Source organism: Marilutibacter aestuarii (assembly GCF_006546775.1).
Lineage (GTDB): Bacteria > Pseudomonadota > Gammaproteobacteria > Xanthomonadales > Xanthomonadaceae > Marilutibacter > Marilutibacter aestuarii.
Window position 1 is genome coordinate 1 of sequence record NZ_VICE01000140.1, and the last position, 43,666, is coordinate 43,666.

Sequence of the window (43,666 nt, forward strand, 5' to 3'; positions counted from 1 at the left end):
TGCGAGTCCCTTTTGTCTTGTCAAAAGGAACCAAAACCGCCGGCTCCATCGGCCGCCGGTCCGGCTTCGCCGCACCGGTTCCCTGTGCGCCTCGGCCGTGGCGGCACGGCGCCCAAACTCGCTTCGCTCAGACAAGGGCGCCTCTGCGGCGGCCTGCGGTGCTCGGCGGCCTCAAAGTCGCGAAGATCAAAATCAAAATCAAAATCAACGGCAACGGCAACGGCAACGGCAACGGCAACGGCAACGGCAACGGCAACGGCATCACCCCACGTAGCCCGGGTAGGTGAAGCGCCCCCGGGTCTTTGGCGTGACGCGGCCCGTAGGGCGCAATAAGCGCAGCGCATTGCGCCACGCCCCGTGCCGGCCAACTGTCCGGGGCGATGATGGGCGGAACGGCCGAAAACAAAGGCTGGATCCCGGCGTGCGCTGGGATGACGGTTTGTGGGGCTGCCGGACGGGGTTCGGCTGCGGTGTCGCCGTAGGGTGGGTCGAGCCGAAGGCGATACCCACCATCGCGTTTGGACACGACGCAGGATGGGTTTTGCGTCGCGCAACCCATCCTGCGAAGCGGCGAACGTCTGATCGCCCCGATCGGTAGCCCGGGTAAGCGAAGGGCACCCGGGGCCCGGGTATGGCTCCGCATTCCGCGGCGACCGCCGGGCCTTGGGTTCGTCCGGGGCCGGACCCATAATCGGGGCATGGACATCACATCCGACAACCCCGAGCACGGCTTCCAGTTCCCCGGTCATTTCGAGCTCAGCGCGATGGGCCCGGCGACCGCCAGCCTGGAGCGTGAACTGCCGCAGCGCCTGATCGATGCCGGCATCGACGTCGAGAGCGAATCGATCGAGTGGAAGCACTCCTCCAACGGCAAGTACGTTTCGGTCCGCATCCGCTTCAAGGCCGAGGATCGTGCCCAGTACGACCTGGCCCACCAGGTGCTGCGCGACCATCCCGAGGTGAAGTGGACGCTGTGACCTGCCACACCGCGCAAGTGGTCGGCGGCGCGGCCTCGGCGGCGCTGCCGGCGGCGCGACTGCGCGACCTGGGCCGGCAGCCCTACGAGCCGGTCTGGCGTGCGATGCAGGCCTTCACCGACGCGCGCACGGCCGATACGCCGGACGAACTGTGGCTGGTCGAACACGACCCGGTGTTCACGCTCGGCCAGGCCGGCAAGCCCGAGCACGTGCTCGCCGCCGGCGACATCCCCGTCATCCACGTCGACCGTGGTGGCCAGGTCACCTACCACGGGCCGGGCCAGATCGTGCTCTACCCGCTGCTGGACCTGCGTCGGCTCAAGGTCGGGGTGAAGGAGTACGTCTGCCGCGTCGAGCAGGCCATGATCGACACCCTGGCGGACTGGAACATCGAGGCGGTCCGTCGCGACGGCGCCCCCGGCGTCTATGTCGGCGACGCCAAGATCGGCGCGCTGGGGATCCGGGTCCGGCATGGCTGCACCTTCCACGGCCTGGCGTTCAACATCGCCATGGACCTGGCGCCCTTCCAGCGCATCAATCCCTGCGGTTTCGCGGGGTTGCAGGTGACCTCGGTGGTAGACTTGGGCGGGCCTTCCGGGCCTGAACCGGTCAAGCCGGTGCTCGTCGGGCACCTGGCGCGCCTGTTCGGGCTGCAGGTCGAGACCGCGCCGGCGCGCGTCCCCTCCATTCCCGGGACCCACGCGGCGTAGGGAGCCGGCATGCGTGGCGCGATCGCCCCGCGACGCCGGCCCCGCCCCCATTTTCCTGCCTTCCCCGTGGCCGGGGGAGGCCCCAGATCCGGCCAGGCCCCTCCACGATGACCCAAGATGCCAGCAAGACCATCCCGCTCGCGGTCGTGAGCGGCGACAGCACCGGCCCCGCCCCGCTGCAGGCCGGCGTCAAGCAGGTGGCCGGCGACAAGATCGCCCGTTCGCCCGTCCAGTTCCAGGACGTGCCGGTGCTGCGCAAGCCTTCCTGGATCCGCGTACGCATCCCATCGGGCAACGCCGTGCAGAAGCTCAAGGAGAAGCTGCGCGAGAACCGCCTGGTGACCGTCTGCGAGGAGGCCAGCTGTCCGAACATCCACGAGTGCTTCGGCCACGGCACCGCCACGTTCATGATCCTCGGCGAGGTCTGCACCCGCCGCTGCTCGTTCTGCGACGTCGCCCACGGCCGTCCCAAGCCGCCGGATCCGGGCGAGCCGGCGCACCTGGCCGAGACCGTGGCCGACATGGGCTTGCGCTACGTGGTGGTGACCAGCGTCGACCGCGACGACCTGCGCGACGGCGGTGCCCAGCACTTCGTCGACTGCATCGCCGCGATCCGCGACAAGGCCCCGGGGACCCGCATCGAGATCCTCACCCCCGACTTCCGCGGCCGGGGCCGGATGGAGCGGGCGCTGGAGATCCTGGCCACGAACCCGCCGGACGTGTTCAACCACAACGTCGAGACCGTCCCGGACCTGTATCGCAACGTGCGACCGGGCGCGGACTACCAGTGGTCGATGACCCTGCTGCAGAAGTTCAAGGCCCAGCACCCGGGCGTCGTCACCAAGTCGGGGATCATGCTCGGCCTGGGGGAGACCATGGAGCAGGTGCAGGCCACCCTGCGCGACCTGCGCGCGCACGACGTCGACATGATCACCATCGGCCAGTACCTGCAGCCCAGTGCCCACCACCACCCGGTGATGCGCTACTGGACGCCGGAGGAGTTCAAGGCGCTGGAGGAGTACGGCCTGTCGCTGGGCTTCAGCCACGTCGCCTCGGGGCCGCTGGTGCGTTCCTCGTACCACGCCGACCGCTCGGCGATGGAAGCCGGCGTCGCCGCCTGAGCGCCGGTGGCGCCTTCACCCCGTGCATCCCCCTCGGCGGGGAAGATGCAGGGTACGGGCCGGGACCGATGGCCCCCGTCCGCGGGTGCCTGCGTTGTCATGGCCATGCCGGCCGGGTCATCAACCTGAACCGTGCGTCGGCCACGGGTGCCGTCCCGCCGTTCATCGCGTGACAGCGCGTGCAACTTTAGGCACTGTGAAACGGTCGTAGCCTGTACGAGTCTGTATGTATCGACGCGTATCGGCGGAATGCAAGGCGTCGATTCCCCCGCACCAAAGATCAGGCCGGTGACGGCCGCGAAGTGTCCGCGATGAATCCCAAGAATCCCCTGCTGCTCGCTTTGCTCTTGGCCGCTCCGCTGGCGCAGTCCGCGCTGGCCGATGACGGCGGTACCCCGGCCCTGGCGGCCGTGACCCCGGGCGCGGCGCTGCCGACGTCGGCGACGCAGGACCAGGTCACCGCGGCGCGCCACGTCTACACCCTGCTCTCCGACAGCCGCTACGCCTACCGGCCCAAGCCGCTGGACGACGCCTTGTCGGTGGACATGTACGACCGTTACCTGGAGTCTCTGGACGGGGGCAAGCAGTTCTTCACCGCGACCGACATCGCCCGCTTCGACGCCTGGAAGCTGCGTCTCGACGACGCGCTCAAGAGCGGCGACCTCGATCCGGCCTACGCGATGTTCAGCACCTACCGCAAGCGCGTCAACGAACGCGTCGCGTTCGCCCGGGCGCTGCTGACCAAGGACGTCTTCCAGTTCACCGGCAACGACCGCTACGAGTACGACCGCGAGGACGCGGCCTGGGCCGCCGACACCGCTGAACTCGACAGCCTGTGGACCCAGTCGGTGCGCAACGACTGGCTGCGCCTGAAGATGGCCGGCAAGAAGCCCGATGACATCCGCAAGACCCTCGACAAGCGCTATGAGAACCTGGCCAAGGGCATTGCCGAGTTGAAGGGCGAGGATGTCTTCCAGACCTTCCTCAACAGCTACGCCAACGCGATCGACCCGCACACCGACTACCTCACCCCGCGTTCGGCCGACAACTTCAACCTGTCGATGTCGCTCTCGCTGGAGGGCATCGGCGCGGTGCTGCAGAAGCAGGACGATGTCGTCGCCATCCGCGAAATCGTCGCCGGTGGCCCGGCAGGCAAGTCCGGCAAGCTCAATCCCGGCGACCGCATCGTCGCGGTCGGCCAGGGCGAGAGCGGGCCGATGGAGGACGTCGTGGGCTGGCGCATCGACGATGTCGTCTCCAAGATCCGCGGCAACAAGGGCAGCAAGGTGCGCCTGGACGTGATCCCGGTCGAGATGGGCCTGGATTCGCCGCCCAGCCGCGTCGTGCTGGTGCGCGACAAGGTGCGCCTGGAGGACCAGGCCGCGAAGTCCAAGGTCATCACCATCCCGGCGGCGGGTGGCGCCCCGGCGCAGCGCGTCGGCGTGATCGAGCTGCCCGGCTTCTACCAGGACTTCGAGGGCCGTCGCCGCAACGCCAACGACTATGCCTCCGCCACCCGCGATGTCGCCCGCCTGCTCGAGGAGCTGCAGGGCAAGGATGTCGACGGCGTGGTCCTGGACCTGCGCAACAACGGCGGCGGATCGCTCAACGAGGCGATCGAGCTGACCGGCCTGTTCATCGACCGCGGCCCGGTCGTGCAGGTGCGCGAGTCCGGCGGCCGGGTCGTCGTCAATGGCGACGAGGACAGCGGCATCGCCTGGGAAGGCCCGCTTGCCGTGCTGATCAACCGCGGTTCGGCTTCGGCGTCGGAGATCTTCGCCGGCGCGATCCAGGACTATGGCCGCGGCCTCGTCATCGGCGAGACCACCTTCGGCAAGGGCACCGTGCAGAACCTGATCGACCTGGATCGCTGGCCGGCCAACGAAACGCCGCGCTTCGGCCAGGTGAAGCTGACCATTGCCCAGTTCTTCCGCGTCAGCGGCGGCTCCACGCAGAACAAGGGCGTCGTGCCCGACATCGCGTTCCCGGCGTCGGTGGATGCGACCGAGTTCGGCGAGAGCACCTACGACAACGCATTGCCCTGGACCAAGATCTCGGCCGTGCCGCACGTGCGCTACGGCAACTTCGCCCCGTTGCTGCCCAAGCTCGAGGCGCTGCACGAGAATCGCATTGCCCGCGACAAGGAGTTCCAGTGGTGGGCCGATGACGTCGCCCAGTACCGTGCGGAAAGCGAGAAGACCTCGATCACCCTCAACGAGGCCGAGCGTCGCGCCGAGCGCGACCGCGAGCAGGCCAAGCGCAAGGCGCGCCAGGAAGAGCGCAAGGCCCTCGGCCTCGCCCTCGACCCGCTGGCCGACGTGACCGACGACGGGTTGTCGGCCAACGAGCGCGACATCGTCAAGGATGCCGAGCGCGAGAAGCTGGCCGAGGATCGTCCCGATCCGCTGCTGCGCGAATCCGCCGCGATCCTGGCCGATGCCATCCGCCTGCTCGACGCGGACAAGCAGCTTTCGGCCCAGGTCCTGCCGACCGCCAACCAGCCGGGCCACTGGGCGGACTGACTGCCCGTAGCGAAGGGTACGAAAAAGGGACGGCCTGGCCGTCCCTTTTTCTTTGGTGATGGGTGATGGGTGATGGGTGATGGGGAATGGGGAATGGGGAATGGGGAATGGGGAATGGGGAATGGGGAATGTCGGAGGTCGGTCGCGACGTCGCCGTAGGGTGGGTAGAGCCGAAGGCGAAACCCACCGTCGCCGGCAACCGTAACGCGTGGACGCAGGATTGGCGTTGCTTCGCGCAACCCATCCTACGGTGCTCGATTGGAGCCCACGAAAAGGTCAAAGGCTTCCGCCCTGTGGGCGGGTTCCTTTTGTCTTGTCAAAAGGAACCAAAACCGCCGGCTCCATCGTACGCCGGCGCGGCTTCGCCGCACCGGTCCCCTGTGCGCCTCGGCCGTGGCGGCACGGCGCCCAAACTCGCTGCGCTCAGACAAGGGTGCCTCTCCGGCCGCCACGCCCTGCGGTGCTCGGCGGCCTCAAAGTCGCAAGATCAAGATCAAGATCAACGCTAATACGACGCGTAGCGTCGCCGTAGGGTGGGTAGAGCCGAAGGCGAAACCCACCTTCGCCGGCAACCGTAACGCGTGGACGCAGGATTGGCGTTGCTTCGCGCAATCCATCCTACGGTGCTCGATCGAAACCCACGAAAAGGTCAAAGGCTTCCGCCCTGTGGGCGGGTTCCTTTTGTCTTGTCAGAAGGAACCAAAACCGCCGGCTCCATCGTCCGCCGGCGCGGCTTCGCCGCACCGGTCCCCTGTGCGCCTCGGCCGTGGCGGCACGGCGCCCAAACTCGCTGCGCCCGGACAAGGGCGCCTCTCCGGCCGCCACGCCCTGCGGTGCTCGGCGGCCTCAAAGTCGCAAGATCAAGATCAAGATCAACGGCAACGGCAATACGACGCGTAGCGTCGCCGTAGGGTGGGTAGAGCCGAAGGCGAAACCCACCATCGTCGCTGGTGGATACGACGCAGGATGGGCTTTGCTTCGCGCAACCCATCCTGCGAAGCGGGCCTCCCGCGCGGCGGCGCGTTGGAAGCCAGGCTTGCTCAAATCGCCACCTTGCGCGGTGCATCATGCGCGGCGCATTGCGCCGGACGAAGCCGCGTCTCTTGAGGGGGACTCGCCGTGCGTCTCAGTCGGCCGGATCGGGTGGCAGGTCGATCGCCGGGCATCCAGCCGTGTCGGCGACCTCCTGCAACCACTCGCCGAAGGGCACGGCCAGCCAGTCCAGGCGCAATCCCGCCGTCATGTGGGTCTCAAGGGGAAGCGTCACCTGCCGCGCATGGGGAGCGGCATCGGCGATGCGCCGCGCGCTTCCGGCGGGAACGAGCCGGTCCCGGCCGCCCTCGACCAGCAACATGCACGTCGACGTCGCGGCGGCGGCCTGGCTGGCGTCGATGGACGCGAGGTCGACGTCCAGTTTGCGGCCCGCTTCGGCTATTGCGTCCGGGAGTTCGTCCATGCCGTGGTGGCGGCGGACGAACCAGGGCAAGGCATCGCCATCGAGCAGTTCCCGCGCGAAGCGCTCTATCGCGGTGGCGGCGTTGTCGAACGGTGCGATCGCGATGAGCGCGGTGGGCTGCCCGGTGCCGGCCTCGTCCGCCTGGGCGGCCATGAAGATCGCGGTGGCGGCCCCGTACGACAATCCGAACAGGTAGACAGGCCCTTCGACCAGGCCCTGCTCCCGCCAGCCGGGCAAGAGCTGCAGGATGTCGCGTGCCTCGCGCGGCCCGAAACCCGGTGGCGCCTCGTCCGAACGGCCATGGTGGCGCAGGTCCGGCAGGATGCCCCGATACCCCTGGCGGGCGAGGGCGGTCGCCCAGGGAAGCATCATCGAACCGTCGTTGCCCCACCCGTGCAGGTAAACGATCGTGCCCCGCGTGCTGGGCGGCGGCTCATCCTGTACCACCGACAGGTTCCAGTGGAGCAGATATCCCTCGGCGTCCCTCTGGTAGCGGGCATCGACGTCGAACGCGCGTACCGGGACGGTGAGGTAGTGGATGCGCACGCCTTCCGCCGTCCATGCCTCGCCTTCTTCGATGCCCATGGATGCCAGTGTGGCGCGTCCCGTCGGCGGTATCGGCAGCTTCAGCAGGGGCGAAGGCGTGGCGATCCTGTCGGCCAGGGACATGCATCCACTGGTCGACAGGACGAGCGCGCAAGCGATACCGGACGCGAGTCGTCTCCACGTCGGGGTCCGGGCTGCGGGCCTCACGCCGAGCGCAGGGCCTCGGTGACCGGCAGGCGGGCGGCGCGCAGCGATGGGAAGAGGCCGCCGACCAGGCCGATGCCCAGCGCCCACTTCAGTCCGCTCCAGAGCAGCTCCGGGGAAACGTTGAACTTGAACATCACCTGGCTGAAGTTGCCGCTCAAGGTCGACACGCTGTAGTTGTTGAAGACCAGCCACGCCAGCAGGCCGCCCAGCAGGCCGCCCAGCAGCGCCAGCAACATGGTCTCCAGCATCACCGCGACCACCACCGGCAGGCCACGGAAGCCGATCGCGCGCATCGTCGCGATCTCGCGCGCGCGGCCCGCGACGGCGGCGTACATGGTGTTGAGCGCACCGAACACCGCGCCGATCGCCATGATCGTGCCGATGACCTTGCCCAGGATGTCGATCAGCTTGGTCAGGCCCTCTGACTGCTTGCTGTAGTAGTCCTTGGTGCTGAGCACGTCGAGTTTCAGCCGCGGGTCGGCGGCCATCGCCGCCTTGAAGGCGGTGAGCGCCTTGGCGTTCTTCAGGCGCACCGTCACCGACTGGTAGGAGGTGCGCTGGTAGGTCGAGGACAGGGTCTGCGCGTCGGCCCACAGTTCCGAATCGTGCGAATCGCCGGATGCGAAGCGACCCACCACCGTCCAGTCCTGGTTGGCCAGTTCGATGGTCTTGCCGACCTCCAGGCCCACGTACTGGGACTGCGCGCCCTGGCCGACGACCAGTTCGCGCTTGCCCGGCTCGAAGCGGCGGCCTTCGACGATCTCCAGCTGCGGCCGGATCGCCCAGCCCGCGTCGCCGACGCCGCGCAGCTGCGCATTGGCGTCGGTGCCGTCGGCACGCGTGACCATGTTGACCACCTGCGACAGCTCGGGCGAGACCAGCGGCCTGCCGTCCGTGTCGAGGGCGATGCCGGCGAGGCTGGAGATCAACGGGACCTGCTCGCGGGCGATGGTCGAGTTGGTCTCGGCCTGCGAGCCGCCGCGCAGGATGATCGCGGTGTCGTCGCGACCGGTCTGGTTGAGCGTCTTCTGGAAGCCCGCGCCCATCGCCAGCATCGCCACCAGTACGCCGACCACGCCGGCGATACCCACCACGATCACCGACGAAGCGCCCCAGCGGTCGGGCAGGCTGGCGATGCCGATGCGTGTCGCGGCGAGCGCGAGGCGCCCGCTGCGGGTGAACGACAGCCAGAGCGCCGCCAGCACCGCGAGGGCCAGCACGCCTTGCCAGGGCAGCAGTATCCAGCCCACCAGGCCGACGAGCAGGGCGACGATCACGCCAAGGTTGCCCAGCCATTTCTTGATGCGGTTCATGCGTGGATCCTCGAATCAGATGAGGCCGCGCGGTCCCATGCGCGGACGTCGTGGACGATGCCGGGTGACGGAGGGGCGGGCATGCTCAGCGCCCCGCCAGTGCATCGACGATGTTCAGGCGCATGGCGCGCAGCGCCGGCAGCAGGCCCACCAGCAGGCCGAAGGCCGCCATCAGGCCCAGGCCGAGCGCCCAGGTGGCCGCGGGCACGGTCTGCAGCAGGATCATGCCGCCGCTCATGGCGCTGAGCGCCGGGATCATGACCGCCGCGATCAGCAGGCCGATGGTCCCGCCGAGCACCAGCAACAACACCGACTCGGCGAGCACCAGCAACAGCACGCTGCGGTCGGTGAAGCCGATGGTCTTGAGCACCGCCAGCTCGGGGATGCGCTCGCGCACGGCCTGCGCCATGGTGTTGCCGGTCAGCAGCAGCAGGGTGAAGAAGACCGCGCCCATGATCGCGCTGACGATCAGGCCGATGTCGGCGAACTGCTTGACGAAGGCCTGGTTGAAGGCCTGCTCGGTCTGGGTCTTGGTCTCGTGGTCGGAGTTCTCGCTGATCTTGTCGATCGCCTGCGCCACCTGGTCGGAGCGGTCGGGGTCGTCGAGCTGCACCATCCACCAGCCGGCGCGGTCCTTGACGTAATCGTTGGCCTCGTTGAAGTAGTCCCAGCGGAAATACAGGGCGCTTTCCTCGCCCTTGCGCTTGGAGTCCTTCAGGCGGTAGATGCCGACGAGCTTGAACTCCCAGTTGTTGCTGCCCTGGGTGGGGAAGATCGTCGCCTGCAGCGGGATGATGTCGCCGATCTTCCAGCCGTATTTCTCGGCCAGGGCCGCGCCGACCACCGCGCCGTTGCGCGTGGTCTCGAAGGCCTTGAGCTGCGCCGGGCTGATCTCGTACTCGGGATAGATGTCGAAGAAGCCCGGGCCCACCGACATGTTCGGGAAGAAGTTGCGCTGGTCCTGGTAGATGCCGCCGAACCAGGCCGCGTGCACGGCCTTGCGCACGCCAGGCACGGCCTTGATCTGCGGTTCCAGGCGCATCGGCAGCATCTGCGTGATCGACAGGCGCGAGGCCACCACCAGGCGGTCGTAGCCGGCGACGTTGCTGCCCGCGTTGAAGGCGGCGCGGACCGAGTCGAGCATGCCGAACAGCATGAACGCGACGATCACCGACAACAGCGTGAGCACGGTGCGGGTCTTGCTGCGGAACAGCGCGGCCCAAATCAGGTGCAGGTATTTCATGTTCCCAATCCTCTTCCGGTCGTCGCCGCATGCACCGGTGGTGCGTTCGCGGCGTCAACGCATCGTGGTGTCCCGGGCTCAGGCGACGTGGCGGACCTGCTCGACGAGGGTGCCCTTGTCCAGGTGCAGGCTGTGCGTGGCGTGCTCGGCCGCCTTGGGATCGTGGGTCACCATGACGATGGTCTTGCCGTGGTCGCGGTTGAGCGACTGCAGCAGCGCCAGGATCTCCTCGGCCGACTGCCGGTCGAGGTCGCCGGTGGGCTCGTCGCAGATCAGCAGCTTGGGGTCGGACACGATCGCGCGCGCGATCGCCACGCGCTGCTGCTGGCCACCCGACAGTTCGTTGGGCTTGTGCTTGCCGCGCTCGGGCAGGCCGACCAGTTGCAGGGCGATCTCGGCCCGGCGCCGGCGGTCGGCGGCGCTGAGCGGGGCCAGCAGCAGCGGCAGCTCGACGTTCTTCTGCGCGGTGAGGGTCGGCATCAGGTTGTAGAACTGGAAGACGAAGCCGACGTTCTGGCTGCGCCAGTGCGAGAGCTGGCCGGCGCTCATGCGGTCGATGCGCTGGCCCTCGATCTCGATCTCGCCACCGCTGGGCGTGTCCAGGCCACCGATCAGGTTGAGCAGGGTGGTCTTGCCCGAGCCGGAGGGGCCCATCAGCGACACGAAGTCGCCGGTCGGGATCTCCAGGTTGATGCCGTGCAGGACCTCGATCTTCTCCGGGCCGCGCTGGTAGGTCTTGGTGAGATCGCGGATGGATACCAGTGACGTCATGGCGTTTGCCTCTTTGCAGTCGGGGCGACGTCCCCGGCGCATGGTGTCGGATCGAACCGGGTCCGTCGTCCCGGCCTGTCTTGCGCGCCGCGCGGTGGACCGGCGGCGCCTGTTGCTGTCGACGAACGAAGGGTCAGGAATTCGACCCGTCGTCCTCCTTCACTTCCACCGCGTCGCCGTCGGCGAGTTCCGCCGGCGGCGACAGCACCACGACGTCGCCACCGGCCAGGCCGTCGGTGATCTCCAGGTCCTCGCCGAGCGTGCGGCCGACGCGCACCGTGCGCGCGGCCACCTTGCCGTCGACGACGACGAAGGCGAGTTGTGCTTCGTCGCGTTCCACCACCGCGCTGGCGGGCACCAGCACGCCCGGCGGCGGGGCGTCGGCCTGCTCGGGCGCCGCCTGTTCCAGGAAGCTCACGCGCACGCCCATGTCCGGCACGATGCGCGGGTCCTTCTCCTTGAAGCCGATGCGGACCTTCACCGTGGCCTTGCCGCGGTCGGCGGCGGGGATGATGGCGATCACCTCGGCGGGGATCTTCCAGTCCGGGTAGGCGTTGAGCGTGGCCTCGACGGGCATCCTGGGCTTGACGCGGCCGATGAAGGCTTCGCCGACGTCGACTTCGACCTCGAGCGAATCCATGTCGACGATGGTGCCGATGCCGGTGCGGGTGTAGCCGCCACCGGCCGACAGCGGCGAGATGATCTCGCCCGGCTGGGCGGCCTTGGCGATCACCACGCCCGCGAAGGGCGCGCGCACGATGGTGTTGTCCACGCCGATCTCGGCGATGTCGAGCTGGTCGGCGGCGACGGCGGCGGTGCGCTGCGCCGTCACCAGCTGCGCGCGCAGGGCATCGCGCTGGGCGATGGCCTGGTCGTACTGCGACTTGGACACCAGCTGCTGCCGGGCCAGGGTGGCCAGCCGGGTGGCGTTGGACTCGGCCTCCTTGAGCTGGGCCTGGATGCTGCTTGCCTGGCTGTGCGCCGCGGCGAGCTGGGCCTGTGCCAGCGACTCCTGCGCGTTGGCGTCGACCGGGTCGAGGGTGGCCATGACATCGCCGGCTTCGACCGATTGCCCTTCCTCGATCAGGACCTCGCGTACGCGGCCGGTGATCTTCGCCGAGACGGTCGCGATGCGGCGCGCGACGACATACCCGGTCGCGTCAAGCACCGAGGCGTTGCCGCCCCCGGCGCCGCCGATCGCGACCGCGGTGGCGGTGCGTACCTCGGTCGCGCCGCCGCGGGCGAACAGCAGCCAGCCCAGGACGCCGAGCGCCAGCACGGCCACGACCGCGATGCCCGCGAACAGGGGGCCACGCCCCGACGGCGGCGGCGACGCGTTGCGGTCGATACGGAGTTCTTTCAGCAGGTCGGCGGAAGTGCTCATCGAGTGTCCAGACGGAAGGAAGGGGTGGATGTGACCGGCACGTGGGCAGGCAGCCCGGCGGCGACACCGCCATCCCCTCGAGGGTGGCGCCAGCATCGCCGCCACGTCGTGTCGCGCCAAGTGACAGCTGTCATGCGCTTGCCGTGTCGAAGCTCAGGGTAGCGCGGTGCGGCGCCTTCATTGCAGCGGCCCCCATTCGCGGCCGGGCAGGGCATTGCGGAAGGCCTCGATGGCGCCGCGGTCCTGCAGGGTGACGAACACGGTGCGGCCGTCGGCGCCGCCGAAGGCGACATTGGTCGGCTTGCGCCCGCGCAGCGCCACCTCGCGCAGCACGCGGCCATCGGGCGAGACCACCGCCACCGTGCCGGCGTCGTAACGGGCGATGTAGAGGTTGCCCTCGACGTCGCAACGCATGCCGTCCAGGCCATGGTCGGGGAAGGCCAGCAGGAGCCGCTTGCCGGAAACGCCGCCGTCGGCCTCGATGTCGTATGCCCAGACCTTCCGCTGCACGCTCTCGTTGACGTAGAGCCGGCGCCCGTCGGGACTGACCTCGATGCCGTTGGTCGTGCCCATGCCCGACTCCAGCCGGCGCACGCTGCCGTCGGTCCGGACCTGCCACAGCTGGCCGCTGCCGCTGGCCCAGTCCGGGTCGCTGGCATAGAGCGTGCCGTCCGGCGCGCGGGCGATGTCGTTGGGCTGGTGCGCGCCGGGCAGCGCGGCGTAGGTCGTTGCGTCGCGGCCGTCGGGCGTCAGTCGCAGGACCTGGTGGCCGGCATAGTCGGCCACCAGCAGGTGGCCGTCGTCGTCGAAGCGGATGCCGTTGCCGATGCTGCCCTCGGGCAGTTCGGCGAACAGGGTGGCGCGACCGCGCCCGTCCGCACCGACGACGACGCGTCCGACGGTGCCATCGCGACCGAAGCCAACGGCATGCAGCGCGCCATCGGGCGCTACTGCGGGCCCTTCGACGCCCGCGGTGAACACGCCATCCTCCACCACGTCCCAGGCCTGGTAGAGGCCAGGGCCGGCAGGGGCATGGGGGGCATGGCTGCAGGCCGCGGCGAGCGCGGTGGCCAGGCAGGCGGCGAGCGCCGGCAACGGGGGCCTCGGGGCGGGGTGCGCGATCCGGGCGCGCGCCGGGCGGAACTTCATGTCGAATCCTGTCGTGAAGTCGTCGGCCGATTGTGAAGCCTCCGTCCTCCGCGGCCAAGCGCCGCGCGCGAGGCTGCTGACAATCCGCGCCGGCGGCGACCTGACAGCTGTCATGCACAAGGCATGGCAGCCGCCACTGATCCGCGGGGCGCGGCCTGCCTATCGTGGCCACGGTCCCATTGGAAGGCATCGACATGAGCATGACCGATCTCCCGACCGCGCGGCTTTCCGGCGCGGTGAAACAGTACGGCGCGCTACGCGCCCTCGACGGTTTCGACCTCTCGCTGCGACGTGGCCGCCTGACCGCGCTGCTGGGCCCCAATGGCGCGGGCAAGACGACGGCGATCGGCCTGCTGCTCGGGCTGCAGTCCGCCGACGCGGGCACGGTCGAGGTATTCGGGCAATCGCCGCGCCTGCTCGCGACGCGACGGCGGGTCGGCATGATGCTGCAGAGCGCGGGCATCCAGGAGGTCCTCAAGGTGCGCGAGCTGCTGGCGCTGACGCGCAGCTACTACCCCGACCCGCGCAGCGTGGCCGACTGCATCGCGATGGCAGGACTCGAAGGCCTGATGGAACGACGCTACGGCCAGCTCTCGGGTGGCCAGCAGCGGCGCGTGCAGTTCGCCCTGGCGATCTGCGGCCGGCCGGAGCTGCTGTTCCTCGACGAACCCACCACCGGCCTCGACATCGAGGCCCGCCAAGGCATGTGGAAGGCCATCCGCGGCCTGCTCGGGACCGGATGCGCGGTGCTGCTGACCACGCACTACCTCGAGGAAGCCGAGGCGCTGGCCGACCATGTCGCGGTGATCGACCGCGGGCGCCTGATCGCCGAGGGCAGCGTGCAGGACATCCGTGCCCGCGTCGCGCAACGGCGGATCCGATGCCTGTCCGCGCTGTCGGCGGCGGGCGTGCGGCAATGGCCGGGCGTCAACCACGCCGAACGCAGGGAGGCCTGGCTGGAGATCGTCGCCGAGCATGCCGAACCGGTGGTCCGCCGCCTCCTCGAGGAGGATGCCGCGCTCTCGGAACTGGAAGTGCAGCGTGCCGGGCTGGCCGATGCCTTCCTCGCCATCACCGCCGGCGACGATGCCCGCCCCGTCCCGGAGGCCGCATGATGGACAGCCTGTCGCACACCGTCGCCCCCGCCCGACCCTCCCGTTTCCGGGCGTGGCGCCTGGAGGCCCGCTGCGAGTTGCTGCGCGTCCTGCGCACGCCGTCGTTCGCGCTGCCGACGCTCCTGTTCCCGCCACTGTTCTACCTGCTGTTCGGCGTGGTCCTGGCGGCGAAGGGCGGCGGCCGGCCGGAGGTCGCGGCCTATCTGCTGGCCACCTACGGGGTGTTCGGGGTGATGGGCGTGGGCCTGTTCGGCTTCGGCGTCAATGTCGCCGTGGACCGCCAGCGTGGCCTGCTGACGCTCAAGCGGGCGCTGCCGATGCCGCCGGGCGCCTATGTCGGCGCGAAGATGGTTTCCGCCGCCGTGTTCGCGACGGTGTGCTCGCTGTCGCTTGCCCTGCTCGCCGCCACTGTCGGTGGCGTGCAGTTGCAGGCCTGGCAGTGGCTGTCGCTGGTGGGGATCAACGTGCTCGGCGTCTTGCCCTTCTGCGCGATCGGGCTGTGGATCGGCAGCCGCGTCGGGGGCGACGGGGCGCCGGCGGTGGTGAACATCATCTACCTGCCGATGGCTTTCCTCTCCGGCCTGTGGATGCCCTTGTCGATGCTGCCCGACCTCGTCGCCCGGATGGCGCCGGCGTGGCCATCGTATCATCTGTCGCAGGTCGCGCTGCGCGTTCTCGGGCAGGGCGAAGAGAAACCGCTGGCGATGCACGTGGGCGTGCTGCTGGCCTTCACCGTGGTCTTCGCGCTGCTCGCGCTGCGTCGCCTGGCCCGCGAAGCATGAACATGGCATGGGCGACGGACATGGGGACGCGAATGGTGCGGTGGCACTCCAATCGAATGATGCAGGCATTGCTAAGCTTGCGCCGGGCACTGCTGACAGACGACTTCGACCTGGGCTGGATGCCCATCTACAGCCTGGGCTACCTGCTGTTCCTGTTCCTGCCGGTGGTGTTCGGGTTCCGCGCGAGCATCTGGATCCCCGACGGCGGCCGCGATGGCCTGATCTGGCCGACCCTGCTGAGCATCGCGCTGTTCCTGCCGCTGTACTTCGCCACCTACCGGGCCACCGGCGCATGGCGCATCGCCTGCACGCTCGCGATCGCCCTGCTGGGCTTCGCGCTGATGCCGGCCAACGGCTTTTCCAACACCTACCTGATCTATGCCTGCTCGTTCAGTGCGGCCTGGCAGACCGGCATGCCGGCCAAGCTGCTGGCGATCACCGCCATGCTTGCCCTGTACGGCCTCGAGCTGCACCTGCTGCGCTACCCGATGTTCATCCTCGGGATCACCGCGGTGGTCGGCCTGTCGGTGTTCTTCGGCAACCACTTCTACTACCGCGACAAGCAGAAGCAGGCCGCGCTCCGCCTGAGCCACGAAGAGGTCAAGCGCCTGGCCGCCACCGCCGAGCGCGAGCGGATCGGCCGCGACCTGCACGACCTGCTCGGGCACACGTTGTCGCTGATCGCGCTCAAGTCCGATCTCGCCGGGCGCCTGCTCGAGCGCGATCCGGCGGCCGCGCGCCACGAGGTCGACGAGGTCAGTCGCGTTGCGCGCGAGGCGCTTTCGCAGGTCCGGCGCGCGGTGACCGGGATCCGGTCGGCCGGCATCGCGGCGGAGCTGGCGTCCGCCCGGCTGCTGCTGGAAACCGACGGCATCACCCTCCGCCATCACGCCGACCTGCCACCGTTGCCGGCGGCGCACGAGGTCGCGCTCGCGATGTGCCTGCGCGAGGCGGTCACCAACCTGCAACGGCACGCGCGGGCCACCCAGGCCCAGGTGCTGCTGGAGGCCGATGGCACGGACGTCCGCCTGTCGGTCAGCGACAACGGCCGCGGCGGCGACATCGTTCCTGGCAACGGCCTGGACGGCATGCGAGAACGGCTCGAGGCGCTGGGCGGCGAACTGCGGGTCGAGAGTCGTCGCGGCCAGGGCACGCGCCTGGAAGCCAGGCTGCCCCTCCCGCCCGACCCTGTTCCGCCGGCCCCCATGCATGGGACGATCGCGCCGTGAGCCCTTATCCCAGGCGAGGACGTCGATGAAGGAAGGAGGCGCCGGATGATCCGGGTCCTGCTGGCCGAGGACCAGGCGATGGTGCGCGGCGCGCTGTCGGCCCTGCTGGGGCTGGAGGCGGACATCGAGGTCGTCGACGCGGTCGCCGATGGCGAGGCCGCGTGGCGGTCGCTGCAACGGCACGCGCCCGACCTGCTCGTCACCGACATCGAGATGCCCGGCCTGACCGGGCTGGAGCTGGCCCAGCGCGTGCAGCGCCACGAACTGCCCACGCGGGTGGTGATCGTGACCACCTTCGCCCGTGCCGGGTACCTGAGGCGGGCGCTGGATGCCGGCGTTACCGGCTACCTGCTCAAGGACGCGCCGGCCGAGCAGCTGGCCGAGGCCTTGCGCAAGGTGCATGCCGGCGGCCGTGCCATCGACCCGGAACTGGCTTTGGAAGCCTGGGGCGAGGCGGACCCGCTCAACGACCGCGAACGTCAGGTGCTGCGACTGGCCGGCGAGGGCCAGTCGACCGCCGAGATCGCGCGCCAGCTCAACCTGTCCCAGGGCACCGTGCGCAACTACCTGTCCGAAGCCATCGGCAAGCTCGGCGTCGGCAACCGCATCGAGGCGTTCCGGCTGGCGCGGCAGAAGGGGTTGCTGTGAGCCCCGCCGGGCCTCAGGCCGGGTAGCGGTCCTTGAGCATGGCGAAGGCCGAGCGCAGGCCCAGGGCCTCGCCGCCGGGCGGCCGTCCGGGGCGCGCGGTGTCGCTCCAGGCATAGACGTCCAGGTGGGCCCAGGGGCGCGCTTCGGGGATGAAGCGCTCCAGGTACAGGGCCGCGGTGACCGCGCCGGCCATCTTCGAGCCCGCGTTGGCCATGTCGGCGACCTGGCTGGTGAGGTAGCGCAGGTACGGCCGCCACAGCGGCATCCGCCAGAGCGGGTCGCGCAGCCGCTCGCCGGCGGCCAGCCAATCGTTGGCGAGCGCATCGTCGTTGCAGAACAGCGCCGGCAGGTCGGGCCCCAACGCGATGCGCGCGGCACCGGTGAGGGTCGCGAAGTCCAGGATCAGTTCGGGGTTCTGCTCGCCGGCATAGGTGAGCGCGTCGGCGAGGATCACGCGGCCCTCGGCGTCGGTATTGTCGATCTCGACCATGATGCCCTTGCGCGTGGACACCACTTCGCCCGGGCGGAATGCCTCGGGCCCGATGCTGTTCTCGACCGCGGGGATCAGCAGGCTCAGGCGCACCGGCAGCTTGCGGGCCATGACCAGTTCGGCGAGCGCGAGCGCGTGCGCCGCCCCGCCCATGTCCTTCTTCATGTTGCGCATGCCATCGGCGGGCTTGATGTCCAGGCCGCCGCTGTCGAAGCACACGCCCTTGCCGACGATCGCCACGCAGGGATCGCTGTCCTTGCCCCAGTGCAGGCCGATCAGCCGGGGCGCGCGGTGACTGGCGCGGCCGACCGCGTGGATGGCCGGGAAATTGCGCGTGAGCAGGTCGTCGCCGGCGACCACCTCGAGGGTGGCGCCGTGGGCCTGGGCGATCTCGCGGGCGAGCTGCTCGATCTGGTCGGGCCCCATGTGTTCGGTCGGCGTGTTGACCATGTCGCGCACGCGCAGTGAGGCGCGCAGGATGTCGCGGGTCTCGCTCGCGGCCTCGTCCACCACCAGTTGCGACGCCGGACGCAGCGGCGACTTGTAGCGGCTGAAGCGGTAGGCGCCCAGGCCCCAACCCAGCTCGAGCGCGGCGCGCTCGGTGTCGTCGAGCGAGGTGGCCAGCGCCCAGCGGCAGGCCGGCAGCGCGAAGGGCGCGTGGCCATAGGCATAGGGGTCGAGCAGGTCCTCGACGCCGATCAGGCCGGCGGCGATCGCCCCGTCCGGGGTCGGCAGGGTGACCGCGGACCCGGGCGAGCCGTCGAAGCCCTGCGCGTCCAGCCAGGCGCGCACCGGCGCGGGCTGGCGGGTGCGCCAGTCGACGTAGCCCAGGCGGGTGACCACGTACAGCGGGGTGGCGTCGTGGGCGGTGGTGGTGAAACCGTCGGGCAGGCTCATGCGGCGTTCGTTTCCATGGCGTGCGCCGCGTCCAGCCAGTCGGCCAGCGCGGCGAGGGTGGTGAATTCCAGGTCGGGGCGTTCGGGGTGGGGCCATCGCGCGCCCTCGCGGTTGATCCAGCAGCTGCGCAGGCCGGCGCGCTGGGCGCCGCGCACGTCGAGTTCGATGTCGTCGCCGACGTGCAGTACCTGCATCGGCTCAAGGCCCAGGCGGCCGCAGGCGGCGTGGAACAGGCCGGCATCGGGCTTGGCGGCCCCGTGCTCGCGGGCGCCGAGCTGGAACGCAAAGTGGTGGTCGATGCCGATCACCGCCAGGTCGGCGTTGCCGTTGCTCAGCGCCGCCACCGGTACCCGCGCGGCCAGGCGCGCCAGCGCCGGCTCGCTGTCGGCGTAGAACTCGACGCGGTTGCGCTCGGCGTAGAACACGTCGAAGGCGGTCGTGGCGTGCACGGGGTCGTCGCCGGCGGTCTCCATCGCCCGCACCAGGCTCAATCGGCGCAGCTGGCTGAAATCATGTGCCAGGTCGGGGCGCTCGGCGAAGACCTGCTCGCGCAGCCGTCGCATCGCCGGGATCGGGTAGCGCTCGGCGGTGCGCGGGCAATGGCGGCGCAGCCAGTCGTCGAGCACCTGTTCGACGCGCGCGCCGATCGGAGCGAACGGCCACAGGGTGTCGTCGAGGTCGAGGGTGATCGCGCTGACGCGGAAAGCCATGGCGCCATTCTACTCCCGGCGCCGCCCACCGCCGAGGCGGGCGTCGCGTCTTCGGCGCAGTGCCGGGCGCCCGGGGCTGCGCCCGTGGGCATCGATCATTCCAGCAGGCGCGCCCAGCCGTCCATGCCCTCGATCCGCTCCAGTACCAGCTTGACGCAGACCAGCAGCGGCACGGCCAGCAGCAGGCCGATGATGCCCCACAGCCAGCCCATCAGCATCAGCGCCAGGATCAGCACCAGCGGCGAGAGGCGCATGCGCTGGCCCAGTATGATCGGGGTGATGATCTGCCCTTCCAGCGTGTGGATGGCCAGGTAGATGCCGGCCGGCAGCAGCGAGCGCCACAGCTCGTCGAAGGCGACGAAGCCCATCAGCAGCATCACCAGCATGCCGATCAGGGGCCCCACGTAGGGCGCGAAGTTCAGCAGGGCCGCCATCGTGCCCCACAGCAGGGCCTCGCCGAGCGGCACGTCGAGCAGGTAGAGCACCGCGGCGAAGACCAGGCCGACCACCACGTTGATCACGCTGATGGTAAGCACGTAGCGCGATATCTCGCGCTCGATGGAGTTGAGGATCTCCACGGTGACCTTCTTCTGTTGTCGTCCGGGCAACAGCGCCAGCGCATTGCGGACCAGGTCGTCGCCGTAGACCATGAAGAACAGCGTCAACAGCACGACCGCCAGCACCGAGGCGACCATCTTCGGCGTCGCGGTCAACGATTTGTAGGGGTCGTTGACCTCGGTGCGGACCACCTCCGGGCGCTTGCCGTCCTCGCCACCGGCGGCCATGGCGATGTTGACCGCGACCTCGTTGGCGTCCTGCACCGGCTTGGACAGCTCGCGCAGGCGCGGAGCGAGCTCGCGCATCTCGCGCGGGACCTGTCGCATCCATTCCGAGGCCGGTTCCATCAGCTGGGTGGCCAGCAGGCCGGTGAAGCTCAAGCCGCCGAGCAGCACGAGCAGGGCGGCCAGGAAGCGCGGCACCCACAGCCGGCGCAGGCCACGGATGATCGGGTTGCCGACCAGCGCGAAGAACATCGCCAGCAGGATCGGCAGTATCAGTCCCTGCGCCGCCCACAGGACGACGCCGACGCCGAGCGTCGCCACCACCACCATCGCCGCGGAGGAGCGCGGCCGCGGCGGCGGATGCGCGCCGGCATCGCCTGGCACCAGTGGGCCGGGTTCGGGCAATCCTTCGCCGGGGGATGCGGTGTCGCCGGCGGGGCCGCTCATTGACCGGCGGTCGGCGGCGCCGTGTCGTCAGCGGCCGCGGCGGCATGCGCGGCCATGTCGGCGGCATCCTCGGCCTCGTCGGCGGCCTGGCGCGCGCCGGTCCCCGCGAACAGGGTCGAGACGGTCGAGATCACCCGCAGCATGCTGCCGCTGTTGGCGGCGATGTGCAGGGGCTGGCTGCGGCCGACGGCGAAACCGCTGACGATGCCGGCGATCACGATCCGCCCGGGCGTCCACATCGCGCGCCAGGAGCGCTTGAACTGGCGCAGGTCGGCGCCCAGTGCGCGCTCATGGGCCTCGACCGCATCTTCGGCCTGGTGGACCTTGTTGATGAGCTTGTCGAAACTCATGGCATGTCGGGGCCTTGTTGGCGGGCCGGAAGCATCGGACCCGGCCTCATGGGGGTGTCACTTCGACGCCGCGCTCGTCGCGTGGCGGCTTGCCGTCGGGACCGGCGGGAGGCTCGTCGCGCGCGCTGCTGCGGGCCGATCGGGCCGAGTCCATTTCGGGCATGAAGTCGGCGAGCTCACCGATACCCAGTCGCGCCAGCTGGCGCCGGGTCGCCTGCATCCGCGTGTGTTCGAAATAGCGCATGGCCTGCCAGCCGGCGAACCAGGTCACCAGGCAGCTCATGATCGCGGTCACCAGCACCGCACCGGTTATCGTCATGCCGAAGGGGCCGCTGAGCACCGCGATCAGCGCCGCCATCAACAGCAGCCACGCCGACCCACCGAAGGCGATCGCCACCCCGGTGAACGCCAGCGTCCGCCCCAGCGCGCTGCGCGCCAGCGAGAAGTCCGCCGACACCAGCGAGCGGAAGGCCTTGGTCGCGTCCAGCGCGGCCTTGGCGCCGGCCTTGCTGGTCGCGCCAAGCTGCTGCAGCGCCTCCACGACGTCCGGCTCGGGGCCGTCGTCGTCGGGGCGCTCGGCCTCGGCCTTGAGGCGGGCGCGTCGCGCCGCCTCGCGGGCACGGACCTGGGCCTTGAGGGCTTCGCGCTCGGTGTCGGACAGCCCCTTGTCGACCGGTGGGGTCGCCTTCGGGGGAACGGGCTGCATCGAGGCTTACTTGCTGCTGCGCGCGAGCTTGGCGATCACGAAGCCCGCCGCGAAGGCCACGCCGAAGGAGGCGAGCGGGCGCTCGCGCACCAGCTCGGCGGCGCTGTCGATCAGGTCGCGGCTCTTGTCCATCAAGGCATCCATCTGCTCCTTGGCGGCACTGCCCATCTCCTCGGCGGCGGCGAGGCCGGCGAGGGCGCCGTCGGCCAGGTCGGCCTTGACGTTGGCCTTGCCCAGGCGCAGTTCGTCGGCTGCGGCGCCGGTCGCGCCGCGGACGGCCTCGGCGGTATGGCTGGCGGCGTCCTTGGCATGGGTGCCGGCTTCGCCAAGGTGGGACTTCATCGATTCGGTCGAGGTGGGACTCATGGGTGTTCCTTCTTTGGGGGAGCGTCGAATGGCGGGGCGTGGGCCCGGAATCACCGCATCATCGCGTTGTACGGACGACCGCCGCGCACGATGCGGAGCACCAACTGTGCAGGAGGCCGTGTGAAGCTGGCGCGGAAGCCCGGCAAATCGTCGAACTGGCCGCTGTTGGCCGCCACCACCACGTCGCCGCTGCGCAGGCCGTTGCCGGCGGCGCGGCTATCCCTTTCGACCGACTCCACCATCACGCCGTTGGCGCCCGCCTGGCGCAGGCGTTCGGGCAATTCGGCGAACACCGCGCCCTGCAGCCGGGCATCGAGGTCGGCGCCGGCCAGGCTGCGTGGCTGCTCGCGCAGTGCCGCGGTGACCTGCAGCGGCTTGCCGTCCCGGCTGATGTCGAGGACGACGCGATGGCCGACCGACTGCAGCCCTTCGAAATTGCGCAGCGCGTCCTGGCCGTCGATGCGCTGGCCGTCGGCGGCGAGCACCACGTCGCCGACCCGCAAGCCGGCCGCGGCGGCGGCCGAGTCGCGGAACACGCGGGTCACGACCGCCCCGCGCGGGTCCTTCAGGCCCAGGCCCGCGGCCAGGTCGGGGGTGACGTCCTGGGTCTCGATGCCCAGCGTGCCGCGGATGACCACGCCGTCGTTGGCGATCAGCTGGTCCATGATGTTTCGGGCGATGCCGGTGGGGATGGCGAAGCTCAGGCCGATGTTGCCGGCCATGCTGCCGCGCGGGTTGAAGCTCGCGGTATTGATGCCCACCAGCTCGCCATTGAGGTTGACCAGCGCTCCGCCGGAGTTGCCGGGATTGATCGAGGCATCGGTCTGGATGAAGTTCTGGAAGCCCAGCCCGCGCAGGCCCGAGCGGCCGACCGCCGACACGATGCCCGAGGTCACGGTCTGCCCGATGCCGAAGGGGTTGCCGACCGCGACCACGAAGTCCCCGACCCGCAGCGTGTCGGCGGTCGCCAGCGGCACCGCGTCCAGCCCGCTGGCCTTGACCTGCATCAGGGCGATGTCGGTGTCGGCGTCGGAACCGACGAAGTTGACCGGCAGGGTGCGGCCGTCGGCCAGGGTCACCGAAACCTCGTCGGCGCCCTCGATGACATGGTGGTTGGTGAGGATGTAGCCGTTGGCCGCATCGACGATCACGCCCGAGCCGAGCGACTCGTTGATCCGGTCCTGGGTCAGCTCCGGGAACATCCGCCGGAACATCGGGTCGTTGCCGAACGGGCTGACCCGCACGCGCTGCTTGGTGTGCACGCTGACCACCGCCGGCGTGACCCGCGCCAGCATCGGCGCCAGCGTCGGCAGGGGTTCGCCGGCCACCGCGGTCGGCAATGCGCCGACCGTGGCCGGGGGCAGCGCCGGCATGGCGGCGGCCGGCGCCTCGACCACGTCGCGCAGGGCGGTGGCGGCGAAGCCGCCGAAGGCCGCGGCGAGGGTCAGGGCGAGGAGGGTGCGCGTGGCGCGGGACTTGGGGGCTTGGGTCATGGGCGAACCGGTTGGGCTGTCGGCCGATGGGTCGACACACGATAGGGCAGGCGACCGGCTCCGCGGCGGGATCCCCCCGGGAGCCGCATTCACGTTCAGTTTCGCGGATGCTCATTTAATACGCGATGAAATGCCAGCCCCGGTCGCGCCCGCGTCGGGGTCGACACCACGTGCGACCGCCGTCACGCTATTGCGCCTGGGCGTGCCCGGCCCCTGCCGAAGCCCGCCGTGGCGGGACTTCGTCGCGACGGGGCGAAATCGAGGTACGAAAGGCGTTGACACCCTTCCGGGTCGCGCGTAGTTTGAACCCCCGCAGCGACACAACATGTTGTGGTTGTTATCGCCGCGGGAGCCCAAGCCTAGGGTTTGCAAGCCCCAGCGCTCGGGTCGGCTCGACGCCCGCTCCGGGGGTGTGGCGCGCAATGGCATCGTCGAACGCCGTAATGAAAACAGGATCCTCCGTGGCGCGGACACCGCGGCTGCGGGCATGTGCGTCGGCTCCCGCCGATGCGCCGCAGGGGGCCCAGGCCCCGCAATCCCCGGCTACAGGCGGCCCCGGGAACCGATACTGGAAGACAAGACCACAACCATCTGGAGGCACGGCATGGCCGGGCCCGAACGAGGAGACAGGAACAGCATGAGTACGGTGCGCCTCGAGGCAGTCAAGCCGGCGGCAAGGGATATCCAGTTGCAGCCTGCGTCCCTGGACATCTGGGACAAGAAGTACCGGCTGAAGACCAAGACCGGCGAGGCGGTGGACGAGGACATCGACGCGACCTACCAGCGCGTGGCCAAGGCGCTGTCGGAGGCCGAGCCCAACACCGAGAAGCAGCAGTACTGGTACGAGCGCTTCGTCTGGGCGCTGCGCCGCGGGGCGATCCCCGCCGGCCGCATCACCTCCAACGCCGGCGCTCTGGCGCACAAGCCGGCCACCTCGACCATCAACTGCACGGTCTCGGGCACCATCACCGACTCGATGGACGGCATCCTGGACAAGGTCCACGAGGCCGGCCTGACCCTGAAGGCCGGTTGCGGCATCGGCTACGAGTTCAGCACCCTGCGCCCGCGCGGCGCCTTCGTCGCCGGCGCCGGCGCCTACACCTCCGGCCCGATGTCCTTCATGGATATCTACGACAAGATGTGCTTCACCGTGTCCTCGGCGGGCGGTCGCCGCGGCGCGCAGATGGGCACCTTCGACGTGTCCCACCCCGACGTGAAGGACTTCATCCGCGCCAAGCGCGAGGACGGGCGCCTGCGCCAGTTCAACCTGTCGCTGCTGATCACCGACGGCTTCATGGAGGCGGTCGCCAACGACGCCGACTGGCCGCTGGTGTTCCCGCTCAACCGCAAGGAGCAGGGCGACGTCGACCTGGAGGACGCCGACGCCGTCGTCTGGCGCGAGTGGCCGACCCACAAGAACTACATCGTCCGCGACGACGGCCTGGTCGCCTGCAAGGTCTATGGCCACATCCGCGCCCAGCACCTGTGGGACATGATCATGGTCTCGACGTACGACTACGCCGAGCCGGGCTTCATCCTGATCGACCGCGTCAACGAGATGAACAACAACTGGTGGTGCGAGAACATCCGCGCGACCAACCCCTGCGGCGAGCAGCCGCTGCCGCCGTACGGCGCCTGCCTGCTGGGCTCGGTCAACCTGACCAAGTTCGTGCGCAACGCCTTCACCGACAAGGCCGAGTTCGACTGGGACGAGTACCGCGAGGTCGTGCGCGTGTTCACCCGCATGCTCGACAACGTGGTCGAGATCAATGGCCTGCCGTTGCAGCAGCAGCGCGACGAGATCATGCGCAAGCGCCGCCACGGCATGGGCTTCCTCGGCCTGGGCAGCACCCTGACCATGCTGCGCAAGAAGTACGGCGAGGCGGACTCCTGCGAGTTCACCGAGCGCATCGCCCGCGAGATGGCCGTCGCCGGCTGGGAGATGGGCCTGGAGCTCGCCCGCGAGAAGGGCCCGGCCCCGATCATGGTCGAGAACTTCGAGGTCACCGCCGAGATGCTGCGCAAGCGCCCGGAGATGGTGAAGGACGGCTGGAAGGTCGGCAAGACGATCCCCGGCAAGGTCCTGCATGCCCGCTACAGCCGCTACATGCAGCGCGTGGCCGAGGTCGCCCCCGAGCTGGTCGACGCGCTGGCCGAGGTTGGCAGCCGCTTCACCCACCACAGCTCGATCGCGCCGACCGGCACGATCTCGCTGAGCCTGGCCAACAACGCCTCCAACGGCATCGAGCCGTCCTTCGCCCACCACTACAGCCGCAACGTGATCCGCGAAGGCAAGAAGTCGAAGGAAAAGGTCGACGTGTTCTCCTTCGAGCTGCTGGCCTACCGCGAGCTGGTCAATCCGAAGGCGATGCCGTTCTCCGACGACGAAGCCGCGCGCCTGCCGGACTACTTCATCGCCGCCGACGACATCACGCCCAAGGCCCACGTCGACGTCCAGGCCGCCGCCCAGAAGTGGGTCGACAGCTCGATCTCCAAGACCGCGAACGTCCCGACCGACTACCCCTACGAGGACTTCAAGGACATCTACACCTACGCCCACAAGCAGGGCCTGAAGGGCTGCACCACCTTCCGCTTCAACCCGGCCGCCTTCCAGGGCGTGCTGGTCAAGGAAGCCGACCTGGAGAACACCCTGTACCGCTTCGAGCTCGAGGACGGCCAGGTGATCGAGGTCAAGGGCAACGAGCAGATCGAGTACGACGGCGAGATGCACACCGCCGCCAACCTGTTCGACGCGCTGAAGGAAGGCTATTACGGCAAGTTCTGACGGGTCGGGCGACCTGCCAGGGTGACCGGCGCGACCGGTCGCCGGCGGAGGGGGCGGCCGTTCCGTCCCGGGTGGGGGCCGGGCATGCCCCCACCGTCGACACCGCTGGTCCCGGGCGCGCGGCACTACTTGATTGCGTCCGTGGCCGGTATAGCATCGCCCTCGGAACCCGGTGTCTGCGTGCTGTCCCGATCCGGTGCTCCAGACGTTTCATGCAGTTGTGACTCAGGCCGCGGCGCACCCGTGCCACGGCCCGTTCAGAAGAAGGTTCATTGCAACCAGTTACGCCCGTCAGGAGGGCACATGAGCAACGGCAACGGAGTTAGCGCGACCCTGTCGCAGGCGGCCGACAGCATGATGGACACCGCATCGAGCGTGAGCGGCACCATTTCGCACAAGGCCGAGGACGTGGTGAAGTCGGTCCGCAAGGCCGCCGCGAAGGCGCGCAAGAAGGCGCAGAAGGCCGCCGAGGACGCCAGCAAGTCGGCCGGCAAGACCGCCGGCAAGGCGCGCAAGGCAGCCAAGAAGGCCGTCAGCACCGCGAAGAAGAAGCTGGCCAGCGCCAGTAGCAGCGCCAAGAAGGAAGCCGCGGCCCTCAAGGCCAAGGGCGCCGGCAAGAAGACCGCCACGAAGAAGGCGGCGCCGAAGAAGGCTTCGGCCAAGAAGGCCGCGAAGAAGACGGCGCCGAAGAAGGCTTCGGCCAAGAAGGCCGCGAAGAAGACGGCGCCCAAGAAGGCCACGGCCAAGAAGGCCGCGAAGAAGGCGGCGCCGAAGAAGGCTACCGCCAAGAAGGCCGCGAAGAAGACGGCGCCCAGGAAGGCCGCGGCCAAGAAAGCCGTGAAGAAGGCGGCCCCGAAGAAGGCCACGGCGAAGAAAGCCGTGAAGAAGGCGGCGCCGAAGAAGGCTGCGGCGAAGAAAGCCGTGAAGAAGCCGGCCCCGAAGAAGACCGCCGCCAGGAAGACGGCGAAGAAGAAGTAAGCACGCCCGAGGCGTCACCCCTCCCTGGCCCGGCCGGGGAGGGGACCCGGGACACCACCGCACCACGCACCACCGCAGGAGTTGGGCCGATGGCCGTCAAGATCGACAAGAAAATCAAGGGCTACAGCGTCGTCACGCCGGAAGACAAGGCCAAGCAGGCCGAGGCCGCCAGGGCCGAGGCCGTGCGCCAGGAGGCCGTGGAGGCCGCACAGGCGCGCGCCGACAACGTCATCCAGATGCACGAGCGCATCGAGCGGCCCGAGACCCTCATCGGCTCCACCTACAAGCTCAAGACGCCGCTGTTCGAGCATGCCCTGTACGTGACGATCAACGACATCGTGCTCAACGCCGGCAGCGAGCACGAACAGCGCCGGCCCTTCGAGATCTTCATCAACTCGAAGAACATGGACCACTTCCAGTGGATCGTCGCGCTCACCCGCATCATGTCGGCGGTGTTCCGCAAGGGCGGCGACGTGACCTTCCTGGTCGAGGAAATGAAGGCCGTGTTCGATCCGCGCGGCGGTTACTTCAAGGCCGGCGGCGTCTACATGCCCTCCCTGGTCGCCGAGCTGGGCAGCATCGTCGAGGACCACCTCAAGTCGATCGGCATGATCAAGGATCCCGAGCTCAGCGACGCGCAGCGCGCGCTGATCGCCGAGAAGCGCGCGGCCTACGCGGCGCTGGACTCAAAAAAAAACTCTGAAGTAAGCCCGGCCGGCGGTTTCCGCGTCGCCGGCGACGCGTCGCCGGTCGTCGACGACCGCAGCGGCGAGCTGTTCCCCGAGCCCCGCGTGCGCGCCGAGCGCCGCGAGGAGGACGTCGAGGTCACCGGCGACGGTGGCGTGTCCTTCCCGCCCTCGGCCACCATGTGCCACAAGTGCAGCACCAAGGCGCTGGTCATCATGGACGGCTGCGCGACCTGCCTCAATTGCGGCTACTCCAAGTGCGGGTGAGCTGGGGTGCATGGGGTGGCTCTCGTTCACTGTGATGTCCAAGTCTTGCAATATGGGGGCTTCGGGAGGTTGTGGTGGTGATCTCTGATTTTCTAACGGACGATCAGGATGAGGCGGCGGTCAGAAAGCTAGTGCCGAAAATCTCCGAGTTGCTCACAAAGGACGAGGCAATCGAGTACATCGCAGTTCAGAAGAAGCTGGTGATGAATTTGACGCCGGACGCAATAGTCCTGACCAATCGAAGGTTCATTGCAGTCAGGCCAAAGATGCTCGGAATGACCTTTCAGGACTTCATGTGGAGAGAAGTGCACGATGTGCACATGAGCGAACAGATGGTCGGAGCAACCATTCTTTGCCGAACAATTGATGGTCGCTATGCACAGGTCGATAGTCTTCCAAAGAAGCAGGCTAGACGTATTTACTCGTATGCTCAGAACATTGAGGAACAGGCATACGAGAGAAGACAGCAGGTAGAGTTGGAGAAGCTTCGAGCTTCTGCGGGAGGCGTTGTCCTGCATGCCCCTTCAGTGCCGGTAGCCCCGCCAGCTATTCCGGAAACATCTCTTCAGGCGGCCACGCTGGTGGAAGATCCAGTCGCGGTCTTGGGGAAGCTGAAGCAGCTGCTGGAAGCTGGTTTGATTGACCAAGGTGAGTTTGATCTTAAGAAGGCTGAGGTTCTGGCGCGGCTGTGAGGAACTGGGTTATGCCTAGTCGAGCGCAATAACTGAAGGGCCTTCCGCCGGACGAGAGGGAAGATCAAGGGCTTTCGCCCGCTCCGCGTGCGAGTCCCTTTTGTCTTGTCAAAAGGAACCAAAATCGCTGGCTCCTGACGCCCGCCGGATCGGCTTCGCCGCTCCGGTGCCCTGTGCTCCTCAACGCCGGCGGCTCGGCGCCCAAACTCGCTTCGCTCAGACAAGGGCGCCTCTACGGCCGCCGCCCTCTGCGGTGCTCGGCGGTCTTTAAGTCGCGAAGATCAACATCAAAAACCATCGCAACGGCAACCAACTTAGCCAAGCGAAGCGAGCACATGTGCTTCGAGGTCGTAGCTTTGGACCGTAGGGTGCAATAAGCGAAGCGCATTGCACCATTCCCGCTGCGCGCCCATCGTCTTGGGGCAATGATCGAGAGCAAGGTCGAAACAAGGGCTGGATCCCAGCGTTCGCTGGGATGACGGCATGGAGGTTGTGGGCCGTAGGGTGGGTCGCGGCATAGGCGATTGCCAGCGTCGTCTCCGGCCGCGCCGCGCCATGGGTGTTGCGTCGCGCAACCCGTCCCACGGTGCTCGAGCCCAGGACCGTAGGGTGCAATAAGCGAAGCGCATTGCACCATTCCCCCTGCGTGCCCATCGTCTTGGGGCAATGATCGAGATCAAGGTCGAAACAAGGGCTGGATCCCAGCGTTCGCTGGGATGACGGCGTGTAGGGTCTGCCGATCGCGTAGCCCGGGTAAGCGAAGCGCACCCGGGGCCTCGGTTCGAGTCCGGTGCCGTCGGGCGGTTCGAGCCGGATGCGATACCCACCGTCGCGTGCTGGCGCCCCCCCGGCCTGTCCGGTGGCGCGTGGCGGCTGGCCTCAGCCGCTGACGACGCGGTTGCGGCCGCCGTGCTTGGCGGCGTAGAGGGCCTTGTCCGCGCGCGACATGAGGTCGCCGACGGTGTCATCGGGCGCGCGGCGGGCGAGGCCGACGCTGATCGTGACAGGCATGGCTTCCGAGGCGAAGGCGACCGCCTCGCGCAGGTATTCGCACTGGATGCGCGCGCGTTCCAGGTCGGCCTCCGGCAGCAGCCAGGCGAACTCCTCGCCGCCGTGCCGGCTGACCAGGCCGAACCCGGCGCTGGTGGCGCGCAGCACGTCGGCGACCTGCACCAGCACCTCGTCGCCGGCGGCGTGGCCGTGGGTGTCGTTGACGGTCTTGAAGTGGTCGATGTCGAGCAGCGCCAGGCAGAACGGCTGGCCGTCGGCAAGCGTCTGCTCGAGCGCGGCGCCCAAGGCGCGGCGGTTGGGCAGGCGGGTCAGTGGGTCCAGGCGCACCTGCTCGTTGAGGTCGGCGTTCTGCAGTTCGAGCTCATCGCTGAAGCGCGACAGCTGGTCCTCGTACCATTCGCGCTCCTGCAACTGCAGGCGCAGGGCGCGCGAGACCCGGCGCAGCTCGAGCAGGGCCGAGACCTGTCGCGACAGCGCGTTCAGCGCCTCGCGCTGGTAAGGCGCCAGGTCACGCGGTTCGTGGTCCATGACGCACAGGGAGCCCAGCGCCATGCCATCGACGTCGACGAGCGGCGCGCCGGCGTAGAAGCGGATTCCCGGCGAGCCGGTCACCACGGGGTTGTCGCGGAAGCGGTCGTCGTCGCGGGCGTCGGGCACGATCATGACCTCGTGCGGATCGAGGATCGCGTGCGCGCAGAAGGCGACATCGCGCGAGGTCTCCGTCTCGTCCAGACCGATCCGCGCCTTGAACCACTGGCGCTCGGCGTCGACCAGGCTGACCGCGCCCATCGGCATGCCGCAGATGGCCGCGGCAATGGTGACCAGGTCGTCGAACGAGGACTCGGCAGCGGTGTCGAGGATCTGGTGGCTGTGCAGCGCCTTCAGCCGGGCGGCCTCGTTGTCCGGTTTCGCCGGTCGCGGCATGGCGGGATCCTGTATGCGATGGACAAAGCATAGGGATCGCCGCAAGGCGCGCAACACCCGGTCGGTCCTGCGTCACGGAATGGGCCTTGCCTCGTCCGGGTCGGGGGCTGCCGCCACGATGCCAGTACGAGAATCCCCACCCGGACCCTGGCCCTTGCGCGAATGAGAGCTATTCGCGTTTAATAGACGCCGTTGTCACCCGGTGGGCAAGCCGTCAGCCAGCCGCCGGTCCCTCGACCCCGCCCTTCGTCGCCTGGCCCCCCACGGGGCCCGCGCAGTCACGCCCGGCGGCCGCTCCCCTCGCCCTGCACCTGCCGTATCCGGAGTCTTTCCCACGTGAACACCCGTCTCACCCCCGCTCGCCGCGCCGCCCGCCTTCCTGCCCTCCGCGCCAGCACCCATGCCGTGCGCCTCGTGCTGGCGGGCCTCGCCTGCGTTGGCCTCGCCTCGCCCCTGCACGCCGCGGAGGCCGCGCCGGACGGACGGGTGAGCGCCACCGACCTGGATGCCGTCGAGGTCGTGGCCCAGCGGGCCAGCGACTATCGCCCCGACGCCTCGGCCACCAGCGCAGGCCTGGTCCTCAGCGCACGCGAGACCCCGCAGTCGATCACCGTGGTGACCCGACAGCGCATCGAGGACGAGGGCCTGGAAACGGTGACCGACGTGGTCGCCAACACCACCGGCGTATCGGTGAACCAGTACGAGACCCATCGCGCCGGCTTCACCGCGCGCGGCTTCGACATCACCCACCTGCAGGTCGACGGCGTGCCCACGACGTGGGAAGCGGCCTGGAGCTCGGGCGAAGTGCAGACCAGCCTGGCGGCCTACGATCGCGTGGAGGTCGTGCGCGGCGCCACCGGCCTGATGACCGGCGCCGGCGATCCGTCGGCGGCGATCAATCTGATCCGCAAGCGCGCCGACAGCCGCGAGCTGACCGGCAACGTCGAGCTGGGCGTGGGCAGCTGGGATCGCCAGCGCATGTACGGCGATGTCGCCGCGCCCCTCAACGCCTCCGGCAGCGTGCGCGTGCGCGCGTCGGGCGAGTTCGCGCAGGGCGGGAGCTGGCTGCGTCATGCGGACGACCAGTCCTCGACCCTGTTTGCCACCCTCGAGGCGGACCTCACGCCATCGACGCGGCTGACCCTCGGCGTCAGCGAACAGGAAACCCGCAGCAATGGGCCGATGTGGGGCGGACTGCCCTACCGCTACGCCGACAGCGGGCGCGTCATTCCGTGGGACCGCTCCGACACCACGGCGGCGAAGTGGACGCGCTGGGATACCGCCTACACGAACGCGTACGCCCGCCTCGAGCACCGTTTCGCGAATGGCTGGCGCGTGCGCGCCGATGCCAGCCGTGGCAAACGCGATGCCGACTCTTTCCTGCTGTACCTGTCCGGCCCGCTCGTCGAGGACGGCACCGGCCTGACCGCGTTCCCGGGCGCCTACATCACCGCGACCCGCCAGGACGACGTGGGCCTGCACCTGGACGGCCCCTTTACCCTGGGCGGGCGCGAGCATGAGTTCGCCGCCGGCCTGCTGTACTCGGACAACGACTTCATCGCCGACAGCCGCGACGCGCCCTGGCCGTATCCCGAGGTCGGCGACTTCGACGACTGGGATGGCAACTACCCCGAGCCGGCCTGGGGCGCCCCGTATCGCTACGAGAACGGCCACACGCGCCAGGACGCGCTGTACGCGGTCGCGCGCTGGTCGCTGGGCGCGCCGGTCTCGCTGGTCACCGGTGCGCGCGTGACCGACTACACCCGCACCGGCGAAGGCCTGTGGACCGCGCCGCATCAGGTCGATGTCGACCATGAAGTCACGCCGTATGCCGGCGTGGTCTGGGACTTCAGCCCGGCCTGGTCGGCCTATGCGAGCTACACCGACATCTTCCGGCCACAGGACGCACGCGACCTGGAGGGCGACCTGCTCGATCCCGTCATCGGCAAGAGTGCCGAAGTCGGACTGAAGGCAGAACTCGCCGGCGGCCGCCTGTACGCGTCGGCCGCGCTGTTCCGCATCGAACAGGACAACCTGGCGCAGGAGGCCGGCGTGGTGGACCGCGGCAATGGCCCGGAGGTCTACTACCGCGCCGCCGAGGGTGCGACCAGCGACGGCTTCGAGATCGACCTCGCCGGCGAGATCCTGCCCGGCTGGAACGCCAGCGCCGGGTACAGCCAGTTCGAGGCCGAGGACGCCAATGGCGACGCCTTCAACACGATCTACCCGCGAAAGCTGCTGCGCGTGTTCACCACCTGGCGCCTGCCGGGGGCGTGGCGCGCGCTGACCCTCGGCGGTGGCGCGAGCTGGGAGAGCCGGACCTACACGATCGATCCCGCCCTGCCCGGGGGCTCGGACGGACGCATCGAGCAGGCGGCCTTCGCCCTGGTCAACGTCATGGCGCGTTATGCGCTCAGCGACAACGTCGCCCTGCAGCTGAACGTCGACAACCTGCTGGACGAATCGCACTTCGGCATGTTTTCCGCGTACAACGCGCTGACCTTTGGCGCGCCGCGCAGCGTCAACGCCACCCTCCGCTACCGCTTCTGAGGCGCCGGGACGCCATGCCCATGGACACGACCGCCGCCGCGCGCATCGCAAGCGCGCCCGGCCCACGTTCCGCCCGACGCGTGGTGTTGCGCGTCGCGACGGCGCTGCTGGGCGGCTATGCCTTTGCATGGGGCTTCATCGCTGCGACCGCGGCGACGTTGTTCGCCGCCGGCATGGGCTTCCACGATGCCGAGTTCCTGGCCAGTGCGCTCGGATTGCTGGGCTTCGTCGCGGTGTTCCTGTGGGCCATCGCGACGCCCCGGCCGGTCCGGTTCGCGGCGGGGCTGGTCGCGACGGCGTTGGCGATGTCCGCGCTCGCGTCCACGGTCCAGGCGGTGCTCGCGTGAGTGCCGCCGCGCCTGCGTTCCAGGGCGTCCGCCAGGCGATGGCGTGGTTGCACACCTGGTTCGGCCTCGTGCTCGGTTTCGTCCTGATGGCCGCGTTCTTCTTCGGCGCGCTGTCGGTGTTCGACCGCGAAATCGATCGTTGGTCGATTCCCTCGACCCGTTTCGAGCCGCAAGCGATGCCCGCCTTCGACGCGGTGCTGCGGCCGGCCTTCGAGCGCATGCAGCCGGCGCCAGCGGCCGTGGCGGCGATGGCGCCACGCGTGGATGGCCCCATGCCCGAGCGCTACGACACCGTGGTGAGCTGGAGCGCCTACACCACCCATCGCGATCCGGTGCTCGCCCTCTATGCCGGCTACCAGGTGCCCAACGCGAAGGATCCCGAGGAGGCGATCTGGGCCTACGGCACCATCGATCCGCGCGACGGCACGCCCCTGCCGGACGACCGCCTGAAGATCGGCAGCGGCTTCTTCTACCCGATGCACTACAGCCTGACGCTGGACTGGAAGAACCTCGGGATCTGGATCGTCGGACTGTCCGCGCTGGTGATGCTGGCCGCACTCGCCAGCGGCGTGGTCATGCACCGGAGGCTGTTCCGCGAGTGGTTCACCTTCCGCCCGGGCAAGGCCCGGTTGCGCAGCGTGCTGGACCTGCACAACCTGACCGGTGTCGTCGCGCTGCCGTTCCACTTCTTCTTTGCCTTCACCGGCCTGCTCATCTTCGCCGCGGCCTACTACTTCCCCGTCGGCCACACGCAGTTGCATGAGCTGCATGACCTGCACGCGGACCTCGAGGCCCGCCAGACCGGTTTGCCGCACCTGCGCGCCGGCGTGCCCGCGGGGCTGGCCGACGTGGACGCCATGGTCGCCGAGGCGCGCCGACGCTGGCAGGCGCGCGGCATGGCCGGTGACGTCGGCTTCCTGGTGCTGCAGCACGTGGGCGACGCCAACGGCCATGTCAGCGTCTACCGCGCCGGCACCGACCGCATCGCCCTGGTCGGGCAGGCCATCCACTTCAGGGCCTCGACCGGCGAATTGCTCCACGAGGATCCGCCGGCGACGGCGGTGGCCCGGGCCAGCGAATTCCTGACCGGGCTGCACCTGCAGCACTTCCGCCACTGGTTGCTGCGCTGGCTGTATGTGTTCGGCGGCCTGGCGGGCGCGGTCTGCATCGCCACCGGCTTCGTGTTCTTCGTCGAGAAGCGCAAGCGCCAGCATGCGAAGCAGGGACACCAGGGCGCACGCGTCGTCGATGCGCTCGCGGTCGCCGCGGTGACGGGCATGCTCCTGGCGACGCTGGCGATCCTCGTCGCCAACCGGCTCTTGCCCGACGACCTGCCGGCGCGCGGCGACTGGGAACGCCTGGCGTTCTGGGGAAGCTGGTTGCTGGCGCTGCTGCACGCGGGCTGGCGCAGTGCACCGGTCGCGGCGGGGCGCCCGAACCCGGCCTGGCGCGAGCAATGCCGGGCCGTGGCCGCCCTGGCCATCGCCGCGGTGCTGCTGAACTGGACGGGCACCGGCGACCACCTGCTGCGCACCCTGGGCGCCGGCTACTGGCCGGTCGCCGGGGTGGACCTCGCCCTGCTGGCCACGGCGCTGCTGGCGACGCTCGCGGGGCGTCGGCTGCAACGTTCCGCCGAGCGTGCCAGCGAAGCCGTCGCCGGCGGGGAGCCCGCGCGTGTCTGAGTGCTTGCTGGCGCTTGCCTTGTCGGCCTGTGTGGTCGGCATGGGCTGGTTGGCCCTGGCGATGGACGTGCACGCGCGCCAGGCGTGGGGCCGACCCGCCGGCGCGAAGGCGGCGCGCACGCTGCGGGCGATGGGCACCACGGCGCTGGTGCTCGCGCTCGTCCTTTGCCTGCAGGTGGACCACGCCACGATGGCGGTGCTGGTCTGGGTGATGGCGCTTGCCGTCGGGGCCGTCTCGGTCGCGATGGTGCTGGCCTGGCGCGCCCGGTGGCTGGGCCTGCTGGCGCCCTGGACCGGTCGGGACGCCCGGAAGGAAGCGCCGGCGTCGACTCCCGACGGGCATCGCGACCCGGACAACGCCACGCGCCGGAATCGATAGGCACGCGGCCGCGCCCTCGCGCTCCGGAGGTAGGCCACGACTGCGACCGCTCCGACATCGTCGACGACCGCCTCACATCCACGCGTGCTAGCATCGCGCGCTGAAGGGGAGTAGCTCCCAATCGCTGTCGCCGTCATTACGAGCCTTTCCGGCTCCGGTGCAGCAGCAAGCCCGTCATCGCTGGCGGGTCTGCGAGCAAGACCTTCGCCGTACCACGGCGAAGGCATGCCCGTTCGATGCCTCTGTCCCTGGCCCACCCTGCAGCGCGACCTGCGTGTCGCGCCCGGGATCCGTGCAGTCAAACGAAGAGCCCGTCCATGGAAGCCCTCGCCAACCCCGAAATCTGGATCGCACTTGCCACGCTGACCGCGCTCGAGCTCGTGCTCGGCATCGACAACATCATCTTCATCTCGATCCTGGCGGGCAAACTGCCACCCGAGCGGCGCGATACCGCCCGGCGCGTGGGCATCGCCCTGGCGGCCGTGACCCGGCTGTGCCTGTTGTTCGCGATCGCCTGGATCATTGGATTGACCGCGCCCTTGTTCACCCTTTGGGGCCATGCCTTTTCCTGGCGGGACCTGATCCTGATCGGCGGTGGCCTGTTCCTGATCGGCAAGGCGACGCACGAGATCCACCAGAAACTGGAGGGAGCGACCGAGCACGTCAGCGTCGGAGCGGCGACCGCCACCTTCGGTGGCGTGATCGCGCAGATCATGGTGCTCGACATCGTGTTCTCGCTGGATTCGATCATCACCGCGGTGGGCATGGTCGACGAGCGTTGGGTCATGGTGACCGCCATCCTGATCTCGATCGCATTCATGCTGATGTTCGCCAAGCCGATCGGCGACTTCGTCGAGCGGCATCCCACGGTCAAGGTGCTGGCATTGAGCTTCCTGATCATGATCGGCCTGGTGTTGATCGCCGATGGCTTCGGGCAGCACATCCCGAAGGGCTACATCTATGCCGCGATGGCGTTCTCGGTGTTCGTGGAGTTGATCAACCTCTGGATCCGCAAGCGCTCGGCTCGCAAGGTCGCGCCCGTCGAGCTGCACGAGAAATACTCCGACCGGCCACGAGCGAGCGACGCTTGAAGTCTGGACACCCCGGCAGGCCTTGTCTGCCGGGGTGTCGTGCTCGGGGCGACGACTGCGGCCGTCCCGAAGGTGCCGTCATTCGATCGGCGCCCATGCCCGTGGCCTTCACCTGGCGGCGTACTCCGTGAACGCCAGCCCCACCGATGGCGTGGTCCTCCGCGCAAATGTGACGCGGACGCGGGTTTGGAACGATTCCATCACCCCTTGTTTACCGCGTCGTCGTGAGTCTCGGGCACAGAGGATGAAACGGCGCGCATCGAGCGTGCTCCGTGGCCTCTGGAGCGGACACGCCGTCCGCGCAACCCTGGAGAATCCTGATGAACACCCGATCAAAACTGCTTCTTGCCATGCTGGTCCCGGGCATGGCCCTGCTGTCGGCGTGTACGCCGGACACCGACACCGAAGCCGACGTCATGGCGCCCGACGCCGTATCCGAGGCCGACACGATGGCGCCGCCGCCGGTCACCGACGCCACGGAACCGGTCCCGGGTGACATGACGCCGGCGGACGGCATGGATGCGCCGCCGCCCATGGAGAAAAGCTTCGCCGAGCTGGACGCGAACATGGATGGCGGCGTGACCCAGGACGAGCTGGCGCCGACGGACATGCTGTACGAGCACTTCCCGGTCGCCGATGCTGATGGCGACGGCACGCTGACGGAAGCGGAGATCACCCAGCACCGTTCGGACATGGCCGCGCCCGAGGCGCAGTAAAGCCGCAGCCCCGCAGCCCCGTGCAGGCTGCGGTACGGGGCCCGGGGCCGCCCCGGTGGGCCGCACGCGCCGCAGGCCCTCGCGCGGAGGTCGACGGCGAGCCCCGCGGCCCATGGCGTCAGACGGGCTGGATGATCGCCAGGATGTTGCCTTCGCTGTCCTTGAACCAGGCCGCGCGGGCGCCGCCGCCGCTGCCGATCTCGCCCTCCCACTCCATGTCGGGCATGTCGTAGTGCTCGAAGCGCACGCCGCGCTGTTTGAGCGCTGCAACCTCGCGCTCGATGTCGTCGACTTCCCAGAATGCCTGGCTCGCGAGCGAGGTGCCGGCATTGCCGGTCGGATACAGGAACGCGGAGGTCCCGCCGCCGAAGACGTAGGTGACGCCCCCTTCCAGCTCGGCGCCCGGTACGAGGCCGAGGACCTGCTCGTAGAAGTGCCGTGCACGCGCGACATCGCGGGCGGGGAGATATGCGTGGATGGGATGGTCCTGGAGCATGGTGTTCTCCTGTCGAGGCCGGCGCGCGGTCGCGGCTCACGCGACCGATCGCGGCCGGCATGGGGTCGACGATCCTGCGCATGCGGATTCGACAGCTGGTCCACGTCCGCATGCATCGGGCCGGACGCCATTTGCCGCACTGTCGAACGGGCACCCCACGATGCCAGGGGCACCCGTCCCCGTGGTTGATCCCAGGGAACACAAGGGGCCATCGAAGGACCTGGCGCGCCCGGCAAGGCGCGAGGACGCCGACTTCCGGTCAGGAACGGACGATCGGTCGACGCTGCAGCGCCCGCCTGCAGCCGGCGGCACCGCCCATCGGACACAGCGGCCCGTGACGGCGAATCGCGACGCGTCCGGCCTGGAATGCGCGGAGCGATTCCAGGCCGGGCGTGGGCTTACCCCTGTTTGGCGCTGCGCTTCCAGAAGCGGCCCTTGGCCGCGTCGACGAAGCCCGCGACATCCGCCGGCTCGACGACGCCCGCATCGGCCTTGATCTTCGCGGCCGCGAACAGGTGCTTGCGGGTCCCGCCGCATGCGGCGATGGCCTTGAGGTGGTTGAAGGCATCGCGGAACCAGTCCACCGCACCCGGATCACGGGCCAGGCGCGCGGCCTCGTCGGGGTCGAGGACGCTGGCGACCGCGTCGAACATCGCCGAGGGCGTGCCCGCCAGTTGGGCATCGGCGTCCATGGCCTTGCCGTCGGCAAGGCGGATGCGCAGTTTCGGCGCGACCACGGTGACGTGCGCGCCGGCCTTCTCGACGCCGCGCTTGAGCGCCTTGAGTTGCGCGCGGTCACTGCCCTCGGCCACCAGGATCGCGATCGAACGGCCCTTCAGGGTGTCCTTCATGCGATCGATGATGCGCAGGGCGGGGGACGGTTCCAGGTCGAGGATGGGCGCCGCCGGATCGGGCGCGGCCGGCAGCGCGTCCATGCCAAGGCCATCGGCGACGCGTTGCGCCAGCGCCTCGTCGACGTGGCGGAGGTGGCCGACGATCGCCTCGCGCACGTGCGGCGTGCCGACCTTCGACAGTTCGAAGGTATAGGCCGCCGCCATGTGGTCCTGCTCGATGGCGCTCTGGCTGCGGTAGAACATCCGCGCCTGGCTGTAGTGGTCGGCGAAGCTGGCCGGCCGCACGCGTCCCTTGCGGGCATCGTCCGGTGCGCGTTCGGCGAACGAGCGGAAGCCGCGCGCCTCGCTGGCCCTCGGGCCCTCCGGGTCGAGGCTTTGCGGCTCGTAGGCGACGCGGCCGCGAGGGACTTCCATCTGCATGTGGCCATCGCGCTGGTGGTGCGCGAAGGGGCACTTGGGCGCGTTGACCGGGATCTGGTGGAAGTTGGGGCCGCCCAACCGCTTGAGCTGGGTGTCGAGATAGGAGAACAGGCGGCCCTGCAGCAGCGGGTCGTTGCTGAAATCGATGCCGGGCACGACGTTGGCCGGGCAGTAGGCCACCTGCTCGGTCTCGGCGAACACGTTGTCGGGGTTACGGTCGAGCACCATGCGCCCGATGACGGTGAGCGGCACGATTTCCTCGGGGATGAGCTTGGTCGGGTCGAGGTGGTCGAACGGGAAGCGCTCGGCGTCCTCCTCGGTGAACAACTGCACGGCCAGTTCCCATTCCGGGAAGTCGCCGCGGTCGATGGCTTCCCACAGGTCGCGGCGGTGGAAGTCGTTGTCGGCGGCCTGCAGCTTCAGCGCCTCGTCCCACAGGGTGGATTGCAGGCCCAGCTTCGGTCGCCAGTGGAACTTGACGAAGGTCGAGCCGCCCTCGGCGTCGACCAGCCGGAAGGAATGGATGCCGAAGCCCTCGATCATCCGCAGGCTGCGCGGGATGGCGCGGTCGCTCATCGCCCAGGCGACCATGTGCATGCTCTCGGGCATCAGCGAGACGAAGTCCCAGAACGTGTCGTGCGCGCTGCCGGCCTGCGGCCAGCCGCGGTCGGGCTCCATCTTCACCGCATGGATGAGGTCGGGGAACTTCATCGCGTCCTGGATGAAGAACACCGGGATGTTGTTGCCGACCAGGTCCCAGTTGCCTTCGTCGGTGTAGAACTTCACCGCGAAGCCGCGCACGTCGCGCGGCGTGTCGACCGAGCCCGCGCCGCCGGCGACGGTGGAGAAGCGGCAGAACACCGGCGTGCGCTTGCCCTTCTCGGTCAGCACCTTGGCGGTGGTGTGCTTCGACAACGAGCGCGTCAGCTCGAAGTAGCCGTGGGCCGCGCTGCCGCGCGCATGCACGATGCGTTCGGGAATGCGTTCATGGTCGAAGTGGGTGATCTTCTCGCGGAGGATGAAGTCCTCCAGCAGGCCGGGGCCGCGCGGCGAGGCACGCAGCGAGTTCTGGTTGTCGGGGACCGGGATGCCCTGGGCGGTGGTCATCGTCGGATGCGCGCCACCGGCCTGGTGCTGCGGTTCGCCGCCGATGCCGCGTCGCGGCGCGTCCTTGCGTCCGGCCGTGGACCGTGGGGCGGGGGCGGGCTTCTTGCGGCTGGCCATGCGAACTCCATTGCGGGGGGCGGGCGAGGAGTGTCGCGTGCCGCGAGTGAAGGCCTTGGGGTGGCGGCGTGAATGCGTAGGGCCGGCGTTCATTCGCGCCTGCCGCGCGCGCCCCGGCGACACCTGGGCGATACCTGCCCGGCAGCACCCCCTGGCGCGGTTCACGTCCGCACCACGCCCGACCGTCGATGCTCGAGCGCTCGCCCGCGCCTCGTGGCCGGCCCGCAACGCCATGGGTGAGTTCCCGATCGCCCCGACCGGAGCACGCCACCGGATGATCTTCTCCGCCCCCGACAAGCAGGTCCGCTACACGCTCGCGCACCAGTGTCCCGTGGAATCGCCGCAGTTCCTGCGCGAGATGGGCGTCATGCTCGGCCCCGCCATCCTCCCCGGCAACCGCGTGGTGGCGCTCCGCAACGGCGCGGAGATCTTCCCCGCGATGCTGGAGGCCATCCGCAGTGCCCGCACGACGATCACGTTCGAGACCTACATCTACTGGTCGGGCGAGATCGGCCGGGTGTTCGCCGAGGCGCTTTCAGAGCGCGCGCGGGCGGGGGTCAGGGTACACATGCTGATCGACTGGGTGGGCAGCGCCAAGATGGACCAGGCCCTGCTCGAGCGCATGGAAGCCGCGGGCGTCCACCTGGTCCGCTACCGGCCGCTGAACTGGTACAACTTCGGCCGCATGAACAACCGCACCCACCGCAAGCTGCTGGTGGTGGACGGCAGGTTGGGCTTTACCGGCGGCGTCGGGATAGCGGATCCGTGGGAAGGCGACGCGCAGGACCCGGAGCACTGGCGCGACATGCATTTCCGCGTGGAGGGCCCGGTCGTCGCGCAGATGCAGACCGCCTTCAACGACAACTGGATCAAGACCACCGGCCAGGTGCTCAACGGCGAGGACTTCTTCCCCGAACTGCATCCCCTCGGCGATACCCACGCGCACCTGTTCGTTGCCTCGCCGGCCGGGGGCGCGGAGAGCATGCACATCATGTACCTGATGGCGATTGCCGCCGCCGAGCACAGCATCGACCTCCAGGCGGCCTACTTCGTCCCTGACCCGCTGGCCGTCGAGGCCATCGTCGCGGCGCGCGCGCGCGGGGTGCGCGTGCGCATCACGGTGCCGGGCGAACATATCGACTCGAAGGTCGTGCGCATCGCGTCCAGGGCCGCCTGGGGCGAACTGCTGCTGGCCGGCGTGGAGATCCACGAATACCGGCCGACGATGTTCCACAACAAGATGCTCATCGTCGATCGTGCCCTGGTGTCGGTGGGTTCGACCAATTTCGACATGCGTTCCTTCCGCCTCAACGACGAGGCCAACCTCAACCTCTACGACACGGCGTTCGCCGAGGCGATGACGGCGGTCTACGAGGCCGACCTCGAACGCACCCGGGCCTACACCCACGACGCCTGGCGACGTCGTCCGTTGCGGCAGAAATTCATGGAGAAGGTGGTGCGGCCGTTCAAGTCGCAACTCTAGGCCCCGCCGCGCGCGGAAGGCGTGCGACCGGACGGGCGCGAGGCGTATGCTGGAGGCCGGCCTCCGGAGAGCGTGGACATGCGTGGATCGGGTATTCGATGGGTGCTGGCGATGTCGCTCGTCATGGCCGGGGCCGCGCTGGCCACAGGGCCGGCTCCGCCACCCGTGCCGCCGGGCCATGACGCCGTCCTTGCCGAAAAGCTGGGTGCCGACGAGTACGGCATGCGGCGCTATGTGCTGGTGATCCTGAAGTCCAGCGACACCCCGGTGGCCGCGGGCGCTTCGCGCGACGCGATGTTCAAGGGACATTTCGCCAACATGAAGCGCCTCGCCGACGCGGGCACCCTGGTCCTGGCCGGCCCATTGGACGGCGTCGATGGCTGGCGTGGCCTGTTCGTCCTCGCGGTCGAGGACGTCGAGGCGGCGAAGGCGATCGTCGCCACCGATCCGGTGGTCGCCCAGGGCGAGATGGTGCCCGAGTTCCACGCGTATTACGGATCGGCCGCGCTGATGGGCGTCAACGAGGTGCACGCGCGCATCGCGCGCACGAATCCCTGAGCGCGGGGCGACGGGCATCCGCGGCCCGGTAGCGACCGCGTGAAGCCCGGCGAGCCGGTCGCCGGTTAGGCTGGCGATCTCCTGGAACGCGTAGGCCTGGCCATGTCGATACCCGCACGCATGCTGTTCACGCTCCTGCTGGGCGCGAGCCTGGCCGGGAGTCCGCTCCGCGCCCAGGACGCTCCGGCCGACGCGCCTTCGGGCTATACGCAGGTCGAGCCGACGCGCGATGGCATCGGCAAGGCCTACATGGGCCGCGAGATCGCGTCGATCATGGGCTGGCAGGGGGCGCAGTGGCTGGAGCGGCGCGAGCGCGAGCGCGAGGAACGCGGCAGCCGCCTGCTGCGCGCGCTGGACCTGGCGCCCGGCATGACGGTCGCCGACATCGGCGCCGGCAGCGGCTACTTCACCCGCCGGATCGCCCCCCGTGTCGCCCCCGGCGGCCGCGTGTACGCCGTCGACGTGCAACCGGAGATGGTGGCCATGCTGCGCGAGGTGGCCGCCGAGGTCGAGGACGGCGAGGTGGTCCCGGTGCTGGGCGGCGCCCGGGACCCCAACCTCGAGCCGGGCAGCATCGACCTGGCCCTGATGGTCGATGTCTACCACGAGCTGGAATACCCGGCCGAGATGCTCGATGCGCTCGTCCGCGCGCTGAAGCCGGGCGGGCGGGTGGTGTTCGTCGAGTACCGCGCCGAGGACGACGCGGTGCCGATCAAGCCCCTGCACAAGATGAGCGAGCGCCAGATCCGCCTGGAAGCGGAGGCGCACGGCCTCGCCTGGGAGCGGACGGTGGGTTCGCTGCCGCAGCAGCACGTGGTGGTCTTCCGCCGCGCGCAGGACCCGTAACCCTGCGCCGCGGGAGCGGGCTCAGTCGCCCGGGATGAGCTGGGCGCTGCTGCCCGAGCCGAGCACCCGCACGCGACCGCCCACGGCCAGCTTGCTGGCATCGTCGGTCTGGATGGCCGACTCGCTGCCGTCGTCGAAACGGATCATGACCATGTAGGCGACGCCCGTCTTCGGCGCGTTGGCGACCTCGGCGGCGGCATCGGTGGCGTCGCGCGTGGCGCTGCTGGCGACATCGTAGGCGTCGTAGGAATAGCCGCCGGTGG

At 69.2% G+C, this 43,666-nt stretch carries 38 protein-coding genes and 1 pseudogene; 22 read left to right on the top strand and 17 right to left on the bottom strand.

The genetic code is table 11. The annotated features are described in order from the left end of the window. From FKV25_RS16395 to FKV25_RS14350, 5 genes and pseudogenes are all read left to right on the top strand, one after another. Positions 1-287, top strand: a pseudogene (locus tag FKV25_RS16395) (hypothetical protein); the annotation flags it as partial. 411 nt (positions 288-698) lie between these two features. Beyond that, positions 699-977: a DUF493 family protein gene (locus FKV25_RS14335; RefSeq protein ID WP_141519473.1), complete on the top strand. Its 279-nt coding sequence runs from the start codon at positions 699-701 to the stop codon at positions 975-977. Beyond that, complete coding sequence (gene lipB / locus FKV25_RS14340) at positions 974-1,687, top strand: lipoyl(octanoyl) transferase LipB (protein WP_141519504.1); 714 nt, start codon at positions 974-976, stop codon at positions 1,685-1,687. Before FKV25_RS14335 ends, lipB begins: the two co-directional genes overlap by 4 nt. A 107-nt stretch (positions 1,688-1,794) precedes the next feature. Further along, positions 1,795-2,808 (top strand): lipoyl synthase, encoded by a 1,014-nt coding sequence (gene lipA, locus FKV25_RS14345; RefSeq protein WP_141519474.1) that lies wholly within the window; start codon positions 1,795-1,797, stop codon positions 2,806-2,808. Between the two features lie 311 nt (positions 2,809-3,119). Further along, positions 3,120-5,330, top strand: a complete 2,211-nt coding sequence (locus FKV25_RS14350; RefSeq protein WP_141519475.1) for a carboxy terminal-processing peptidase — start codon at positions 3,120-3,122, stop codon at positions 5,328-5,330. Positions 5,331-6,456: 1,126 nt separating this feature from the next. On the opposite strand, the gene FKV25_RS14355 is transcribed toward FKV25_RS14350, so the two are convergent. The 6 genes from FKV25_RS14355 to FKV25_RS14380 form a co-directional block, all read right to left on the bottom strand. Continuing rightward, positions 6,457-7,455 (bottom strand): alpha/beta fold hydrolase, encoded by a 999-nt coding sequence (locus FKV25_RS14355; RefSeq protein WP_141519476.1) that lies wholly within the window; start codon positions 7,453-7,455, stop codon positions 6,457-6,459. Positions 7,456-7,535: 80 nt separating this feature from the next. Further along, entirely contained in the window at positions 7,536-8,852 is a 1,317-nt protein-coding gene (locus FKV25_RS14360; protein ID WP_141519477.1) for an ABC transporter permease, read from the bottom strand. Between the two features lie 85 nt (positions 8,853-8,937). Further along, positions 8,938-10,095: an ABC transporter permease gene (locus tag FKV25_RS14365; RefSeq protein ID WP_141519478.1), complete on the bottom strand. Its 1,158-nt coding sequence runs from the start codon at positions 10,093-10,095 to the stop codon at positions 8,938-8,940. Positions 10,096-10,173: 78 nt separating this feature from the next. Then, the gene (locus FKV25_RS14370; protein WP_141519479.1) at positions 10,174-10,866 is read right to left on the bottom strand and encodes an ABC transporter ATP-binding protein; all 693 of its coding nucleotides are present in this window, start codon (positions 10,864-10,866) and stop codon (positions 10,174-10,176) included. 133 nt (positions 10,867-10,999) lie between these two features. Next, on the bottom strand, positions 11,000-12,250 hold the full coding sequence (locus FKV25_RS14375) for an efflux RND transporter periplasmic adaptor subunit (RefSeq protein ID WP_141519480.1): 1,251 nt from the start codon (positions 12,248-12,250) through the stop codon (positions 11,000-11,002). A gap of 177 nt (positions 12,251-12,427) precedes the next feature. After that, on the bottom strand, positions 12,428-13,399 hold the full coding sequence (locus FKV25_RS14380; protein WP_141519481.1) for an SMP-30/gluconolactonase/LRE family protein: 972 nt from the start codon (positions 13,397-13,399) through the stop codon (positions 12,428-12,430). A gap of 194 nt (positions 13,400-13,593) precedes the next feature. On the opposite strand from FKV25_RS14380, the gene FKV25_RS14385 reads away from it, so the two are divergent. The 4 genes from FKV25_RS14385 to FKV25_RS14400 all read left to right on the top strand — a co-directional run bounded on the left by FKV25_RS14385 (position 13,594) and on the right by FKV25_RS14400 (position 17,173). Next, a complete protein-coding gene (locus tag FKV25_RS14385) occupies positions 13,594-14,514 on the top strand; it encodes an ABC transporter ATP-binding protein (RefSeq protein ID WP_425462635.1) in 921 nt (306 codons plus the stop codon). Continuing rightward, positions 14,514-15,296: an ABC transporter permease gene (locus FKV25_RS14390; protein WP_211345456.1), complete on the top strand. Its 783-nt coding sequence runs from the start codon at positions 14,514-14,516 to the stop codon at positions 15,294-15,296. The genes FKV25_RS14385 and FKV25_RS14390 overlap by 1 nt, the downstream gene beginning before the upstream one ends. 77 nt (positions 15,297-15,373) lie before the next feature. Next, positions 15,374-16,525, top strand: coding sequence for a sensor histidine kinase (locus FKV25_RS14395; protein WP_246072104.1), 1,152 nt, complete (start codon positions 15,374-15,376; stop codon positions 16,523-16,525). A 45-nt stretch (positions 16,526-16,570) separates the two neighbouring features. Further along, positions 16,571-17,173 carry a response regulator transcription factor gene (locus FKV25_RS14400; protein ID WP_141519483.1) on the top strand — a complete coding sequence of 201 codons (603 nt, stop codon included), beginning with the start codon at positions 16,571-16,573 and terminating at the stop codon, positions 17,171-17,173. Between the two features lie 13 nt (positions 17,174-17,186). Here the strand turns inward: FKV25_RS14400 and FKV25_RS14405 are convergent, their stop codons facing one another. The 7 genes from FKV25_RS14405 to FKV25_RS14435 form a co-directional block, all read right to left on the bottom strand. Continuing rightward, positions 17,187-18,560 (bottom strand): leucyl aminopeptidase family protein, encoded by a 1,374-nt coding sequence (locus tag FKV25_RS14405; RefSeq protein WP_141519484.1) that lies wholly within the window; start codon positions 18,558-18,560, stop codon positions 17,187-17,189. Then, a complete protein-coding gene (locus FKV25_RS14410) occupies positions 18,557-19,270 on the bottom strand; it encodes an HAD family hydrolase (RefSeq protein WP_141519485.1) in 714 nt (237 codons plus the stop codon). The genes FKV25_RS14405 and FKV25_RS14410 overlap by 4 nt, the downstream gene beginning before the upstream one ends. Before the next feature lie 95 nt (positions 19,271-19,365). Then, positions 19,366-20,499 (bottom strand): AI-2E family transporter, encoded by a 1,134-nt coding sequence (locus FKV25_RS14415; protein WP_141519486.1) that lies wholly within the window; start codon positions 20,497-20,499, stop codon positions 19,366-19,368. After that, positions 20,496-20,849: a hypothetical protein gene (locus FKV25_RS14420; protein WP_141519487.1), complete on the bottom strand. Its 354-nt coding sequence runs from the start codon at positions 20,847-20,849 to the stop codon at positions 20,496-20,498. Before FKV25_RS14420 ends, FKV25_RS14415 begins: the two co-directional genes overlap by 4 nt. A gap of 46 nt (positions 20,850-20,895) precedes the next feature. Further along, positions 20,896-21,555, bottom strand: a complete 660-nt coding sequence (locus FKV25_RS14425) for a phage holin family protein (RefSeq protein ID WP_141519488.1) — start codon at positions 21,553-21,555, stop codon at positions 20,896-20,898. A gap of 6 nt (positions 21,556-21,561) precedes the next feature. After that, entirely contained in the window at positions 21,562-21,921 is a 360-nt protein-coding gene (locus FKV25_RS14430) for a hypothetical protein (protein WP_141519489.1), read from the bottom strand. 50 nt (positions 21,922-21,971) lie between these two features. Next, positions 21,972-23,414 carry a trypsin-like peptidase domain-containing protein gene (locus tag FKV25_RS14435; RefSeq protein WP_141519490.1) on the bottom strand — a complete coding sequence of 481 codons (1,443 nt, stop codon included), beginning with the start codon at positions 23,412-23,414 and terminating at the stop codon, positions 21,972-21,974. Positions 23,415-24,051: 637 nt separating this feature from the next. Between FKV25_RS14435 and FKV25_RS14440 the strand changes: the two genes are divergently transcribed. The 4 genes from FKV25_RS14440 (at position 24,052) to FKV25_RS14455 (ending at position 28,822) form a co-directional block, all read left to right on the top strand. Further along, positions 24,052-26,199: an adenosylcobalamin-dependent ribonucleoside-diphosphate reductase gene (locus FKV25_RS14440; RefSeq protein WP_141519491.1), complete on the top strand. Its 2,148-nt coding sequence runs from the start codon at positions 24,052-24,054 to the stop codon at positions 26,197-26,199. A 180-nt stretch (positions 26,200-26,379) separates the two neighbouring features. Next, complete coding sequence (locus tag FKV25_RS16305) at positions 26,380-27,177, top strand: hypothetical protein (protein ID WP_170218658.1); 798 nt, start codon at positions 26,380-26,382, stop codon at positions 27,175-27,177. Between the two features lie 89 nt (positions 27,178-27,266). Next, positions 27,267-28,130: a TSCPD domain-containing protein gene (locus FKV25_RS14450; RefSeq protein ID WP_141519492.1), complete on the top strand. Its 864-nt coding sequence runs from the start codon at positions 27,267-27,269 to the stop codon at positions 28,128-28,130. 71 nt (positions 28,131-28,201) lie between these two features. After that, positions 28,202-28,822 carry a PH domain-containing protein gene (locus FKV25_RS14455; RefSeq protein WP_141519493.1) on the top strand — a complete coding sequence of 207 codons (621 nt, stop codon included), beginning with the start codon at positions 28,202-28,204 and terminating at the stop codon, positions 28,820-28,822. Positions 28,823-29,701: 879 nt separating this feature from the next. On the opposite strand, the gene FKV25_RS14465 is transcribed toward FKV25_RS14455, so the two are convergent. Continuing rightward, a complete protein-coding gene (locus FKV25_RS14465; protein ID WP_141519494.1) occupies positions 29,702-30,757 on the bottom strand; it encodes a GGDEF domain-containing protein in 1,056 nt (351 codons plus the stop codon). A 336-nt stretch (positions 30,758-31,093) separates the two neighbouring features. On the opposite strand from FKV25_RS14465, the gene FKV25_RS14470 reads away from it, so the two are divergent. From FKV25_RS14470 to FKV25_RS14495, 6 genes are all read left to right on the top strand, one after another. After that, complete coding sequence (locus FKV25_RS14470; protein WP_141519495.1) at positions 31,094-33,307, top strand: TonB-dependent siderophore receptor; 2,214 nt, start codon at positions 31,094-31,096, stop codon at positions 33,305-33,307. A 20-nt stretch (positions 33,308-33,327) separates the two neighbouring features. Further along, positions 33,328-33,654, top strand: coding sequence for an iron uptake protein (locus FKV25_RS14475; RefSeq protein WP_211345454.1), 327 nt, complete (start codon positions 33,328-33,330; stop codon positions 33,652-33,654). Further along, positions 33,651-35,336 (top strand): PepSY-associated TM helix domain-containing protein, encoded by a 1,686-nt coding sequence (locus FKV25_RS14480; protein ID WP_246072105.1) that lies wholly within the window; start codon positions 33,651-33,653, stop codon positions 35,334-35,336. The genes FKV25_RS14475 and FKV25_RS14480 overlap by 4 nt, the downstream gene beginning before the upstream one ends. Next, positions 35,329-35,715: a DUF3325 domain-containing protein gene (locus FKV25_RS14485; RefSeq protein ID WP_141519496.1), complete on the top strand. Its 387-nt coding sequence runs from the start codon at positions 35,329-35,331 to the stop codon at positions 35,713-35,715. Before FKV25_RS14480 ends, FKV25_RS14485 begins: the two co-directional genes overlap by 8 nt. 317 nt (positions 35,716-36,032) lie before the next feature. Beyond that, positions 36,033-36,806, top strand: a complete 774-nt coding sequence (locus FKV25_RS14490; protein ID WP_141519497.1) for a TerC family protein — start codon at positions 36,033-36,035, stop codon at positions 36,804-36,806. A 320-nt stretch (positions 36,807-37,126) separates the two neighbouring features. Then, positions 37,127-37,522: an EF-hand domain-containing protein gene (locus FKV25_RS14495; protein ID WP_141519498.1), complete on the top strand. Its 396-nt coding sequence runs from the start codon at positions 37,127-37,129 to the stop codon at positions 37,520-37,522. A gap of 118 nt (positions 37,523-37,640) precedes the next feature. Here the strand turns inward: FKV25_RS14495 and FKV25_RS14500 are convergent, their stop codons facing one another. Then, positions 37,641-38,018 carry a VOC family protein gene (locus tag FKV25_RS14500; protein WP_141519499.1) on the bottom strand — a complete coding sequence of 126 codons (378 nt, stop codon included), beginning with the start codon at positions 38,016-38,018 and terminating at the stop codon, positions 37,641-37,643. A 398-nt stretch (positions 38,019-38,416) separates the two neighbouring features. Beyond that, complete coding sequence (locus FKV25_RS14505) at positions 38,417-40,399, bottom strand: catalase (RefSeq protein ID WP_246072107.1); 1,983 nt, start codon at positions 40,397-40,399, stop codon at positions 38,417-38,419. A gap of 391 nt (positions 40,400-40,790) precedes the next feature. Here FKV25_RS14505 and FKV25_RS14510 point away from each other — a divergent pair, with 391 nt between their 5' ends. From FKV25_RS14510 to FKV25_RS14520, 3 genes are all read left to right on the top strand, one after another. Next, positions 40,791-41,999, top strand: coding sequence for a phospholipase D-like domain-containing protein (locus FKV25_RS14510; protein WP_425462636.1), 1,209 nt, complete (start codon positions 40,791-40,793; stop codon positions 41,997-41,999). A gap of 78 nt (positions 42,000-42,077) precedes the next feature. After that, positions 42,078-42,557: a YciI family protein gene (locus FKV25_RS14515; protein WP_141519502.1), complete on the top strand. Its 480-nt coding sequence runs from the start codon at positions 42,078-42,080 to the stop codon at positions 42,555-42,557. Between the two features lie 120 nt (positions 42,558-42,677). After that, positions 42,678-43,403: a class I SAM-dependent methyltransferase gene (locus FKV25_RS14520; RefSeq protein WP_141519503.1), complete on the top strand. Its 726-nt coding sequence runs from the start codon at positions 42,678-42,680 to the stop codon at positions 43,401-43,403. A 21-nt stretch (positions 43,404-43,424) separates the two neighbouring features. On the opposite strand, the gene FKV25_RS16310 is transcribed toward FKV25_RS14520, so the two are convergent. Further along, the coding region (locus FKV25_RS16310; protein ID WP_425462637.1) for a hypothetical protein at positions 43,425-43,666 on the bottom strand (242 nt) is incomplete at its 5' end.

Coding starts and splice junctions, on each gene's coding strand:
- FKV25_RS14335 (WP_141519473.1), top strand. CDS start 699: ATGGACATCACATCCGACAACCCCGAGCACGGCTTCCAGTTCCCCGGT.
- lipA (WP_141519474.1), top strand. CDS start 1,795: ATGACCCAAGATGCCAGCAAGACCATCCCGCTCGCGGTCGTGAGCGGC.
- FKV25_RS14350 (WP_141519475.1), top strand. CDS start 3,120: ATGAATCCCAAGAATCCCCTGCTGCTCGCTTTGCTCTTGGCCGCTCCG.
- FKV25_RS14355 (WP_141519476.1), bottom strand. CDS start 7,455: ATGTCCCTGGCCGACAGGATCGCCACGCCTTCGCCCCTGCTGAAGCTG.
- FKV25_RS14360 (WP_141519477.1), bottom strand. CDS start 8,852: ATGAACCGCATCAAGAAATGGCTGGGCAACCTTGGCGTGATCGTCGCC.
- FKV25_RS14365 (WP_141519478.1), bottom strand. CDS start 10,095: ATGAAATACCTGCACCTGATTTGGGCCGCGCTGTTCCGCAGCAAGACC.
- FKV25_RS14370 (WP_141519479.1), bottom strand. CDS start 10,866: ATGACGTCACTGGTATCCATCCGCGATCTCACCAAGACCTACCAGCGC.
- FKV25_RS14375 (WP_141519480.1), bottom strand. CDS start 12,250: ATGAGCACTTCCGCCGACCTGCTGAAAGAACTCCGTATCGACCGCAAC.
- FKV25_RS14380 (WP_141519481.1), bottom strand. CDS start 13,399: ATGAAGTTCCGCCCGGCGCGCGCCCGGATCGCGCACCCCGCCCCGAGG.
- FKV25_RS14385 (WP_425462635.1), top strand. CDS start 13,594: ATGAGCATGACCGATCTCCCGACCGCGCGGCTTTCCGGCGCGGTGAAA.
- FKV25_RS14390 (WP_211345456.1), top strand. CDS start 14,514: ATGGACAGCCTGTCGCACACCGTCGCCCCCGCCCGACCCTCCCGTTTC.
- FKV25_RS14400 (WP_141519483.1), top strand. CDS start 16,571: ATGATCCGGGTCCTGCTGGCCGAGGACCAGGCGATGGTGCGCGGCGCG.
- FKV25_RS14405 (WP_141519484.1), bottom strand. CDS start 18,560: ATGAGCCTGCCCGACGGTTTCACCACCACCGCCCACGACGCCACCCCG.
- FKV25_RS14410 (WP_141519485.1), bottom strand. CDS start 19,270: ATGGCTTTCCGCGTCAGCGCGATCACCCTCGACCTCGACGACACCCTG.
- FKV25_RS14415 (WP_141519486.1), bottom strand. CDS start 20,499: ATGAGCGGCCCCGCCGGCGACACCGCATCCCCCGGCGAAGGATTGCCC.
- FKV25_RS14420 (WP_141519487.1), bottom strand. CDS start 20,849: ATGAGTTTCGACAAGCTCATCAACAAGGTCCACCAGGCCGAAGATGCG.
- FKV25_RS14425 (WP_141519488.1), bottom strand. CDS start 21,555: ATGCAGCCCGTTCCCCCGAAGGCGACCCCACCGGTCGACAAGGGGCTG.
- FKV25_RS14430 (WP_141519489.1), bottom strand. CDS start 21,921: ATGAGTCCCACCTCGACCGAATCGATGAAGTCCCACCTTGGCGAAGCC.
- FKV25_RS14435 (WP_141519490.1), bottom strand. CDS start 23,414: ATGACCCAAGCCCCCAAGTCCCGCGCCACGCGCACCCTCCTCGCCCTG.
- FKV25_RS14440 (WP_141519491.1), top strand. CDS start 24,052: ATGAGTACGGTGCGCCTCGAGGCAGTCAAGCCGGCGGCAAGGGATATC.
- FKV25_RS14450 (WP_141519492.1), top strand. CDS start 27,267: ATGGCCGTCAAGATCGACAAGAAAATCAAGGGCTACAGCGTCGTCACG.
- FKV25_RS14465 (WP_141519494.1), bottom strand. CDS start 30,757: ATGCCGCGACCGGCGAAACCGGACAACGAGGCCGCCCGGCTGAAGGCG.
- FKV25_RS14475 (WP_211345454.1), top strand. CDS start 33,328: ATGGACACGACCGCCGCCGCGCGCATCGCAAGCGCGCCCGGCCCACGT.
- FKV25_RS14490 (WP_141519497.1), top strand. CDS start 36,033: ATGGAAGCCCTCGCCAACCCCGAAATCTGGATCGCACTTGCCACGCTG.
- FKV25_RS14495 (WP_141519498.1), top strand. CDS start 37,127: ATGAACACCCGATCAAAACTGCTTCTTGCCATGCTGGTCCCGGGCATG.
- FKV25_RS14500 (WP_141519499.1), bottom strand. CDS start 38,018: ATGCTCCAGGACCATCCCATCCACGCATATCTCCCCGCCCGCGATGTC.
- FKV25_RS14505 (WP_246072107.1), bottom strand. CDS start 40,399: ATGACCACCGCCCAGGGCATCCCGGTCCCCGACAACCAGAACTCGCTG.
- FKV25_RS14510 (WP_425462636.1), top strand. CDS start 40,791: ATGATCTTCTCCGCCCCCGACAAGCAGGTCCGCTACACGCTCGCGCAC.
- FKV25_RS14515 (WP_141519502.1), top strand. CDS start 42,078: ATGCGTGGATCGGGTATTCGATGGGTGCTGGCGATGTCGCTCGTCATG.
- FKV25_RS14520 (WP_141519503.1), top strand. CDS start 42,678: ATGCTGTTCACGCTCCTGCTGGGCGCGAGCCTGGCCGGGAGTCCGCTC.